The 57,671-nt window shown below is 53.8% G+C and carries 49 protein-coding genes and 3 tRNA genes (2 of these 52 only partly in view); 16 read left to right on the top strand and 36 right to left on the bottom strand.

The genetic code is table 11. From position 1 onward, the window contains the following. Positions 1-396: the start of a murein transglycosylase A gene (mltA, locus tag HV229_RS05035; RefSeq protein WP_019077597.1), read on the bottom strand. It extends 702 nt beyond the left edge of the window; only the first 396 of its 1,098 coding nucleotides appear in the window; its start codon is at positions 394-396; its stop codon lies beyond the left edge, outside the window. Positions 397-601: 205 nt separating this feature from the next. Here mltA and HV229_RS05030 point away from each other — a divergent pair. The 3 genes from HV229_RS05030 (at position 602) to HV229_RS05020 (ending at position 900) form a co-directional block, all read left to right on the top strand. Next, positions 602-678, top strand: a tRNA-Met gene (locus HV229_RS05030). Between the two features lie 34 nt (positions 679-712). Beyond that, positions 713-789 (top strand) — tRNA-Met (locus HV229_RS05025). Positions 790-823: 34 nt separating this feature from the next. After that, a tRNA-Met gene (locus HV229_RS05020) sits at positions 824-900 on the top strand. Between the two features lie 74 nt (positions 901-974). On the opposite strand, the gene amiC is transcribed toward HV229_RS05020, so the two are convergent. Continuing rightward, positions 975-2,228, bottom strand: coding sequence for an N-acetylmuramoyl-L-alanine amidase AmiC (gene amiC / locus HV229_RS05015; RefSeq protein ID WP_016154266.1), 1,254 nt, complete (start codon positions 2,226-2,228; stop codon positions 975-977). A 235-nt stretch (positions 2,229-2,463) separates the two neighbouring features. Here amiC and argA point away from each other — a divergent pair, with 235 nt between their 5' ends. Then, the gene (argA, locus tag HV229_RS05010) at positions 2,464-3,795 is read left to right on the top strand and encodes an amino-acid N-acetyltransferase (protein WP_008785703.1); all 1,332 of its coding nucleotides are present in this window, start codon (positions 2,464-2,466) and stop codon (positions 3,793-3,795) included. A gap of 46 nt (positions 3,796-3,841) precedes the next feature. Here the strand turns inward: argA and recD are convergent, their stop codons facing one another. The 12 genes from recD to rppH form a co-directional block, all read right to left on the bottom strand. Continuing rightward, a complete protein-coding gene (gene recD / locus HV229_RS05005) occupies positions 3,842-5,662 on the bottom strand; it encodes an exodeoxyribonuclease V subunit alpha (RefSeq protein WP_181547001.1) in 1,821 nt (606 codons plus the stop codon). Beyond that, positions 5,659-9,204 carry an exodeoxyribonuclease V subunit beta gene (gene recB / locus HV229_RS05000; protein ID WP_181546999.1) on the bottom strand — a complete coding sequence of 1,182 codons (3,546 nt, stop codon included), beginning with the start codon at positions 9,202-9,204 and terminating at the stop codon, positions 5,659-5,661. Before recB ends, recD begins: the two co-directional genes overlap by 4 nt. Further along, positions 9,197-12,085: a pitrilysin gene (gene ptrA, locus HV229_RS04995; RefSeq protein WP_181546997.1), complete on the bottom strand. Its 2,889-nt coding sequence runs from the start codon at positions 12,083-12,085 to the stop codon at positions 9,197-9,199. The genes recB and ptrA overlap by 8 nt, the downstream gene beginning before the upstream one ends. A 179-nt stretch (positions 12,086-12,264) precedes the next feature. Beyond that, positions 12,265-15,633 carry an exodeoxyribonuclease V subunit gamma gene (recC, locus tag HV229_RS04990; RefSeq protein WP_094760842.1) on the bottom strand — a complete coding sequence of 1,123 codons (3,369 nt, stop codon included), beginning with the start codon at positions 15,631-15,633 and terminating at the stop codon, positions 12,265-12,267. 12 nt (positions 15,634-15,645) lie between these two features. Further along, the gene (locus HV229_RS04985) at positions 15,646-15,969 is read right to left on the bottom strand and encodes a prepilin-type N-terminal cleavage/methylation domain-containing protein (protein WP_047359086.1); all 324 of its coding nucleotides are present in this window, start codon (positions 15,967-15,969) and stop codon (positions 15,646-15,648) included. After that, positions 15,954-16,361, bottom strand: a complete 408-nt coding sequence (locus tag HV229_RS04980) for a DUF2509 family protein (RefSeq protein ID WP_016154272.1) — start codon at positions 16,359-16,361, stop codon at positions 15,954-15,956. Before HV229_RS04980 ends, HV229_RS04985 begins: the two co-directional genes overlap by 16 nt. Then, positions 16,358-16,921, bottom strand: coding sequence for a prepilin peptidase-dependent protein (locus HV229_RS04975; RefSeq protein WP_016154273.1), 564 nt, complete (start codon positions 16,919-16,921; stop codon positions 16,358-16,360). The genes HV229_RS04980 and HV229_RS04975 overlap by 4 nt, the downstream gene beginning before the upstream one ends. Next, positions 16,912-17,382: a prepilin peptidase-dependent protein gene (locus tag HV229_RS04970; RefSeq protein WP_016157377.1), complete on the bottom strand. Its 471-nt coding sequence runs from the start codon at positions 17,380-17,382 to the stop codon at positions 16,912-16,914. Before HV229_RS04970 ends, HV229_RS04975 begins: the two co-directional genes overlap by 10 nt. Positions 17,383-17,564: 182 nt before the next feature. Then, entirely contained in the window at positions 17,565-18,359 is a 795-nt protein-coding gene (gene thyA / locus HV229_RS04965; protein WP_003033990.1) for a thymidylate synthase, read from the bottom strand. A 6-nt stretch (positions 18,360-18,365) separates the two neighbouring features. Continuing rightward, complete coding sequence (gene lgt / locus HV229_RS04960) at positions 18,366-19,241, bottom strand: prolipoprotein diacylglyceryl transferase (protein ID WP_003825606.1); 876 nt, start codon at positions 19,239-19,241, stop codon at positions 18,366-18,368. Between the two features lie 164 nt (positions 19,242-19,405). Next, a complete protein-coding gene (gene ptsP / locus HV229_RS04955) occupies positions 19,406-21,652 on the bottom strand; it encodes a phosphoenolpyruvate--protein phosphotransferase (protein WP_016157379.1) in 2,247 nt (748 codons plus the stop codon). Positions 21,653-21,664: 12 nt separating this feature from the next. Then, complete coding sequence (gene rppH, locus HV229_RS04950) at positions 21,665-22,195, bottom strand: RNA pyrophosphohydrolase (protein WP_003825602.1); 531 nt, start codon at positions 22,193-22,195, stop codon at positions 21,665-21,667. A gap of 684 nt (positions 22,196-22,879) precedes the next feature. Between rppH and mutH the strand changes: the two genes are divergently transcribed. The 4 genes from mutH to HV229_RS04930 all read left to right on the top strand — a co-directional run bounded on the left by mutH (position 22,880) and on the right by HV229_RS04930 (position 25,874). Beyond that, positions 22,880-23,575, top strand: a complete 696-nt coding sequence (mutH, locus tag HV229_RS04945) for a DNA mismatch repair endonuclease MutH (protein WP_181546995.1) — start codon at positions 22,880-22,882, stop codon at positions 23,573-23,575. 75 nt (positions 23,576-23,650) lie between these two features. Continuing rightward, positions 23,651-24,364, top strand: a complete 714-nt coding sequence (locus HV229_RS04940) for a TerC family protein (protein ID WP_016154277.1) — start codon at positions 23,651-23,653, stop codon at positions 24,362-24,364. A gap of 144 nt (positions 24,365-24,508) precedes the next feature. Continuing rightward, positions 24,509-24,727, top strand: coding sequence for a lipoprotein YgdR (gene ygdR / locus HV229_RS04935; RefSeq protein WP_000758660.1), 219 nt, complete (start codon positions 24,509-24,511; stop codon positions 24,725-24,727). Positions 24,728-24,833: 106 nt separating this feature from the next. Further along, positions 24,834-25,874, top strand: a complete 1,041-nt coding sequence (locus HV229_RS04930; RefSeq protein ID WP_049041914.1) for an NADP(H)-dependent aldo-keto reductase — start codon at positions 24,834-24,836, stop codon at positions 25,872-25,874. A gap of 100 nt (positions 25,875-25,974) precedes the next feature. Here the strand turns inward: HV229_RS04930 and lplT are convergent, their stop codons facing one another. Then, positions 25,975-27,180, bottom strand: a complete 1,206-nt coding sequence (gene lplT, locus HV229_RS04925; RefSeq protein ID WP_181546993.1) for a lysophospholipid transporter LplT — start codon at positions 27,178-27,180, stop codon at positions 25,975-25,977. Then, entirely contained in the window at positions 27,173-29,332 is a 2,160-nt protein-coding gene (gene aas / locus HV229_RS04920) for a bifunctional acyl-ACP--phospholipid O-acyltransferase/long-chain-fatty-acid--ACP ligase (protein WP_181546991.1), read from the bottom strand. The genes lplT and aas overlap by 8 nt, the downstream gene beginning before the upstream one ends. Before the next feature lie 598 nt (positions 29,333-29,930). Between aas and galR the strand changes: the two genes are divergently transcribed. Both galR and HV229_RS04910 read left to right on the top strand, forming a co-directional pair. Then, positions 29,931-30,959: an HTH-type transcriptional regulator GalR gene (galR, locus tag HV229_RS04915; protein ID WP_016157382.1), complete on the top strand. Its 1,029-nt coding sequence runs from the start codon at positions 29,931-29,933 to the stop codon at positions 30,957-30,959. A 13-nt stretch (positions 30,960-30,972) separates the two neighbouring features. Further along, positions 30,973-31,983, top strand: a complete 1,011-nt coding sequence (locus HV229_RS04910) for a LacI family DNA-binding transcriptional regulator (RefSeq protein WP_008785715.1) — start codon at positions 30,973-30,975, stop codon at positions 31,981-31,983. 51 nt (positions 31,984-32,034) lie between these two features. Here the strand turns inward: HV229_RS04910 and lysA are convergent, their stop codons facing one another. Continuing rightward, positions 32,035-33,291, bottom strand: a complete 1,257-nt coding sequence (lysA, locus tag HV229_RS04905; RefSeq protein ID WP_016157384.1) for a diaminopimelate decarboxylase — start codon at positions 33,289-33,291, stop codon at positions 32,035-32,037. A 118-nt stretch (positions 33,292-33,409) separates the two neighbouring features. On the opposite strand from lysA, the gene HV229_RS04900 reads away from it, so the two are divergent. After that, entirely contained in the window at positions 33,410-34,345 is a 936-nt protein-coding gene (locus HV229_RS04900; protein WP_016154283.1) for a LysR family transcriptional regulator, read from the top strand. Here HV229_RS04900 and HV229_RS04895 read toward each other — a convergent pair. Beyond that, positions 34,317-35,024, bottom strand: coding sequence for an aspartate/glutamate racemase (locus HV229_RS04895; protein ID WP_047414387.1), 708 nt, complete (start codon positions 35,022-35,024; stop codon positions 34,317-34,319). The two genes, HV229_RS04900 and HV229_RS04895, sit on opposite strands and share 29 nt — an antisense overlap. A gap of 138 nt (positions 35,025-35,162) precedes the next feature. Here HV229_RS04895 and HV229_RS04890 point away from each other — a divergent pair, with 138 nt between their 5' ends. Continuing rightward, on the top strand, positions 35,163-35,489 hold the full coding sequence (locus HV229_RS04890; protein WP_016154285.1) for a cupin domain-containing protein: 327 nt from the start codon (positions 35,163-35,165) through the stop codon (positions 35,487-35,489). 144 nt (positions 35,490-35,633) lie between these two features. Here the strand turns inward: HV229_RS04890 and kduD are convergent, their stop codons facing one another. The 4 genes from kduD to HV229_RS04870 form a co-directional block, all read right to left on the bottom strand. Next, positions 35,634-36,395 carry a 2-dehydro-3-deoxy-D-gluconate 5-dehydrogenase KduD gene (gene kduD, locus HV229_RS04885; protein ID WP_016154286.1) on the bottom strand — a complete coding sequence of 254 codons (762 nt, stop codon included), beginning with the start codon at positions 36,393-36,395 and terminating at the stop codon, positions 35,634-35,636. Positions 36,396-36,452: 57 nt separating this feature from the next. Then, on the bottom strand, positions 36,453-37,289 hold the full coding sequence (gene kduI / locus HV229_RS04880) for a 5-dehydro-4-deoxy-D-glucuronate isomerase (protein ID WP_016154287.1): 837 nt from the start codon (positions 37,287-37,289) through the stop codon (positions 36,453-36,455). A gap of 484 nt (positions 37,290-37,773) precedes the next feature. Then, positions 37,774-38,952, bottom strand: a complete 1,179-nt coding sequence (locus HV229_RS04875; RefSeq protein ID WP_016157388.1) for an acetyl-CoA C-acetyltransferase — start codon at positions 38,950-38,952, stop codon at positions 37,774-37,776. A gap of 102 nt (positions 38,953-39,054) precedes the next feature. Then, the gene (locus HV229_RS04870) at positions 39,055-39,939 is read right to left on the bottom strand and encodes a LysR family transcriptional regulator (protein ID WP_016154289.1); all 885 of its coding nucleotides are present in this window, start codon (positions 39,937-39,939) and stop codon (positions 39,055-39,057) included. Between the two features lie 101 nt (positions 39,940-40,040). Here HV229_RS04870 and HV229_RS04865 point away from each other — a divergent pair, with 101 nt between their 5' ends. After that, complete coding sequence (locus HV229_RS04865) at positions 40,041-40,496, top strand: multidrug/biocide efflux PACE transporter (RefSeq protein WP_016154290.1); 456 nt, start codon at positions 40,041-40,043, stop codon at positions 40,494-40,496. Positions 40,497-40,638: 142 nt separating this feature from the next. Next, a complete protein-coding gene (locus HV229_RS04860; RefSeq protein WP_029139645.1) occupies positions 40,639-41,868 on the top strand; it encodes an amino acid permease in 1,230 nt (409 codons plus the stop codon). Between the two features lie 53 nt (positions 41,869-41,921). Here HV229_RS04860 and rcnR read toward each other — a convergent pair whose 3' ends face one another. Continuing rightward, on the bottom strand, positions 41,922-42,194 hold the full coding sequence (rcnR, locus tag HV229_RS04855) for a Ni(II)/Co(II)-binding transcriptional repressor RcnR (protein ID WP_003825567.1): 273 nt from the start codon (positions 42,192-42,194) through the stop codon (positions 41,922-41,924). A 120-nt stretch (positions 42,195-42,314) separates the two neighbouring features. Here rcnR and HV229_RS04850 point away from each other — a divergent pair, with 120 nt between their 5' ends. After that, positions 42,315-43,202 (top strand): nickel/cobalt efflux protein RcnA, encoded by an 888-nt coding sequence (locus tag HV229_RS04850; RefSeq protein ID WP_080859173.1) that lies wholly within the window; start codon positions 42,315-42,317, stop codon positions 43,200-43,202. Between the two features lie 45 nt (positions 43,203-43,247). On the opposite strand, the gene HV229_RS04845 is transcribed toward HV229_RS04850, so the two are convergent. The 7 genes from HV229_RS04845 to HV229_RS04815 form a co-directional block, all read right to left on the bottom strand. Next, positions 43,248-44,630: an amidohydrolase family protein gene (locus HV229_RS04845; RefSeq protein ID WP_080859174.1), complete on the bottom strand. Its 1,383-nt coding sequence runs from the start codon at positions 44,628-44,630 to the stop codon at positions 43,248-43,250. Between the two features lie 12 nt (positions 44,631-44,642). Further along, a complete protein-coding gene (locus HV229_RS04840; protein ID WP_080859175.1) occupies positions 44,643-45,593 on the bottom strand; it encodes a carbamate kinase family protein in 951 nt (316 codons plus the stop codon). A gap of 26 nt (positions 45,594-45,619) precedes the next feature. Further along, positions 45,620-47,170: a hypothetical protein gene (locus HV229_RS04835; protein ID WP_016154296.1), complete on the bottom strand. Its 1,551-nt coding sequence runs from the start codon at positions 47,168-47,170 to the stop codon at positions 45,620-45,622. A 117-nt stretch (positions 47,171-47,287) separates the two neighbouring features. Continuing rightward, complete coding sequence (locus HV229_RS04830) at positions 47,288-48,706, bottom strand: DUF1116 domain-containing protein (RefSeq protein WP_181546989.1); 1,419 nt, start codon at positions 48,704-48,706, stop codon at positions 47,288-47,290. Next, positions 48,706-50,253 (bottom strand): acyl-CoA synthetase FdrA, encoded by a 1,548-nt coding sequence (fdrA, locus tag HV229_RS04825; RefSeq protein ID WP_080859177.1) that lies wholly within the window; start codon positions 50,251-50,253, stop codon positions 48,706-48,708. Before fdrA ends, HV229_RS04830 begins: the two co-directional genes overlap by 1 nt. Continuing rightward, on the bottom strand, positions 50,231-51,019 hold the full coding sequence (locus HV229_RS04820; protein WP_143329695.1) for a DUF2877 domain-containing protein: 789 nt from the start codon (positions 51,017-51,019) through the stop codon (positions 50,231-50,233). The genes fdrA and HV229_RS04820 overlap by 23 nt, the downstream gene beginning before the upstream one ends. A gap of 126 nt (positions 51,020-51,145) precedes the next feature. After that, entirely contained in the window at positions 51,146-51,751 is a 606-nt protein-coding gene (locus tag HV229_RS04815; RefSeq protein ID WP_016157395.1) for an ankyrin repeat domain-containing protein, read from the bottom strand. A 391-nt stretch (positions 51,752-52,142) separates the two neighbouring features. Here HV229_RS04815 and HV229_RS04810 point away from each other — a divergent pair, with 391 nt between their 5' ends. Next, positions 52,143-53,072: a LysR substrate-binding domain-containing protein gene (locus HV229_RS04810; protein WP_016154301.1), complete on the top strand. Its 930-nt coding sequence runs from the start codon at positions 52,143-52,145 to the stop codon at positions 53,070-53,072. 42 nt (positions 53,073-53,114) lie between these two features. Here the strand turns inward: HV229_RS04810 and HV229_RS04805 are convergent, their stop codons facing one another. From HV229_RS04805 to pgaA, 6 genes are all read right to left on the bottom strand, one after another. Then, complete coding sequence (locus HV229_RS04805) at positions 53,115-53,387, bottom strand: GNAT family N-acetyltransferase (protein ID WP_016157396.1); 273 nt, start codon at positions 53,385-53,387, stop codon at positions 53,115-53,117. Between the two features lie 11 nt (positions 53,388-53,398). Next, positions 53,399-53,629, bottom strand: a complete 231-nt coding sequence (yjdI, locus tag HV229_RS04800; RefSeq protein WP_016154303.1) for a 4Fe-4S mono-cluster protein YjdI — start codon at positions 53,627-53,629, stop codon at positions 53,399-53,401. An 82-nt stretch (positions 53,630-53,711) separates the two neighbouring features. Continuing rightward, positions 53,712-54,218 (bottom strand): poly-beta-1,6-N-acetyl-D-glucosamine biosynthesis protein PgaD, encoded by a 507-nt coding sequence (gene pgaD / locus HV229_RS04795; protein WP_016154304.1) that lies wholly within the window; start codon positions 54,216-54,218, stop codon positions 53,712-53,714. Beyond that, positions 54,215-55,549 (bottom strand): poly-beta-1,6-N-acetyl-D-glucosamine synthase, encoded by a 1,335-nt coding sequence (gene pgaC, locus HV229_RS04790; RefSeq protein WP_181546987.1) that lies wholly within the window; start codon positions 55,547-55,549, stop codon positions 54,215-54,217. Before pgaC ends, pgaD begins: the two co-directional genes overlap by 4 nt. Further along, a complete protein-coding gene (pgaB, locus tag HV229_RS04785; protein WP_016157399.1) occupies positions 55,546-57,567 on the bottom strand; it encodes a poly-beta-1,6-N-acetyl-D-glucosamine N-deacetylase PgaB in 2,022 nt (673 codons plus the stop codon). Before pgaB ends, pgaC begins: the two co-directional genes overlap by 4 nt. Before the next feature lie 9 nt (positions 57,568-57,576). After that, positions 57,577-57,671, bottom strand: the final stretch of a protein-coding gene (gene pgaA / locus HV229_RS04780) for a poly-beta-1,6 N-acetyl-D-glucosamine export porin PgaA (protein ID WP_047357811.1). The gene runs 2,368 nt beyond the window's last position; 95 of the gene's 2,463 nt are visible here — the last part of the coding sequence; its start codon lies beyond the right edge, outside the window; it ends in the stop codon at positions 57,577-57,579.

Genomic DNA, 57,671 nt, shown 5'->3' with positions numbered 1-57,671 from the left:
GCGCGTATGGCGCGCCTGAATAACCGGCGTGTAGTAACCGGTAAACTGGACGTTACCGTAGTTGTCCGCCCCTTCCATTTGCCAGGCATCAATACCAAACTGGCGCATACTGCGCGTATCACCGCCCGCACGTAACCACTGCTGGATAGCGTTGTAAACGTTGCTCTGGTTGCCGTACAAACGTGGCGAAGCGCTGCGAATTTGATTAACCTGCTCGGCGAAATCACCGGCATTGATTGGTGCGCCAACCGCATCAGGCTGGTTCACCAGTGAGAAAGGCTGGGTAAATTTCCCGTCTTTATACTGCTGCCCACGATCGGTGGGTTTTGAGGAACACGCGGCGAGCATCGCGACGACAGCTCCCGCCAGAAGATATTTTGCCCAACGTCCTTTCATTGTTCTCGTCTTATGTTGCCTGAATGCGAGACGAAGATAACAAACCCCTGAACCTAATGAAATGCGTATACATACCCGAACGCAAATTTTGAGCAAAAAACAATCCAGAATGCGTTGTTTTTGTTCATTTTCACCTTAAAAACGTGATCAAGGTGAAAAAAGGGTTGCATGAAAATGCGAGCAGAGTATAGTGCGCATCCACGGACGCGGGGTGGAGCAGCTTGGTAGCTCGTCGGGCTCATAACCCGAAGGTCGTCAGTTCAAATCTGGCCCCCGCAACCAATTAAAATTTGATGAAATAAAAGCAGTACGGTGACGCGGGGTGGAGCAGCCTGGTAGCTCGTCGGGCTCATAACCCGAAGGTCGTCGGTTCAAATCCGGCCCCCGCAACCAATCAAATTTGATAAAATATAAAGCAGTACGGTGACGCGGGGTGGAGCAGCCTGGTAGCTCGTCGGGCTCATAACCCGAAGGTCGTCGGTTCAAATCCGGCCCCCGCAACCAACATTATAAACACCCTAAAGGGTGTTTTTTTGTATCTGCGGTCCATAAAAAAAGCGCTTTTCAGCGCTTTTTTGTTATCCCCTTCTCGCCAGCGTCGCGCCATCGGCAAAGTAGGCTTTGATCCCCGCCAGAATCGACTCTGCAACTTCCTGCTGGAAGGTCGCAGTTTTGAGCTTGCGCTCTTCCTCAACGTTACTGATAAATGCGGTTTCCACCAGAATAGACGGAATATCCGGCGCTTTTAGTACCGCAAACCCGGCTTGTTCAACCTGGTTCTTATGCAGATTGTTAACTTTACCGAGCTTATTCAATACCGCTTTACCAAACTTCAGGCTGTCGGCGATGGTCAGCGATTGCACCATGTCGAACATGGTATGGTCGACGTAGCGATCGCCGCTCTTGCTGACGCCGCCAATCAAATCCGAGGCGTTCTGAGTTTGCGCCAGATATTTCGCGGCGGTGCTGGTCGCCCCTTTAGTCGAGAGCGCAAATACCGACGAACCTCTGGGCTGTCGACTGGTAAATGCATCGGCGTGAATAGAGACAAACAGGTCTGCACGCTGCTTCTGCGCTTTCGCCACGCGGACTTTAAGCGGAATGAAGATATCTTCATTTCGCGTCATAAAGACCTTCATGTTGCCCTCTTTCTCTATGAGGGCTCGCAGGCGTCGGGCAATCTGCAGCACCACATCTTTCTCACGCGTCTTGTATTTCCCCACCGCACCGGAGTCCTCTCCGCCATGTCCTGGGTCGAGCATAATGACAATGGGACGATCGCGCCCCGCTTTACCCGGCTGCGGGCCACTTTGCGCAGGCGGCACCTGTTTGTCCAGATCGCCCTTGTTGTATTCTTCCAGCAACGCCAGCAGCGGATCCTGAACATCCTGGGCATTAGCAGGATAGAGATCCATCACCAGACGTTCTTTAAAGCCTGCCACCGGAGCCAGCGCAAAAAGTTGCGGCTTCACATTCTGTTTCAGCTCGAACACCATCCGCACGGTCTGTGGGTCAAACTGCCCGACGCGCGCCGATTTAATATACGGATCGTCAGGACGGATCTGCGCACCCATGCCCTTGAGCACCGAGTTCAAATTAACGCCTTCAATATCCACAACCACACGCTCAGGATTACTCAGGGCAAACTGTTTGTATTTCAGCAGACGGTTAGATTCTACCGTGACGCGGGTGTAGCTGGACGCTGGCCAGACACGTACGGCAACGACCTGACTCATGGCAGCCAGACCAACCTGGCTGACGCTCAAAAGCCACATAGCACCCGCACCTTTCAGTAAACGGCGGCGACTGATTGCTGAATTGGATCCCGACATGCTTCTCCCGAGCAAAAAGAAATCTTTATTGAGGTAATACGTAAAACGTCTGAATTGACCGGAAACTTTAGCGAATGACGCATAATCTGTCATCTATAAAAGGGTAAACATTCTTTTTATATTCACGGCATTACTGAGAAAAATCTTCGGCATGGGTAAAAATTACGCTTGCGCACAGCGCCAAAACAGAATAAAAATACACAAATTACGAATAATCATGCAGTGAGGGTGTGCCGTGGTGAAGGAGCGTAGAACCGAACTGGTACAGGGATTCCGCCATTCTGTTCCCTATATCAATACCCATCGGGGAAAGACGTTTGTCATTATGCTGGGCGGCGAAGCCATCGAGCATGAAAACTTTTCCAGTATCGTCAATGACATTGGCCTTCTTCATAGTCTCGGCATCCGCCTTGTCGTGGTCTATGGCGCACGACCGCAGATTGATGCCAATCTTGCGGCACATCATCATGAACCGGTGTACCACAAGAATACGCGCGTTACCGACGCTAAAACCCTGGAGCTGGTCAAACAGGCGGCAGGGTTACTTCAGCTTGATATTACCGCCCGCCTGTCAATGAGCCTGAATAATACGCCATTGCAGGGGGCGCACATCAATGTGGTCAGCGGTAATTTTATTATCTCCCAGCCGCTTGGCGTTGATGACGGCGTGGATTACTGCCATAGCGGACGTATTCGTCGTATTGATGAAGATGCCATTCACCGCCAGTTAGACAGTGGCGCGATTGTGCTGATGGGTCCGGTCGCCGTTTCCGTCACCGGTGAGAGCTTTAACCTGACTTCAGAAGAGGTAGCCACGCAGTTGGCTATCAAACTGAAGGCAGAGAAAATGATCGGCTTTTGCTCCTCTCAGGGCGTCACCAACGATGATGGCGATATTATTTCCGAGCTGTTTCCTAACGAAGCCCAGGCGCGCGTTGAGCTGCAGGAAGAGAAAGGCGATTACAGCTCCGGCACAGTGCGCTTCCTGCGCGGGGCAGTGAAAGCCTGTCGCAGTGGGGTACGGCGCTGCCATCTGATCAGCTATCAGGAAGATGGCGCATTGCTGCAGGAACTGTTCTCCCGTGACGGGATCGGTACGCAGATCGTAATGGAAAGCGCCGAGCAGATCCGCCGCGCTACCATTAACGATATCGGCGGGATTCTGGAGCTGATCCGTCCGCTGGAGCAACAAGGCATTCTGGTACGTCGCTCCCGCGAACAACTGGAAATGGAGATCGACAAATTCACGATTATTCAGCGCGATAACCTGACCATCGCCTGCGCCGCTCTGTACCCTTTCCCGGAGGAGAGAATTGGCGAAATGGCGTGCGTGGCGGTGCATCCGGACTACCGTAGCTCATCGCGCGGGGAAGTATTGCTGGAGCGGATCGCCGCGCAGGCCCGGCAAATGGGACTGAGCAAACTGTTCGTGCTGACCACGCGCAGCATTCACTGGTTCCAGGAACGTGGTTTCACGCCGGTGGATATCGACCTGCTGCCGGAAAGCAAGAAAGAGATGTACAACTATCAGCGGCGGTCAAAGGTGCTGATGGCGGATTTGGGGTAGTGGTCGTTGCCGGATGCGGTATAAATGCCTTATCCGGCAACGAATTTTATTGATTAAACAACGCCGACAATCCGCTGCGACGTTCGGTGCGGGTGGCAATGGCGTTACTTAATATCCGCTCATCGGCATACAGTGACAGACGCCGGCGCGCGCGGGTGACGGCGGTATAGACCAGCTCGCGGGTAACCACGGGTGAATGCTGGCTGGGTAAAATCAACGCCGCATGGTCAAACTCAGATCCCTGCGATTTGTGCACGGTCATCGCCCAGGTGGTTTCATGTTCAGGTAAGCGACTGGGCTGGACTGATTTGATAGAACCGTCCGGCAGCGCAAACCACACCCTCAGGCCCTGTCCACGATCGAGGGCAATGCCGATATCACCGTTAAATAATCCCAGCGAACTGTCATTGCGCGCGATCATCACCGGCCTTCCCTCATACCAGCGGCTATGCGTCGAACGATGAATTTTACGTTTTTGCGCCATCACCTGCTCAAGGCGTTCATTCAAACCACCCACGCCAAACGGGCCTTCACGCAGGGCACACAACAGCTGATACTCATTGAAGGCCTGAATGACGGCATCCGGCTCAGCGCCCTCGCGCAGTAAATACAGATAGTGCCCATAACCCGCCAGCGCCTCATCCAACATCGCGGCGTAATCTTCGCTGCTATGTAGCGTGCGTTTTTCGATGTCGCTAAACCCCTGCTGGAAGACCGTTTTGAGCGCGGCTTTGTCACCACGATTAATCGCAGCAGCCAACTGACCGATTCCGGAATCGCTACCGAAACGGTAACTCTTTTGCAGCAGACACAAACTGTCGCGCAAAGCGGCGGCCTGAGTTCCCAGACCTGCCGGAATAGCGCTTCCGGTCAGACGACTGAGCTGGCGGGCGCGTTCCGGGGTAAACCCGTCACCGACGAAAGCACAGATATCCCCCAGCACCGCCCCCGCTTCGACGGAAGCGAGCTGGTCACGATCGCCAAGAAAAATCACCCGCCCGTGCGGCGGCAACGCATCGATAAGGCGCGACATCATCGGCAAATCAATCATCGAGGCTTCATCCACCACCAGCACATCCAGATGCAGCGGGTTTCCCGCATGATGGCGCAGGCGCTGACTGCCTGGCTGAGCGCCTAATAATCGATGCAACGTACTGGCGTCATCGGGAATGCGTTTCTTTTGCTCTTCGGTTAACGGCAGTTCTCGTAGCGCTGCGCCCAGCGAGGCAGTCAGGCGCGCTGCCGCCTTTCCAGTAGGAGCCGCCAGGCGAATACGGCAGCGTTCCCCCTCCGCCATCTGAATCAACGCCGCCAAAAGCCTCGCAACTGTTGTCGTTTTTCCGGTCCCCGGCCCGCCGGAGATCACCGATATACGACGGGTCAACGCCACCGCAGCGGCCACTTTTTGCCAGTTAACACCTTCCGCTGGTGGAAACAACGCCGCCAGCGTGTGGGTCAGCCGTTGTTCATCCACCTCAATGGCGTGGTTAACTTCACTGAAAAAGCGAGCCACCGCCCGTTCGTTATGCCACATCCGGTTCAGATACAAGCGATCGCCGTGCAGCACCAGCGGCGTGGGTTGCTCACCACGGCTTACCGCCCCGGAGGCCAGCAGACATTCCGTCCAGTCTTCTGGCTCCCCCACTTCAGCGAGCCAGGCGCTTAAAAGGGGATGGGCGTCCTCGCTCAGGGATAACCGCGAAAGTGGTAAGCAGACGTGCCCTTCTCCTGCTTCACGACTGAGCAACGCCGCCGCCAGCGCAACGGCAGGGTTATCATTTCCGGCAACCGCCAGCGCAAACTGGGCATCCAGAGGCCGGAGCTGTTTTTGCTCCACAGCTTCCAGTAATCGTTTCTGGATTGTCATGACATCTCCTCCAGTGGCGCACCGACAAACATCTCGTCCATCAAGGCGATTAACTCCCCGTCTGGTCGGGTCGCGTAAATTCCCTGTTGCGGATTTTCACTGTCAATGCCACGCAAGAAGAGATAGATAACACCGCCAAAATGGCGTTCATAATCGTAATCAGCAATGCGATGGCGCAAGTAGCGATGCAGCGCCAGGGTATAAAGTTGATACTGCAGGTCGTAGCGATGCGCCTGCATGGCAGAGGCCATCGCCTGCTGCGTATACGCTGAGCTGTCTTCCCCAAGCCAGTTCGATTTGTAATCGAGAAGGTAATAACGCCCCTGGTGGCGGAAAACCAGGTCAATAAATCCTTTCAGCATGCCGCGTACCTGCATAAATTCCAACGCAGGGCACCCCGCGGAGAGAGGATCGTATTGGCGAATTAACGCATCAAGTTGGCTGGCCATCAGCGGCTGCGAAATCGGCAGGTAAAACTCCATCTCCACCTGTTTTTCACGCGCGGAAAGATGGCTCAAACTCACGCCCGTCTCGTTGAGAGGCGCCTGCAAAATGGCATCCAGCCATTCGGTCAAAACCGGCGTCCAGTGCGCGTCATAACCGCCCAATGCCAGTTTTTCCTCGACCCAACTCGGATCTACCGGTTGAGTAAAGTCGAGATCTTCAAACAGGCTATGCAAGAATGTACCTGGCGAAGCGCCGCGCGGGAACTGATGCGGAGTAAGCCCTGACTCTTCAATAACCTCACCAACGCCTGCGGCATCAATATCCAGTCGCGGGATCAGATCCTGCGCGATTCCATGCCCACGCTGCTGCAGACCGGAATAACTGGTCACGCGCCAGCTATCGCCGGGCGTACGCTGCAGTATTTTCGCACTCAGTTCGCAGCTAACAGCCTGCGCAACTTGCCAGCGTTCACCGTCAGGCTGCGCAGGCGTCTGGCAGGCAATATCATCACTGCACAACGCTTCAATCGCACTACGCAGACCCGCGGCATCCATCGGCTCACCTTTTTGCAACAGGCGACCAAGGGCGCTGTGATGCACATCGGTATCCCCTTTTTTATCGCCCCGACGTCGCACCAACGGCGCAACGCCAAGGCTGCAGTGCCATACCGAACGGGTTAGCGCGACATAGAGCAAACGCAGGTCTTCCGCCAAACGCTCCGCTTCAGCCAGCTCAACGCTCTCCTCGGCATCGCTGAGATCCAGCACGGCTTCAAAAGAGCTGCGATCATGGTAGAAAGCCTGATCCTGGACGCGGAAATTCGTGATAAACGGCAGCCAGACCAGCGGATACTCCAGCCCTTTAGATTTATGGATAGTGACGATTTTGACCAGATGCTTGTCGCTTTCCAGCCTGAGCTGCTGACTGGACGCGTTGCTGTCGGGTTCAAGAATATGCTGGGACAGCCAGCGCACCAGCGCATGCTCGCTTTCCAGCTGCGAGCCCGCTTCCTGCAACAGTTCGCTAATATGTAAAATATCGGTCAGGCGGCGTTCGCCCCCCGCCGTCGCCAGCAGGTTTTCCGCAATCTGGCGGGTTGTCATCAGCGCGCGCAGCATCGGCATCACGCCGCGTTTATGCCAGATCTGACGATAGCCATCAAACTCTTCGACCACCGCATCCCAGGCATTTTCATCGTTATTTAACGCTTCAAGATCCTGCGCATTCAGCCCCATCATTGAGGTCGCCAGCGCGCTACGCAGCGTGTTCTCACGCTCCGGCGTCATCACCGCCTGCAGCACCCACAGCAACTCCCGCGCTTCCAGCGTTTCAAATACGCTGTCACGGTTGGAAAGGTAGACGGAGGGAATTGCCAGCTGCGTCAGCGCATCACGGACCAGTGCCGCCTCCTGGCGGCTACGAACCAGTACGCTGATGTCCGACGCGCGTACCGGACTGGATGTTTTACCACTGACCAGTTGCGCAGCGCCAGACTGCCCGGCCTTAAGCCAGTCGCGAATTTGCGTGGCGCACACCTGGGCCATGTAGTTCTGGTAATCGCCTACGCCGCAGCTTTCCCCTTCCATCAGCCACATGCTCATGGCTGGCTGTGTCTCACCGTGTAAAACAAACCGAAACGACTGGTTTTTTTCTGCAAATTTTACCGGGCTAAAGGGGATTTCGCGGAACATAAAGGCGTCATCCATCTGGCTGAAAAGCGTATTTACGCTATTGACCATGCCGGGGGCCGAACGCCAGTTGGTATCGAGCGTATAGTGTGCGCTGACCTCGCTGCGCGCCTTCATATAGGTGAAGATATCCGCGCCGCGAAACGCGTAAATCGCCTGTTTTGGGTCGCCAATCAGCAGCAGTGCGGTATCCGGCTGATGCTGCCAGATCCGGCGAAAAATACGGTACTGCTGCGGATCGGTATCCTGAAATTCATCGATCATCGCGACCGGAAAACGGGTACGGATAGCCGTCGCCAGCGCATCGCCGCTTTCACTGCGCAACGCTGCATCCAGACGGCTGAGCATATCGTCAAAGCCTAGCTCACCGCGGCGTCGTTTCTCCTCGGCAACCGCTGAACGGATCTCCGCCAGCGCCCGGGTGATCACCAGATCGCGGAGAGTTAACGGTTCGCTAAGCAGTTCATCAATAGCGACAAACAGCGGGTGCTGAGGGGTTATTCCGCCCGCTTTGGTGCGTTCTTCCAGAAAACGCTGAGAGAATTTCTCCAGCGCGTCAGGAAGCTGATAACTTTGGGTTTCTTCTTGCGCCCATGCACCGATCTTTTCGATCCACTTGCCCTGGTTACCACGATTAAATTTACGCCGGTCGATCCCGGAGGCTTCCAGCAGGCCATCCAGCTCATCAACGGAATCACGCCATTGCTGCTTGATCTGGTTAATGCGCGTGAGAATTTGTTCGTGCCGGGAAGCCAGCGTTTCGTCATCAGACGGCGGAGCCTTGATGACCGGCGCTTCCCCCTGCAGATAGCGATCGATGTCTCTCAGCAGAGCCTGCGGTCCTTTCCACGTTTCAAAAATCACCTGCGCAATGTCGCGGGGTAGCGGATAGCAATGCCGACGCCAAAAGTCCGCACAGGCCTGATAGCGCAGCAGCGATTCATCTTCTATCAGCTGCTGTTCGAACAGCATGCCTGATTCAAAGGCGTTGAGACTGAGCATACGCTGACAAAAGCCGTGGATGGTAAACACCGCCGCTTCATCCATCTGTCTTTCAGCCAATAGCAGCCACTGAGCGGCCTGTTTTTTATCGGCGATTTCATCTAACAAACGGGCATATAGCGGGTTGTCGGTCTTTTCACGCAGGCAGGCAATTCGCAGTTCATGAATGTTGCTACGAATTCGTCCGCGCAACTCTTCGGTGGCTGCCTCGGTGAAGGTGACCACGAGCAGTTCTTCAACGGTCAGAGGACGAGGAAAGGCGGCAGAGCCGCCCAGTCCAAGCAGTAAACGTAAATACAGGGCGGCGATGGTAAAGGTTTTACCGGTGCCCGCAGAGGCTTCAATCAGGCGCTCGCCCGTCAGGGGCAAGCGCAGTGGATCAAGGGACTCAGCGGCATCATTCATTCTTATCACTCATCAGGGGTAAGGTTTGCTGCAACGCGCTGACGGTCTGCCACACTTTCCAGCCTTCCGGGTGCACATATTCTGCTTTCCCGTTCTGACTGCCGGAAACCTGTGACAGTATCGCCATGCCTTGCGGCTCAACCACCGCCTGATGGAAGAAGTCGGCAAGTTTTTGCGGCGTCAGCAGTTTAATCTGAGCCACTATTTTATCACGTGAATCGAAGCGCATATTGCCGCGATCAAAATCTTTGCTTAACTGTGAGGCTTCTTCCCCCAGCGTTTGCGGCGCCTGCAGCATTTGCGCAATAATCGCCTGCTGAATTTGCGCAAACTCTTCAGGTTTCATCGCCCGCAGTTTCGCTTCCGCCGTCGGGAAAAACGCTTTATAACGCTCCCAAAGATAAGACGGCTGCTTATCATTGCTTTGCAGCAGGAACCCCATTCCCCACTGACGGCCGATACTCATCGGGAAAGCAAATACAGCGTAGCCTAACTGCTCTTCAGTACGCAGTTGATTGTAGAACCACGGCTGAACAATCTGCCCTAACATGGCGCTGTAGGCTGAACTGGCGTATTCATCGTATCCGGTTGGCACAAATACCGCCGCCAGCGCGGAGTCCGTGCTACTGCCTGCTTTTTCAAAGATGACGGACTGCTTCTTGTCCACAACCACATCTTTATTGCGACACCACTGTGACCCGTTAGCGCCAAGCTGTTGTTGGATATCCCGCGCCATGGTCGTCGCCTGAGCGGCGCTCATATTACCAATTACCAGGAATTCAGGCCGCGCACCGGTTTTTAAGACGTCGCGGTACGTCATCACCTCTTTCAGGGTGATGGAAGGCAGTAGCTTACGGCGCTCATCGCGTGAGAAGTACGGCACCTGAGAAAGCATTTGCACTGGCATAATTGCCTGATCGTAGGCTTTACCCTTCTCTGCAGAATCCATCATCTGGGCATACCAGGATTTCGCCTGTTCCAGCTGTTCATCCGTTGAGGTGTAGCTGAAATAGCCGCTCAGCAGCGCCTGAAAAAGCTGCGGCAGACGTTGGGTGTAGCCGTTGGCGTTAAGCATCAACCCATTGTTAGCGTTGGTAGAGAAACCAATTCCACCTACCGACGCCTGGTTGCTTAACTGATCGAGCGCAATCCCCGCCAGGTAATCGTTAAGTGCGAATAATACCTGGTTGCGAGCGCTGTCCATGGCCTTCGGGTTACGCAGGATCACGCTGACGTCAGCCTTCGGCTCACTGGCAAAATACTGGCTCGGCGCATACACCACGCGTAGATCCGGCTCATCAACGATCAGTTCCGGGTGCGCGTATTTTTTATCCGTTTTAATCAGCGTGAAATCATCCGGAATGTAGGGGTTCAACTCCGGTAACGACAGCGCAATGCCCTGCGCTTTTTGCTGCCAGTCGGCAAAGGTTTTGTCGCTGATTTTATCCACCTGGTAAGGCGCATCGACAAAATAAGCGGTTTTATTATGCGGTTCTTTCGCACTGATATACCAGATACGCGCATTCTGTGGCGTCATCATTGCCAGGCGTTGCTCAACGGCTTTCACATCGTACTGGTCGGCAATATTCACCGCATCCAGCGTATGTTCGACAGGAACGCGGATCATGGTATCAGCCAGCCATTCCACGTAGTCCATATCACGGGTGATGGAGGGATAACGGAAATCGAGATCCAGTACGTGCGCCAGTTCGTCAAAATAGCGTTTATCGACGCCTTTATCGCGTAACAGATTGAGATAACTGAAAATTGCCGCAACAACTTCATCGCGGTTCGCCAGCCCTTTGTCGGTTAACGTCGCGGAAATGGCTAACACGCCGCTGTTCCCATTGACCACCGGATCGGAATCCGCACGAATACCTTCAACCAGTCCCTGCTTTTGCAGCCAGTCAGACAACGTGCCAGGGCTACGATTACCAATCAGATAGGTCACCAGCTCATCGGTTTTACTGCGGAACTGCGCGCTGTTGTTATCGATACGAAACTCGACGCGCAGTACTTTACGCGGCATTGCCGGAACATAGTGGATGATGACGCCCTTTTGCGCGTCGGTGACTACCGGTACGGTAATTTCAGGCTTTGCGATATTTCTGTTCGGTACGCGTCCAAAGGTGTCAGCAGCTATCCGCGCCAGCTCTGGCAGGGGCTTATTGCTATAAATCACCGCCTTCATCAGGTTCGCGGAGTAGTACTTTTCATGAAATTTTTGTAATGCCTGCACCACCGGGTTTCCCGGTTTATCGCTTAATGTCTCGAGATTTCCGCCGGAGAAACGCGAGCCAGGGTGCGCCGGGTTGATGGTCTCAGCACTCACCTGCGCCATACGCATCCCGTCTCGGGTGCGCGCCAGCGTCAACTCGGAGTTAACCGCGTTACGCTCACGATCGGCATATTTTTTATCCAGCAACGGATCGGCAATAGCGTCCGCCAGGCGATCCACCGCCCCCACCAACGCGTCGTTTTCGACTTCAAGATAGAAGGCCGTACGGTAAGGCGCGGTGCTGGCATTGTGGCTGCCGCCGTGCATTTTCAGGAATTCAGCCAGACTGTCCGGCTGTGGGTATTTTTTCGAGCCCATCAGACACATGTGTTCGAGATAATGCGCCAGCCCCTGATGCTCGTCCGGATCTTCCAGCGAGCCCACGGGAACCACCAGTGCAGAAAGGGATTTCACGGCCTGAGGATCGGATACCAGCAACACGACCATGCCGTTATCAAGGCGCACGGCCTGATACTGGCGGGTGTCTTTATCGCTTTTACGGATGGTTTCAGCTAAAGGCTGCCAACCGGTATCTGCCTGACTTACGGGAACCCAAAGGGCGACGAACAACAGTAATGCGCTGAACCAGGTGCTGCGGGGCATTCACAAACCTCATCATTAACGTATTCACCTGTTCACAGCAAAGCACGCATAAATACGTGGTCTGAACAGGGCAAGACTATGTGCTGAACGAGCCAGCATCCTCTCTTTGTAAGAATCAGTCCGTGACAGAATGCGCATCATAGTGGAAGCCATCGAGCTGCGCAATTTTTATACAATCATCATGACTGATTAAAGCGAAAAATCGGTAACAGGTAGCGCTGAGACTGTAAAACAATAGTCTCCAGCGTAGCCGCATCCAGCTGACGCCAAAGACGCTGATACCAGATATCATCACCTTCACCCCGTACCATCATGTTGCCTTCATAGGCCTGCAGAAACTTACTGCGCGCTTTTTGCAACGTTGCATCGTCATCTAACATGGCATCATTTACGGCGTCATAACAGGTTTTTATCCAGGCGCCGCCGCTTTCGGACAATACCAGCAATGGTGACGACATGCCTTCCCGATACCCGTCAATGAGCTGCGACAGGTACAGCAGCGCCTGCTCTGCATCCAGTGGCGGAAAACGCCATTCCCCGTCTTTACGCAGGAACAACCGGCTCTCTCCCGTACCGCCACTGGCACAATAGACAAGATGTTCCAGCCAAAGTTGCACACCCTGCGCAATGCTTATCAAAGATGGGCGCCAGCGCAACAAACCGTCCTCTTGCACCTGTGGCAGCCAACCGGTGATTTGCACGCCGTTACAGTTAAGATCGATTTCCATACTCTGGCAGGGCTGACGACAGGCGATAATGCGTTCAGCCAGCGACTGCATCTCCTGACGCTGCGTATCCCACAGAATTTCGCCAAATGGCCCATAGGGAAGCGTGCCCGCCGCACGAAAACGGCGAAACAGTTGTTCAGCATCCTTCTCTTCAACCAGCGTGTTAAGCAATTGCTGATTAAGCTGATAGCGGGTTAATCCTTCAAGAGTGAACGGTTCCGTTTCCGGGATCTCACTTTCTTCAGAGCGGAAGTTGACCCTCAGCCGCATCTGGAAAAAAGCCCTTACCGGATGAGCCCAAAATCGCTGCAGCGTTTCCAGCGTCAGCGTTTCAGGCATCTCAAAGGGAAGCGTCTGGACAAAATCCGTGTGCGCTTTTCCTGACAGGCTCGCCGCAGGCAGCCATTCCCGGGCATAGCTTTGCTGTTCGCCCGGCAGATAGTTTTGTGCATCAAAGGGCATACGGGTATGCAAACGGGTAATGTGTGCTTTTACCCGGGCTTCGCTTTGATCGCAGGTCAATGATTCATCGCCCGGCAGATAGTGGCTTTGCCCGATGTAGTCCATCAGTTCCTGCACCAGTACCGACGGGAAGCGCTCGCTGTTGTCCTGAATGGAGCGGCCAATGTAGCTGATGTAGAGCGTTTGCTGTGCTGAAATCAATGCTTCAAGAAACAGGTAGCGGTCATCATCGCGACGGCTGCGATCGCCCCTCATCGGTTTTTGACTCATCAAATCAAAGCCCAACGGCGCAAGCTGACGCGGATAAACACCATCGTTCATACCCAGCAGGCACACCACCTTGAAAGGAATAGAGCGCATCGGCATCAGCGTACAAATGTTAACTGGCCCCGCCAGGAAGCGCTGGCTAATGCGCTCCTGGTCAAGACGCTGGGCCAGCTCATCACGCAATAGAGAAAGCGGTATGGCATCACCATACTCAGCCCCCAGACCTTCAGTGATAATGGCCTGCCACTGCTGTTCAATCAGCGTCATCGCCGCTTCGGTATCTGCATCCGGCAGGAAGAAATCATTAAGCATGTCCCGACAAACGGGCAGCCACTCTTCCAGCGGGCGCTCCTGCGCTAACCCTCTACGCCAGAGATTGAGCTGCATCAGCAACGAGGCCAGATGCCCTACCAACTCGGCAATCAAACCGTTGGACTCATCGTATGGCAATACCGATTGCCACTCGCCCTGCGCGCTTTCCATCGCGTAGCCGAGCAGCATGCGCGTTAAACCAAATTGCCAGGTATGCTGACCTGTAGGCGGAAGTTCCAGTTCACGCACGTTATCGTCGTCAATTCCCCAGCGAATCCCGGATTCATTGACCCATAAACGAAGATAGCGCAGCCCTTCTTCATTGATATTGAAACGCGCCGCCAGCACGGGCACATCCAGTAATGCCAACACATCCTCTGAGACAAAACGGCTATCCGGCAGCGACAGCAGGCTAATAAAGGCCTGTAAGACGGGATGAGACTGGCGCGCCCGACGGTCGGAAATCGCATATGGTAAGTAACGCTCAGCTGGCGCGCTGCCAAAGACCGACTGAATAAATGGGCTGTAGCTGTCGATATCCGCCACCATCACAATAATATCGCGCGGCGTCAGCGTGGGATCCGCTTCCAGCATTGCCAGCAGGCGGTCATGAAGAATTTCTACCTCGCGCTGTGGGCTATGACAAACATGGAAAGTCACGCTGGTGTCGTTCAGCTCAAGCCGTCGTTTATTATCGCTACGCGAATACTCTTCCAGCGTAACACCCGCCACGGCATGACTTTCAAGTTCCAGAATATCCGATTGAATATTATGCAAAAGATTGTCAGGCGTAATATCGACAAACGCATCCAGTTCCTGACTATTTTCCAGTTCTGAAAGCAAATAAATGTAATCGCGCCCCAGTTTGCCCCACGAGGCCAGCATCGGGTTGCCCACATCCTGTTCACCATCGCTGTTAAACAATCCTTCGGCTTTCTGACTATCGCGAAACAGCGGCAGATGGCGTTCTTCAAAGCTGTGCCGACGCTGACGCGCCATCAGCTTCGCCAGCCAGGCGGGATCTTTTATATCTCCCCAGTAGTAGCGACAAGGGTTGGTAAACAGCAGATGAATATCAATGTGCTTGCCCAGCGCCTGCAATGCCTGCAAATAAACCGGCGGCAGCGCTGAAATGCCGCAAATAAAGACGCGAGAAGGCAGTCCCTGCGGGCACTCGGACGCGCTTTCCAGAGTCTGAATAAATCGTTGGTATAAATTGGCGCGATGCCAGCGCGGCTGGCCCAATTCCTCGGTGTGTTCCACCAGCGCTTTCCACAACGGCGCCTGCCAGGCCTGAGATTCGCCGAGTCCCTCAACCAGTCGCCCGGCTTCCCACTGGGTCAACCACTCAGGGCGATAGACTAAATACTGGTCAAAGAGGTCAGCCGCGCGCGAGGAAAGCTGAAACAGTTTACGTTTATCGGTGTCGTCCGTCAGATAGTGGCGCAGCAATGCGAAGTCATCGCCATCCAGCAATTGCGGCAACAGCGTCATCAACTTCCAGCTCATGCTCTGTTTGCTGAACGCGCTCTCTTTCGGGATATCCGGCAGCACGCGCACAAACATATCCCAGATAAAACTCGCGGGCAGCGGAAAATCGATGTTGGCGGCAATACTAAACTTCTGTGCAAGGGTCATTTGTAGCCACTGCGCCATACCGGTACTTTGAACCAGGATCATCTCAGGTTCAAAGGGGTCGTCCAGCCGCTCGCGCTCAACGATAAATTCCATTAACGCTTCCAGCACATCCAGACGATTGGAGTGGTAGACCCTTAACATAGCGACTCCTGACTACTGACGATTCGGGCAATGCAGACGCGTCATCTGACCCTGCCTGCCCAAGGGTGAAGAAATTTTAACGTTGATGCTGACACATCCCGCGCTCGTTGTCTGCATTCGGTTAACCTGCCAGTTCAAAGGCGATGAAAACTGATACAGCTGGGTTTGCTGCCAGGCGTGACGCCAGAGTTGCTGATACTGGTTTCTGATGATAAAGCTGTTCATCAGCGCCCGCTGGTATCCTGACAGCGCGGTCACAATCATGATCATCAGCACCATTGCCAGCATCACTTCCGGCAGGCTAAAGCCACGCTGTCTGTTCAGGGGATCTGACATAGCGCCTGCTCCTTTAGCGGACAAAAATCGCTCCAGCCATGCACCGAATATTCGATATTGTCATCAATAATCGCCCCCTGCCGCCATAACGATACCCCTTCATAATGGACTATTAGCAGCACGAAATTATTAGTAAGCAGTCGCAGGCAAACCGCGGCATCCTGCGTGGTATAACGCCGACACTGTACGGCGAGTTGTAAGCGCCAGGGCTGCATACGCCCCCATTCCATCGCGGATTGCACCACCGCCTGGCGCTGCAGAGCCTGACTTTGCGTGACCACTCGCGAAGCAAAACGGGACTCCTGCCTGCTAACGCCTTGCAGCAGAAGGCTACCGAGCACCAATAGCAACAAGACCATCGCTAAAGATGAAACGCCCCGCTCACGGTTCACAGGTTGAATCCTGTCACGCTGTAGACTGCTTCAATAACCTTTTGTGGTTCGGCATTGTTCACTCCGCGCAAACGCAGCGTAAGGAGCGGGGAATATCCGCTGATATTCAGACGTTCGACCTGAAATGCCTCAATCTGTATCGTGGCTGGATCGGTCATTTTCTCCCACCCTTTTCCATTGCAGTCCGTTACTCCCCGCAGGGTCTCCAGTACCTTGTCCTGTAAACGAAATCCAATCGTATCAGCCTCTTTCGCGGGACTGCTCTCCCAAATGCCGTTGCTATTGGCATCCCAGCGCGCAATGACACAGTCGCCCTTAGCCGATATCTCCAGCCCTTCTCCGACACAGTTTCCGCGGCAGTACCCTGCCCGCTGAAGATGCTTCGCCACGGTGTATACCCGCTGCCATATTTCATCTTCAAGCGCTAACTGTCGCGTGTTGCGCAGGATCTCTCGCTGCAGCGCGGGTAAAAATCGCGCTGAGCTAAGCAATAAAACGCTGCTAATCGCCATAGCAATCAGCACCTCAAGGAGTGAAAAGCCCCGTTCATTTACTGACATAACCTGGCCTCATCTTTCTCGCAAAGCCTGATTCGCCCCCAGCCTGACACCACCACGCGCCATTCCCCTGTCGTATTTTTCAGGCGAATATGTCCAGCCCATGCCGTATTGCGCAGACCAAAAAAGGCCAGTGAAGGCGTTATCTCTGCCATTTCGACATCGTCCCAGGGCGGTGTAAAAACCAAGGGCGAAACGGGTAGACACGTGGTTTGCACAGCAGCAGAGCTGACAAAACACCAGGATGTGCCATCCCGAATCACGCTGATGACGTGATCGCGGTTACGCCAGTTAGCATCTTCACGCAGTTGCAGCAGGTAATCTCGCACCTGAATGGCGGTTTGCCATAGCCGCTGTTGCTGCTGCCAGCGCTGCCAACCATACAGCCCCGAGGCGCCAAGTGCCGCGACGATCAGCATCGCAATCAGGGTTTCGAGAAGCGTGTAGCCGTGTTGTTTTTTCATGTTGCCAGTATGGCGTGAGGAAAATGAATAACGAGCGGGAAATTCGGTTTCTACGGCGAGCTACGAGGAATATTTGTCGCGTTGCAGGTCGTTGCAATATTTCAGGAACCCACGCCGAAGAACGCGATTTGAGACAAAAAAACCGACGCACACGGGCGTCGGTTGTGACAGCATGAAGCCGATTAGATAGCCACTGGCGCTTTAATACCAGGATGCGGATCGTAGCCTTCAATTTCGAAATCTTCGAAGCGATAGTCAAAGATAGATTCAGGCTTACGTTTGATGACCAGCTTCGGCAGCGCGCGCGGTTCGCGGCTAAGCTGCAGATGCGTTTGATCCATATGGTTGCTGTACAGGTGCGTGTCGCCGCCGGTCCAGACAAAATCACCCACTTCCAGATCGCACTGCTGCGCCATCATGTGTACCAGCAAGGCGTAGCTGGCAATGTTAAACGGCAAACCGAGGAACACATCGCACGAACGCTGATACAACTGGCAGGAGAGCTTGCCATCCGCCACGTAAAACTGGAAGAACGCGTGGCACGGCGCCAGCGCCATTTTATCCAGCTCACCGACGTTCCATGCAGAAACGATAATTCGGCGAGAGTCCGGGTCATTTTTGAGCTGGTTTAACACCGTGGTGATCTGATCAATATGGCGACCGTCTGGCGTAGGCCACGCACGCCACTGTTTGCCATAAACCGGGCCCAGATTACCGTTTTCATCCGCCCATTCGTCCCAGATTGAGACGTTGTTTTCATGCAGGTAGGCAACGTTGGTGTCGCCCTGCAAAAACCACAGCAGTTCATGAATGATCGAGCGTAAATGGCAGCGTTTAGTCGTAACCAGCGGGAACCCTTCCTGCAGATTAAAACGCATCTGATGACCAAAAATGGAAAGCGTTCCGGTTCCGGTACGGTCGTTTTTCTGTGTGCCTTCATCCAGCACTTTTTGCATCAGTTCTAAATACTGTTTCATGGTTCCTCAGGAAACGTGTTGCTGTGGGCTGCGGCGGTACGCCCAAACCATCATAATAATGCCTGCGACAATCATCGGGATTGAGAGGATCTGTCCCATGCTAATGTACTGTACCCAGGTGCCGGTAAACTGCGCATCCGGCTGGCGGAAGAATTCAACGATAATACGAAACGCGCCATAACCAATCAGGAACAGACCGGATACCGAACCCATCGGGCGCGGTTTACGAATGTACAGATTAAGAATGATAAACAACACAACGCCTTCCAGCGCCATCTCATAAAGCTGTGAGGCATGGCGCGGCAGCGAGCCGTAGGTATCAAAAATAGACTGCCATTGCGGGTTAGTTTGCAGCAGTAAAATGTCTTCGGTACGGGAGCCCGGGAACAGCATGGCGTACTTGAAATTCGGATCAACGCGTCCCCACAGCTCACCGTTGATAAAGTTGCCCAAACGCCCTGCGCCCAGACCAAACGGAATCAGCGGGGCAATGAAATCAGAAACCTGGAAGAACGAACGCTTGGTGCGTTTGGCGAAGATAATCATCACCAGGATCACACCAATAAGCCCACCGTGGAAGGACATCCCGCCGTCCCAAACGCGGAACAGATACAGCGGGTTATCGAGGAATAACGGGAAGTTATAGAACAGTACGTAACCAATACGCCCTCCAAGGAAAACCCCGAGGAAGCCCGCATACAGTAGATTTTCTACTTCATTTTTGGTCCAGCCACTGCCCGGACGATTAGCACGGCGAGTCGCCAGCCACATCGCAAAAATAAACCCCACCAAATACATTAAGCCGTACCAGTGAAGCGCGACGGGTCCGATTGAGAAAATGACCGGATCGAAATCCGGAAAATGCAGATAGCTACTGGTCATCTGTCACCACAAGTTCTTGTTATTTCGCTGAAGTCAGACAGCAATTGATAAGCGCGCCTGCATAATGCAGGCGCTCCAAAGGTGCGAATGATAGCACATGGGGATCGCAGCGGATGCCGATTACAGTTAAAAGATATGTATACCTACTGTTACCAGCCCTCGATTCACAATCCCCCGCGAATCAGTCCCCCCATGCCACGGCGTTCCATAAAAGCCGCCACCTGATGGCGTACTTCTGTCGCCATCTGCGCTTCCAGGCTGCGTTGCGCCAGCGTTTGCGCCTCATCAAAATCGATATGGCGCAGCAGATATTTAACGCGAGCCACGGAACGACCGTTCATCGACAAATGGCGAAAACCCAAGCCGATCAGAATGGCCACGCACATCGGGTCGCCCGCCATTTCACCGCACAATCGCAAATCGATACCGCTTCTTTCGGCTTCCTGCGCAATCATCGCCAGCACACGTAACATGCCCGGATGCAGGCTGTCATAAATGCTGGCTACCCGTGTATTGTTACGATCGACAGCCAGAATGTACTGGGTGAGATCGTTGGTTCCGACCGAGATAAAGTCTATCCGGTTTATCAGATGCGGCAGCATAAACACCATCGACGGAACTTCCAGCATGATGCCAATGCGCGGTTTTGGGATCGCGTAGCCGATCATCTCTTCCACTTCGCGTCCGGCGCGTTCAATCAAACGTCGCGCTTCGTCCACTTCATCAATGCTGGTGACCATCGGCAGCAAAATGCTCAGGTTGCCGGTTGCCGCGTTGGCACGCAGCATGGCCCGAACCTGGATCAAAAAGATCTCCGGCTGATCGAGCGTTATGCGGATCCCACGCCAGCCAAGGCACGGGTTCTCTTCACTGATCGGCATGTAGGGCAGTTGTTTATCGGCGCCGACATCCAGCGTACGCAGAGTCACCGGCTTGTCGTTAAACATTTGCAGCATGCCCTGATACTGCGCAACCTGTTCTTCTTCCGAAGGAAAACCGCTTTGCAGCATGAACGGGATTTCGGTGCGATACAGGCCAATGCCGTCGATCCGGCTCCCCAGCTTCTCTTCATGCTCCGGGCTGAGGCCCGCATTGAGCATCACCTTCACACGCTCGCCGCTTTTCAACTGTGCTGGCTGGTTGACGTCATCTTCCGCCAGGCGGCTCAGCTCAATTTCTTCACTGATAAGACGCTGGTATTCCTGGATCAATACCGGTTCTGGATCGACCAGCAGTTCACCGCGATAACCGTCTACTACCAGCGTACGGCGATGTAACACCGACGGCTGGATATCGGCCCCCATGACGGTAGGGATACCCAGCGCACGAACCATAATAGCCGCATGAGAGTTGGCCGCGCCGTCCCGAACAACCACACCGACTAAGCGGTCCTGAGGAAGTTCCGCCAGCGTGGTGGCGGAAAGCTCATCCGCCACCAGCACAAAACGTTCCGGCCAGGTATTCGGCCCCTGGATCGAGTCGTCAAGATGGAACAGTAGACGCTGGCCCAGCGCGCGTAAATCTCCGGCCCGCTCTTTGAGGTAGTTATCACTCAGCGCGGCAAACTGTTCGGCAAACTTTTCAATGATCGTTTTAACGGCCCACTCGGCCACCGAACCGTTATCCACTTCCGCAAACAGCTCACGGCGCAGACGAGTATCGGAAAGCAAGTGTGAGTAGAGATCAAAAATCGCCGCCGTTTCTTTTTGCGCCCCGGCGGTAAAGCGTTTGCTGTAGCGGCGGAATTCATTCGCCGCCTCTTCCAGCGCACCGGTGAGTCGCTCGCGCTCAAGCACCGGATCCAGCGTTGAAGCCTGATAGACCTGCTCCATCAGCGGCAGCGTCGCATCCTGCCAGCCTTCGGCTATTGCCACGCCAGGGGCGGCGGGCAATGCGCGGATGCGCGTTTGCCGGTATTGGCCGAACAGCGCGTTAAGCTGCGACTGCGAAAGAATCGCCGCCATTTGCGTAGCGAGCGTGACGAGGAAAGACTCTTCACTTTCATCGTACTGGCGCAATTCGCGCTGCTGGACCACCAGCACACCTAACAGCTGACGGCGCTGAATAATCGGTACGCCTAAGAACGCACGAAAGCGCTCTTCTTTTACCGAAGGGATGTATTTAAAGCTGGGATGTTTTTGCGCATCGGCGAGGTTGATAGGTTCCGCCAGCCTGCCAACCAGGCCAACGATACCTTCATCAAACGCGAGTGCGACAGTACGACCACGCGGTTTCTTCAGTCCCCGGGTCGCCATGAGGTAATAACAACGTCGATCGTGATCGGCCAAATAAACCGAACAGACCTCTGTATCCATCGCAAGACAGATGTCGGTAACCAGAATATTCAGCGCTTCATTCAGACGCGGAGCACTGGCCACCTTTTCGACTATTTCGCGCAGGCGGGTGAGCATAATTTGCGTAGCTTAACCTCTTTTACGTCTGTACGCAGGTGCGCTTTGCGGCTTAGGAGTGCTCTCCTGAAGCGCCATGACAACACTTGCGAATTCTTTCATCACCCTGCGATAGACATCGCGTTTAAATGACACCACCTGTCGAACCGGATACCAGTAACTCACCCAGCGCCAGCCGTCGAACTCAGGTGTACTGCTGGTTTGCATATTGATTTCAGCATCGCTGCTGACCAATTGCAGAAGAAACCATTTTTGTTTCTGGCCGATACAAACCGGCTTCGTGTCCCAACGCACCAAACGTTTCGGTAACTTGTAACGCAACCAGTTACGAGTAGAAGCAAGGATCCGTACATCTTTACGACTGAGACCCACTTCTTCAAAGAGTTCCCGGTACATCGCCTGCTCTGCTGTCTCTCCTGCATTTATCCCACCTTGCGGGAATTGCCAGGAGTGCTGACCAAATCGCCGGGCCCACATGACCTGCCCCTGGCGGTTACAAATTACTATCCCTACATTCGGGCGGTAGCCATCGTCATCAATCACCGGACTACCTCAATATAAACCTTATATACAAACGATTGTTTCACACTCCAGAGAGGCGGTAAACCACTCTGTTAAGGGCGCGATACTCTAATAACAATTGAATAACTCACAGCTAAGGGCGGAGTTATAAACAGAAGAAGGGCAAGCAAGGCGATTTTATTCACCTTTTCTGTGGATATAGTTGTGAAGAAGTACGGAATTACTATGGGAAAACCCAGAACAGTCCGAATAAGACATTCGTCACATATCAAAAATAGTCTTCTATATTCATAAAGTTAAAACCGTTCAGCGCAAATAAACCCATAGAAATGTGACGTATATCACGCACACGATCTTCAGGCTGATGAAAGATCGACCAGCGTTGGTTTTATCCACAGATTATGCCAATAAGTTAGGCACAATTTGTGTGAAAATTCGATTTTCGTCGCACGTCAAGGCTGTAAATTGAAACAGTAGTGGGGGTTTTTCACAGTTATCCCATCTTTCTGTGGATAACATGGTGTAAGATCCTGTTCATTGTCAGTGACCAGAATTGGAAAACCCGCTTCGCTGTTGCGCAACTCTGCGTATGTGAATCTAAAAACCAATATAAATCATAGAATTGAATAAAGCATGTGGAAAAAGATAAACTCTGTCCACACGGTATAAAATCTTTGCTCATTTTTTCACCTAAGGGTTAACCCGATGTCAGAACTCCATCCGCTGCTTTCTCCCCCTGAATCTGAAGCCCAGTTGTTGAGCCAGGCACAGCTGCTTTCGGGCTACGCGCTGGGAGAGTTGGCGGCAATGGTGGGACTCGTCGCCCCCAAGGATCTCAAGCGCGATAAAGGCTGGATTGGCGTGCTACTGGAAATCTGGCTCGGCGCCAGTGCGGGCAGCAAACCGGAGCAGGATTTTGCGGCGCTGGGCGTGGAGCTGAAAACAATCCCAGTGGATAGCCTTGGCAGACCGCTGGAAACCACCTTTGTGTGCGTGGCACCGTTAACCGGCAATACCGGCGTTACCTGGGAAACCAGCCATGTGCGGCACAAACTTAAACGCGTTCTGTGGATCCCGGTAGAAGGCGAACGCAGCATCCCGCTGGCAGAGCGCCGCGTCGGCTCTCCCCTGCTGTGGAGCCCGAATGAAGAAGAAGACCGGCAATTGCGTCTGGACTGGGAAGAGTTGATGGACATGATAGTGTTAGGCCACGTCGAACGCATCACTGCCCGCCATGGGGAAGTGCTACAGCTGCGTCCTAAAGCCGCCAACGCCCGAGCGCTTACCGAGGCCATTGGCGCCCATGGCGAACCCATCCTGACCCTACCACGCGGTTTTTACTTGAAAAAGAACTTCACGCGCGCATTGCTTGAGCGACATTTCTTGTTCCAGGCGCAATAGGCACCGTCCGGTCTTTCACCCGCCGCGTTACGGGCCTATAATTACCGCTTCTTTTTTTTGGCAGGACTTTGTTCGATGTTATTTGCATGGATAACCGATCCTAACGCCTGGCTTGCGCTCGGTACGCTGACGCTGCTGGAGATCGTTCTTGGGATCGACAATATTATTTTCCTCTCTCTGGTTGTAGCCAAACTCCCGACAGCGCAACGCAATCATGCCCGACGTATTGGGCTTGCGGCGGCGATGATCATGCGTCTGGCACTGCTGGCCTCTATCGCCTGGGTAACGCGTCTGACAAACCCGCTATTCGAAGTGTTTGGCGAGGCAATATCAGCGCGCGACCTGATCCTTCTACTGGGGGGATTGTTCCTGATCTGGAAAGCCAGTAAGGAGATCCACGAATCCATTGAAGGTGAGGAAGAGGGGCTGAAAACCCGCGTTTCCTCTTTTCTGGGGGCGATTGTGCAGATCATGTTGTTAGACATTATCTTCAGCCTGGATTCCGTGATTACTGCGGTAGGCTTGTCCGATCATCTGTTTATCATGATGGCGGCAGTAGTGATTGCCGTGGGTGTGATGATGTTTGCTGCACGCCCGATTGGCGATTTTGTCGATCGCCATCCTTCGGTAAAAATGCTGGCGCTTTCGTTCCTGATTCTGGTCGGTTTCACGCTAATTCTGGAAAGTTTCGACGTCCACGTTCCGAAAGGATATATCTATTTCGCCATGTTCTTCTCTATTGCGGTAGAGACCCTGAACCTGTGGCGTAATAAAAAAAATCCGCTCTGATGAAATCCATCGCTCCCCGCACGGGGAGCGAATGCACGCCACACCTACCTCTTCTCACAGTTTAAGATTTTACTGCTTTCGCCATGCACAACTTCGCGTTATTACTAAACTATTGTCAGATGCAGGCCATGTGAGGATAAGCAGATGAAAAAATGGGCAGTTTTGATTTCCGCCGTAGGACTGGCTTTTGCCGTTTCCGGATGCAGCAGTGATTATGTAATGGCGACAAAAGATGGTCGAATGATCCTGACCGATGGAAAACCAGAAATTGACGATGATACCGGTCTGGTGAGCTATCACGACCAGCAAGGCAATGCGATGCAGATTAATCGCGATGATGTGTCTCAAATCATTGAACGCTGATGGTTGAGGTCAGCAGCGCGCTGGCCTTAACAATTTTACTTCCCTTTTTCTCTTCCCTCAGCCATTTTTATAATCCTTATGTCGTGATTATAAAAAGGAAACGGCTATGCAATATCACCGTATACCCCACAGCTCGCTTGAAGTCAGTACACTGGGGCTGGGCACAATGACGTTTGGTGAACAAAACAGCGAAGCCGACGCACATGCACAGCTCGATTATGCCGTAGAACAAGGCATAAATTTGATCGACGTTGCCGAGATGTATCCGGTACCGCCGCGTCCTGAAACCCAGGGTCTCACCGAAACCTACGTAGGTAACTGGCTCGCCAAACACGGCAGCCGTGAAAAGCTAATCGTTGCTTCTAAGGTCAGTGGACCTTCACGTAACAACGACAGCGGTATTCGACCGAATCAGGCGCTGGACCGTAAAAATATTCGTGAAGCGCTGCACGACAGTCTGAAAAGACTGCAAACCGATTACCTGGATCTGTATCAGGTTCACTGGCCGCAGCGCCCGACCAACTGCTTTGGTAAGTTAGGCTACAGCTGGGCGGACTCTGCGCCGGTCGTTTCGCTGCTGGATACGCTGGACGCGCTGGCAGAGTTTCAGCGCGCGGGGAAAATTCGCTACATCGGCGTGTCCAATGAAACCGCGTTTGGCGTGATGCGCTACCTGCACCTGGCGGACAAACACGATCTGCCGCGCATCGCCACCATCCAGAACCCCTACAGCCTGCTGAATCGCAGCTATGAGGTTGGACTGGCGGAAGTGAGCCAGTATGAAGGCGTTGAACTGCTGGCCTACTCTTGCCTTGGCTTCGGTACATTAACCGGTAAATACCTGAACGGCGCGAAGCCAGCCGGTGCACGCAATACGCTGTTTAGCCGTTTCACGCGTTACAGCGGTGAGCAAACGCAAAAAGCCGTTGCGGCCTATGTGGATATCGCGAAACGCCATAATCTGGATCCTGCGCAAATGGCGCTGGCATTCGTGCGTCGTCAGCCGTTTGTCGCCAGCACCCTGCTGGGAGCCACGACGATGGAGCAGCTAAAAACCAACGTTGAAAGCCTGCATCTGGAGTTGAGCGAAGAAGTACTGGCAGAGATTGAAGCGGTGCATCAGGTGTATACCTATCCTGCACCGTGACGGTTAGTGCCTTATGGCGCTACGCTTATCAGACCTACAAATTGCTGCTCTCTGTAGGCCTGATAAGGCGACGCTGCCATCCGGTACATTCATTGTTCACTCATCTCGTACCAGGCTGGCGGCGCTGCCAAATCCACAGCGCCGCAATCGCCAGCGCAAACAGCGCGCCGAATCCAATACCAATCGCTACCGCCGGGATCCCCACCAGCACTGCCAGTGAGTAAATCCCAAGCATCAGCAGCATCGCGCTGTTTTCGCCCAGGTTTTGCACCGCGATCGCATTACCCGCACCGACGCTTTTCTTGCCCCGCTCCTGCAGCAACGCATTCAGCGGTACCACAAAGAAGCCACCTGACACGCCGATAAGCATCAGCAACGCGTAAGCCGGAAGCAGCGCATGCTGAAGTGAGAAAATCAGCACCACGACGCCAATCAGGATCCCCGCTGGCATACAGCGCGACACGGTTTCCAGCGTCACCAGCTTCGCTGCCACTCCCGCGCCTACGACAATCCCAATCGCTACCATGGCATTGAGGTAGGTCGGCGTAGCGTTATCGGTGATGCCGAGCGCCACCGGAACCCACAGCACCAGCAGAAAACGCAGCGTGACGCCCGCGCCCCAAAAAAGGCTGGTTCCGACCAACGAAAAACGGGTTTCACCGTTGCGCCACAGCGAAGAGGCGGCGCAGAAGAAACTGCGCGTCATTTTCCCCAGATGCCAGGATTGGCCAGGACGAGCCGCGGCCAGTTTCGGGATGTACAGGTTAGCCACCACGGCGCCAGCATAGGCCAGCGCACAGGCAGAAAGTGCGGCAATCACATGCCAGTCGGCCAGAACGCCGCCGGCGACAGAACCGAGCAAAATCGCGGCGATGGTGGAGGCTTCCATCAGACCGTTGGCTTTCACCAGTTTGTCACCGGTGGTCAGTTCACCGAGAATGCCATACTTGGCCGGTGAATACGCGGCCGCGCCAATCCCCACCAGCGTATACCCGAGAAACGGATTAATGCCGAAGCAAATACTCGCCGCGCCCAGCAGTTTCAGGGCGTTCGCGAACATCATCACTCTGCCTTTGGCAAAGCTATCCGCCACCTGTCCAACAAATGGCGCAAACAGGATGTAAGCGCCCACAAACACCATTTGCAGGATTGGCTGGCTCCAGTCCGGATAAAATTGTTCCTTCAGCAGCGCCAGCGTGGCGAACAGCAGCGCGTTATCGCCAAACGCCGACAGAAACTGCGCGGCGATGACGGACATCATCCCTTTGGACCAGATTGAAGTGTTAGTGTGCGCTGACTCAATCATGTTGTTTTTCCGGCTCATCGACCCAGCTTTTCAGCGTAACAAAATCCGGCTTACCGCTGCCGAGTAATGGGAGTTGCTTCAGGTGGCGAATATCACGCGGTACGGCAAGTTCAGGCACGCCATGCGCTCGCGCATACTGCTGTAGTTTTTCACGTGTGAGTTCGCTGTCGGTAGTGAACAGCACCAGCGCCTCACCTTTGCTGGCATCGCTCTTGATCGCCGTGGCGTGCATTTTGTCTGCAGATACCGCCAATGCCAGTTGCTCAACCATTTCCAGCGAGACCATCTCTCCGGCAATTTTAGCAAAACGCTTGGCGCGCCCCTGGATCTGTACAAAGCCGTTTTCATCAAAGCGGACGATGTCTCCGGTGTCATACCAGCCGCGCTCAACCTCACCCTGCGCATTTTCTGCCGTCGGCACTTCCAGCACGCCAGGTTTTTCGACGCGCAAATAGCCGCTCATAATATTCGGGCCTTTCAGTTGTAAACGCCCACCGTCCTCAATACCCGGAACAGCCAGCAGTCGGGCATCCATGCCAGGCAAGATGCGCCCTACCGTTCCTGATTTTGCCGCCATCGGCACATTGATCGACACAACCGGCGCACATTCCGTCACGCCATAGCCTTCAAGGACGCGCAGGCCAAATTTCTCCTGCCATAGCTGCTTTGTGCTGTCTTGCAGTTTTTCTGCGCCTGCCACCACATAGCGCAGGCGGTGGAAATCGTACGGATGCGCGAAACGCGCATAGTTGCCGAGGAACGTTGAAGTACCAAACAACACGGTGCAGTTCCGGTCGTATACCAGCTCCGGCACAATGCGGTAATGAAGCGGGCTGGGATAAAGAAACACTTCCGCACCGGTCAGTAGCGGTGTGAATAATCCCACCGTCAGGCCAAAGGAGTGGAACAGCGGCAGCGCCGACATAAAGCGGTCATCGGCGGTGAAATCGGCAATCGTTTTAATCTGCTCAACGTTCGCCAGAATACTCTTGTGGCTGTGGACCACGCCTTTCGGATGGCCTTCCGAACCAGACGTAAAGAGGATCACCGCAGCCTCTTCCGGCTGCTGTTTCACCTGCGCCAGATGCGGTGCCAGCAGATGTGAGAAAATCCACAGCTTATCGCTCAACGTCACATCGGCTTTTAAATCTTCCAGATAAACCCAGCGTACCTGGGTGAGCTGTTCCGGTAGATGCCAGAGTTTGCCTTTATCGAGAAACTGTCGGGAAGTGAAGATCGTTTTGATTTCAGACGCAGTAATGGCGCTGGTTAACCCTTTCACGCCCGCCGTGTAGTTCATCATGGCCGGAATGCGTCGACGCGCAATGGCACCCAAAATGACCGCCGCGCTGATCCCCGCATTTGGCAGCATCAGGCCGATTTTTTCACCTTCGGCGCTGTATTTTTCCAGAATACGGGCCACAAAGAGCGTCTTAGTCAGCAGTTTGCGGTAGCTGTCCGGCGTAAAGTTAACATCTTCAATGCAGTTTTTGCCCGCGCCAAAACGGTATTTTGCCGCCAGCAGCGACTCGTATAGCGTTTCACGCGGGCGTACCGCCATGCGTGCTTCCATCATAATTTGATGCAGCATTTCACCGGCGATTTTGCGGCGATCGCGGGCTCGCGGGGCTTCCGGCATTGGCATTTGGGTCGGCGGTAGAATGTGCAGTTGGATACGCGGGAAGAATCGCTGTTTAACCAGACCTTTCAGGCGGCTGAAGTGGGAAAGCTCTGCTCCCTCAATGCGGACAGGAACGACCGTCGCTCCCGACTTCGCGGCGACAAACCCGGCACCGTCATATATTTTCATCAACGAACCGGTGGTCGAAATGCGTCCTTCGGGAAAAATCACCACCGGACGGCCCTGCTCGACCAGACGGACCAGATGCTTAATCGACATCGGTTTGGTTGGGTCTAACGGCACAAAGTCAATCAGCGGGGTTAGCCAGCGCATATACCATTGCTGGCTGATCGAGGTGTAAACGGCGAAGACGGGACGAATCGGTAAAAATAGCGCCAGTAGGATGCCGTCTATAAATGAGACATGGTTGGGAGTGATTAGAACGCGTTCTCCCTGTAGCGCGCTGACATTGCCCGTGACGCGAACGCGGAAAAGCACGCGAAACAGATTACGAAAAAAGCCAAATAGCATCTCAACTCCCTGTGCCATTAATTATAGAAACATTAATGGTGGGAGAGTATACGAGTTGGGGAATGGGCGCGACAGGTAAACAGGTAAATACAGTCCGAAAAAAAACCTGCGCATCCGCGCAGGTCGGTGCAAGAGACAGGTACGAAGTGCGTACCGAATAATCTCACCAATCAATACCTCTGGGATCTTGATTGTGGTCGTCAGCAGCCAGATACGCCAGTACGAAAACGCAAAGGAATGAACCCAAATGCAACGAGTTGTGTAAATTATCGGTTACTGTTACAGATAGGCTGAAGGCAAAAAAAAACCTGCGCATCTGCGCAGGCTGGTGTAATTCTAGTGATCAACCCGAAAGTTGATTTCACCTATCAATACCTCTGGGATCCCAACTTTAGCAATCCGCTCAGTTCTCCCACCAGCGAACAATCGCAACAGCACATCGCAAAGTGTAAGCAAAAATTAGCATTTTCTATTTTCTGTCTTACTTCGCTCGCGCGCGCTCACATTTGCGAGGTCCTGACGGGCAATCTGCTTGAACAGCCAGCCATTTTCCGTAACACTGACGGAATGTAAGCGTTTACCCACAACAGGTACTATCATGGCGACCATAAAGGATGTAGCCCGACTAGCTGGTGTATCAGTCGCCACCGTTTCTCGAGTGATCAATGATTCCCCCAAAGCCAGCGAAGCATCGCGTCTGGCCGTAACGAGTGCAATGGAATCACTCAGCTACCACCCCAATGCGAATGCGCGTGCACTGGCGCAACAATCCACTGAAACCATCGGTCTGGTCGTTGGTGATGTGTCCGATCCATTCTTTGGGGCAATGGTTAAAGCTGTCGAGCAGGTGGCCTATAACACCGGGAATTTTTTGCTGATTGGCAACGGCTACCATAATGAACAGAAGGAACGTCAGGCGATTGAACAGCTCATTCGCCACCGCTGCGCGGCCCTTGTTGTCCATGCCAAAATCATCCCGGATGCGGATTTGGCTTCATTAATGAAGCAAATCCCCGGCATGGTATTGATTAACCGAATTCTGCCGGGATTCGAACAACGCTGCGTTGCCCTCGATGACCGTTTCGGCGCATGGCTCGCTACCCGACACCTTATTCAGCAGGGCCATACGCGCATTGGCTACCTGTGTTCCAATCACAGTATTTCTGATGCGGAAGATCGTCTGCAAGGCTATTACGACGCGCTGGCGGAGAGCAATATACCGGTAAGCGATCGACTGGTGACGTTCGGCGAACCGGATGAAAGCGGCGGTGAACAGGCCATGACCGAGTTACTTGGTCGTGGCAAAAACTTCACTGCGGTAGCCTGCTACAACGACTCAATGGCGGCTGGCGCCATGGGCGTATTGAATGATAACGGCATTGATGTGCCGGGAGAAATCTCGCTGATTGGCTTTGATGATGTGCTGATTTCCCGCTATGTGCGCCCACGTCTGACCACGGTACGCTATCCCATTGTGACGATGGCAACCCAGGCCGCTGAACTGGCGCTCGCGTTGGCGGAGAAGCGACCCGCACCTGAAATTACCCACGTCTTTAACCCAACTCTGGTGCGTCGCCATTCCGTTTCGGCGCTGACAGAGCCGGGGAACTCATCGTCAAACGATTAACCAGGATTGCGTCATGACTACGATGTTGGACGTTTCACGACACGCAGGCGTCTCAAAAGCGACCGTTTCGCGCGTACTAAATGGAACGGGTCAGGTAAAAGAGAGCACGCGCCAGAAAGTGTTCAAGGCCATGCAGGCACTCGATTATCGGCCCAACTTTTTAGCGCGCTCTTTAGCGAATCGCACCAGCAACAGCATTGGCCTGGTGGTTTCCACATTTGATGGATTCTACTTTGGCCGCCTGCTACAGCAGGCCTCGCGCCAGACGGAGTCTCACGGCAAGCAGTTGATCGTCACCGATGGTCACGACACGCCGGAGCGTGAGCAGGAAGCCGTGCAAATGCTGGCCGACAGGCAGTGCGACGCCATTATTCTCTATACCCGCTATATGAGTGAAAAGGCGATTATGTCGCTGATGAACAGCATTGCGATGCCCTTGCTGGTCATCAACCGTGATGTCAGTCAGGCCCGCGATCGCGCGATTTTCTTTGAGCAGGAAGACGCGGCGTATCAGGCGGTCAATTATCTGATCTCGCAGGGGCACAGCGATATTGCTTGTATCACCGTGCCAGGCCATACGCCTACCGGTAAATCCCGCCTGATGGGGTATCGTAAGGCTCTGGAAAAAAACGGTATTCCCTGGGATCCTGATAAGGTTAAATACGGCGACTCCACGATGACGCGAGGCTATGAAGCCTGTCGAGAACTGCTGGAGGAAGGGGTGAAATTCAGCGCCCTGTTCGCCTGTAACGATGACATGGCATTAGGTGCATCAAAAGCGTTACATCAGGCCGGACTGAGGATCCCGACGGACGTCTCGCTGTTTGGTTTTGATGATGCGCCCAGCGCCAAATGGCTGGAACCGGGGTTATCTACCGTTTATCTGCCGATTGATACCATGATAACCACGGCAATTGACCAGGCTATACGTCTGGCCAACGGTGAGAGCGTGGAGCCGATCCCTCCGTTTACCGGCAAACTGGTATTACGTGACTCAGTAACGCTCGGACCGTACTTTAAGTAATATGAAAAAGAGCCGGATGGCGACGCAAGCACCTTATCCGACCAGCTTTACTCAGATTAATTCCAGCGCTAACAGCTCATCAATGGTCTGGCGACGACGAATCAGTCGCGCCACGCCGTTATCAAACAAGACCTCCGGCAGCAGCGGGCGGCTATTGTAGTTTGACGACATTGACGCTCCGTACGCCCCGGTATCATGCAAAACCAGATAATCACCCGGCGCCACCGCAGGCAACAGACGGGTTTCCACATTTCCGCCTTCCTGCTGGGTAAACACGTCGCCTGATTCGCACAGCGGTCCGGCCACCACGGTCTCTCGTTGAGGAGTTTGTTGCAGAGAACGACCATCTCCCGCCAGCGCGGAGATATGGTGATAGCTACCGTACATGGCCGGGCGCATCAGATCGTTGAAGCCCGCATCGATCAGCACAAAGTGACGGCTGCCCATCTCTTTTACGCTGCGCACCTGCGCCACTAACACACCAGCTTCCGCGACCAGGAAACGCCCTGGTTCGATCTCCAGTTTGACGGCATGACCCAGATGACGCGCAATACTATCGCGCGCGGCGTTCCACAATCCAAAATAGTGATCGGTGTCGATCGCCTCTTCACCTTCGCGATACGGGATTGATAAACCGCCGCCTGCGGAGATCGCCTCCAGATCCTGACCAAATTCCACCACCTGACGCACCATCGCGCCGCACACCTGCTCCAGATGCGCGTAGTCCACGCCAGAGCCGATATGCATATGAATACCTACCAGCTTCAGCTTATAGCGCTGAATTACCTCCAGCGCCGCCGGAAGATCGCTGTACCAGATACCGTGCTTGCTGTTCTCTCCCCCGGTATTGGTTTTCTGACTGTGTCCATGCCCAAAGCCAGGGTTTACGCGGAGCCACACGCGATGGCCCGGCGAGAGCTGGCCCAGTTGTTCCAGCATATCGACCGACCCGGCATTTACCGGAATGCTCAATTCATGCACCCGGGCGAGCGTCGCTTCATCAATCATATCGGCGGTAAAGACAATCTCATCTTTGCCCGGTACAAAACCTGCCGCCAGCGCGCGTTCAATTTCGCCAAGCGAGACGGAATCGACCTTCACGCCCTGCTCGCGCATCAGGCGCAAAATATGAATATTCGAACATGCCTTCTGGGCAAAACGCACCACGTCAAACTGACTCAGTTTGGCAATCTGCGCGCGAATAATCTGCGCATCATAGACCCACACCGGGCAGCCGAATTCGGCAGGCAGGCGCAACAGGTTGTCGGCGGTCAGGTCAGTGTCTGTGTTGTTGAGTGGGCGTGGCATGGTGTGCTCCGGTATTGGCTTTTTTATGATTACGCCACAGCCCAAAAAGAATAAAAAATATCGTTTTATCGTGAGTCTATGCAAAAATGATATGGATTAGCTCATTCGAGGATTGCTTATGCCCGCGGTTAACCTGCGTCACATTGAAATTTTTCACGCCATCATGACCGCAGGCAATCTGACGGAAGCCGCGCGCATGCTACATACCTCGCAGCCCACCGTCAGCCGGGAACTGGCCCGATTCGAAAAAGTCCTGGGATTAACGCTGTTTGAACGCACGCGTGGGCGACTGCATCCAACCGTGCAAGGCTTACGTCTGTTTGAAGAGGTACAACGTTCGTGGTACGGCCTGGACAGAATTGTGAGCGCCGCCGAAAGCCTGCGCGAATTTCGTCAAGGTGAATTGTCGATTGTTTGCCTGCCGGTATTTTCGCAGTCCTTTTTACCGCCGCTGCTGCAGCCATTTCTCGCGCGCTATCCGCAGGTCAACATTCAGATCGTGCCGCAGGAGTCACCACTGTTGGAAGAGTGGCTGTCGGCGCAGCGCCACGATCTGGGGTTAACGGAAACGCTGCATACGCCTGCCGGAACGAAACGCACCGAATTGCTGGCGCTGGATGAAGTGTGTGTACTGCCGCAGGGGCATCCGCTGACCGAGAAAGCGGTATTAACGCCGCAGGATTTTCAGGGAGAGAACTACATCAGCCTGTCGCGGACCGACAGTTACCGTCAGCTATTGGACACCCTGTTTAACGAACATCAGGTGAAGCGCCGCATGGTGATTGAAACCCACAGCGCCGCTTCAATTTGTGCAATGGTGCGGGCGGGCGTGGGGATCTCGGTGGTAAACCCACTGACCGCGCTGGATTATGCCAGCAGCGGAGTGGTTATCCGCCGCTTCAGTATTTCGGTACCCTTTACGGTCAGCCTGATCCACCCACTTCATCGCCCTGCCTCGGCGCTGGTCGATGCTTTTACGGCGCATCTGCAAGCTCAACTCCCGAGGCTTATCGATCCGCTGGAGGCTATTTTGTATCCACAGACGAAAGCATAAACGCCACCGCATCTTGCGCATGGATTGCCGCGGTGTCGAAAACCGGTAATGGACTTAGCTCGGCTGGAACCAGCAGACCAATCTCGGTACAGCCAAAGATAACCCCTTGAGCGCCCTGTTTAGCCAACTGATCAATTACGCTCAGGTAGTAGTCGCGGGAAGCGTTGCTGAACTCACCGAGGCACAGCTCGTCGAAAATAATCTGGTTTATTTTCTGACGATCATCAGCCTCAGGAATAAGCGTGCTAATACCAAATTCAGTCTGTAGACGTCCGCGGTAAAAATCCTGCTCCATGGTGTAGCGCGTACCCAGTAGCGCCACGTTGTTCAGCTGCTGTTTTTGTATGGCCCGACCCGTCGCATCGGCAATATGCAGGAACGGCACGTCACAGGCGGTTTCAATCGCCTCAGCAACTTTGTGCATGGTGTTGGTACACAACACAATCCCTTCCGCTCCGGCTTGCTGAAGCCCTGCGGCGGCCTGCGCGAGGATCTCCCCAGCTCGCTGCCAGTCACCGCCAGACTGACAGGCTTCGATCTCGTGAAAATCTACGCTGTGCAACAGAATCTGCGCCGAGTGCAGGCCACCCAGACGCTGTTTTACCCCTTCATTAATGAGTCGATAATAAGGAATGGTGGATTCCCAGCTCATACCGCCTAACAGACCGATCGTTTTCATCATTTCCCCCTGATTTGTTGTTATCTCTCCAGTGAACCAAAGATGTGATCAACTTTCCACATCTGTTGGCGTGCATTTCTTTTTTTAATTTTCTGATATAGGTTTAATGAAACATTGTTTTAATTACAGGAATACCGGATGTTTATTTTTCATAAAGAGACCACCCTTGAAGATCTGGGCAATGGCGTTACCCGACGCATTCTTGCTCACGACGGTAAAATGATGGCGGTTGAGGTGAACTTCGAGCAAGGCGCGATTGGCCCGATGCACAATCATCCGCATGAGCAGCTGACTTACGTTTTGTCTGGGGAGTTTGAATTTACCATCGGCGAAGAAAAGCATGTCGTTAGGGCAGGCGATACCCTATATAAACAGCCCAACATTATGCATGGCTGCGTCTGTTTAAAACCGGGAACGCTACTGGATACCTTTACGCCCATGCGCGAAGATTTTCTGCCTGCGTAATTTTATCTGTTCGTAATCTGCCTGGCGGCATAATGTTGTTCCAGAGGGAATGAATATGTCGCCTCCGGTGTATTGCTACATTCACCTTATGTTTAACCGACAAAACCTGCCAAAGGGCAGGGTTTGTCGGTTCTGGAAAGCGGATTAACGCGCCAACCAACCGCCGTCTACCGCAACGGTATAGCCGTTGATATAGTCAGATGCGCTGGATGCCAGGAACACAATCGGCCCCATCAAGTCACTCGGCAGACCCCAACGACCCGCCGGGATACGATCGAGAATTTCTGCGCTACGCTGCTCATCAGCGCGCAGCTGTTGAGTGTTGTTTGTCGCCATGTAACCCGGCGCAATTGCGTTGACGTTGATGTTATGTTTGGCCCACTCGTTCGCCATCAGGCGGGTGACGCCCATTACGCCGCTTTTAGACGCGGTGTAAGACGGCACGCGGATCCCGCCCTGGAAAGAAAGCATAGAGGCGATGTTGATAATTTTGCCGCCGTTACCCTGAGCGATAAAGTGCTTCGCCGCGGCCTGAGACATAAAGAACACGCTCTTAATGTTCAGGTTCATCACGTCGTCCCAGTCTTTTTCACTGAAGTCGATCGCATCGTCACGACGGATAAGACCTGCGTTGTTGACCAGAATATCGATATGACCGAATTCTGCCACTGCGCGCTCCAGCAGCGCCGGAATGCCGTCAATTTGACGCAGGTCGGCGGTCAGACTTAAAAAACGGCGCCCCAGTGCGGTCACGCGTTCGATAGTTTCCGTCGGTTCAACGATGTTGATCCCCACGATATCGCAGCCCGCTTCAGCCAAACCCAACGCCATACCCTGACCCAGGCCAGTGTCACAACCGGTCACAACGGCGACCTTACCTTCAAGAGAGAATGCATTCAAAATCATTGTAAATCCTTAATTTTTTATAATGCCCGCCGCAGCAGGCACGGCTATCGCCCGCAACTAGCGCAGATCTTTGACCGCTACATGGTCCATATCATCAAAGACCTGGTTTTCGCCGACCATGCCCCAAATGAACGTATAAGCTTTTGTGCCAACGCCGGAGTGAATTGACCAGCTCGGCGAAATCACCGCCTGCTCGTTGTGCATCACAATATGACGCGTTTCCTGAGGCTGCCCCATCATGTGGAAGACGCAGGTATCTTCTTCCATATTGAAATAGAAATAGACTTCCATACGACGTTCATGGGTATGACACGGCATGGTGTTCCACAGGTTACCCGGCGCCAGTTCGGTCAGACCCATGCTCAACTGGCAGGTTTCCAGCACATCCGGCACAAAATATTTGTTGATGGTACGACGGTTACTGGTGAGGTCATCGCCCAGCGTCACTGGCGCAACGTCTGCTGGCGTGACTTTTTTGGTTGGATAAGTCGTGTGGGCCGGCGCGCAGTTGTAGTAAAACTTCGCCGGTTTCGCCGTATCGATACTGGCGAATACCACTTCTTTGGCCCCTTTCCCGACGTACAGCGCGTCACGATGACCAATTTCATAGCACTGGCCGTCAACGGTAATCGTGCCCGGGCCACCGATGTTAATCACACCCAGCTCACGACGCTCGAGGAAGTAGGTTACGCCCAGCTGTTTGCCGACTTCGCCACCCACAGAGACGGTTTTGGCTACTGGCATAATGCCGCCAACAATGATGCGGTCAATGTGGCTGTAGACCATGGTGTATTCATCTGCGACAAACACTTCTTCGACCAAAAACTCATTACGCAGCTCCTGAGTGTCCAGGGTTTTCGCATGCGCACTATGGATGCTTTGTCTTACGTCCACATTTACCTCCAGTGATAAATTGACCGTGAATGCTTAAACGAATAGCAAAACGCTGTTCCGTTTTATCTTATGCGCTCATGATATCCCTCCCGGAATGGGTTTTCAATTACAAATAAAACAACGTTTCACTTTTTCTGCATCTTATTATCAAAAGTGTAATTGCGATCACGCTAGCGCATATAAATCGCGGGAACGGTTTCAATAAAATTATTTAAAACAATTAGATAGATAAAAATAAACAAGAGTAGTTCATGAGGGGTAGGGATAAGACATTGAAAATACAGCCAGCCTCACACGCCGTTCACACACCTTTTCTAACAAAGTGCGCTGTTAATCACATGAAATGAAACACCGTTTTGATACGTTAACAGAGTTTAGAGTGTATGTTTCTGTAACTGGCCTTGCCCTCCTGTTGGAGGGCTTTTTTATAGATGCAGGGGATATACAGCGGGAAAGGCGTTTAAGCAGAGAAAACTACGGGTGGTTAATCTCGTTCGATAGCGAGCGCCACGCCCTGACCACCGCCGATACATAACGTTGCCAGGCCCTTGTGCGCCCGACGCTTCACCATTTCATGCACCAGTGAAACCAGAATACGGCAGCCAGATGCGCCAATCGGATGACCGAGCGCAATGGCTCCGCCGTTCACATTCACCCGCCGTTCATCCCACTCCAGCATTTTTCCAACGGACAATGCCTGTGCGGCAAAGGCTTCGTTGGCCTCGATAAGATCAACATCAGCCAGTTGCCAGCCCACACGCTCAAGGCAACGGCGCGTCGCGTACACCGGCGCAATTCCCATGAGCGCGGGATCAACCCCGACGCTGGCAAAGGCACGAATGCGAGCCAGCACCGGCAAATTCAGCTCCAGGGCCTTGGCCTCGCTCATCATCATCACCGCAGCGGCGCCATCATTGATGGATGACGCGTTGCCCGCGGTTACTGAGCCGAGCCTGTCGAAGGTCGGATCCAGACGCGCCAGCCCTTCTGCGCTGGCATCGGTGCGCGGCTGTTCGTCGGTATCCACCACGAACGATTGCCCATTACGCTGCGTTACCACCGGCACGATTTCATCTTTAAAGCGCCCGGCGTCAATTGCCATCCGCGCCTTGTGCTGCGAATGCAGTGCGTAGGCATCCTGCAGTTCACGGCTGATGCCATATTCCCGCGCCAGATTTTCCGCGGTAACGCCCATATGGTAATCGTTGAAAGCGTCCCACAGGCCGTCATGCACCAGGCTGTCGACCAGTTGACTGTTGCCCAACTGTGCGCCGGTACGGCTATCAGTAAGGACATGCGGCGCACGGCTCATATTCTCTTGTCCGCCCGCAATCACAATGTCGGCTTCGCCGCACTGGATAGCCTGGGTCGCCAGATGCAGCGCTTTCAGACCCGAGCCGCAGACATCGTTAATGGTGATGGCGGAGACGGTATTGGGTAGCCCACCATTGATGGCGGACTGACGCGCCGGGTTTTGCCCGGCACCTGCGGTAAGCACCTGTCCGAGGATCACTTCATCCACAGCGTGAACGTCCACGCCCGTGCGCTCCAGTAACGCCCTGACTACCATGCTACCTAATTCAACGGCAGAGTGGCGCGCCAGCGTCCCCTGGAAGCAGCCGATCGGTGTCCGTAACGCCCCGACTATCACAACCTCTTTCATCACCACCTCAGCGCAAAATAACACCGCAATAGTAGATGATTGTTAAAAAGAGTTATCAAGGTTGTTTAAAAACGGTGATTTTTATCACAAAGGAAATTCGTATCATTTATTGGTCATCTGAACGCCACTCTGCTGTAAATGGTCGCGCAGCCAACTTCCCGCCACGCCAGGCGGTGATTTCTTATTCCACAGCAGATCGATAGAAATAGCCTTTGGCCAGCCGGGCAGCATCAATTGGACCAGCGGTTTTTCTGCCGCAAACTCCTCCACCAGCGCACAAGGGAGCGCGCACCAGCCGAACCCCTGCACCGCCATACTCAGCAGCAACAAATAGTTAGGCGCCGACCAGACGGGGCCGCGCGCCACGTTAGTGCCGCTCTCCAGATAGGTATTCAGCCGCAGCTCTCGCCAGGTATGTAGCTGTTCCCACTGCAGTTTTTCTTGAGTCGCCAGTGGATGCGATGCCGCAACGTATAATCCCATCCAGGTTTGCATCGGCAGACGCGTGACGCCCATGTCGGTCGGGTAATCCTCCCGCGCTTCGATCAACCCAACCTGAGCACGTCCTTTTTGCAGCAGATCGATAACGTCTTCATCTTCGCCAATCAGACATTCAAACTCGGTATGGGGAAACTTGTGGTCAAACTGCACCATCAATTCTTCCAGCACATCCGGATGCAGCGTGTCAGACAAAACGAAGGTCAGACGCGCTTCCGTTTCACCCGACAGCGAAATCGCTGCCTCATCAAGACGTTCGCTGGCCGTCAAAATTGCCTGCACATAGCCCAGCACCCGCTTACCTTCTTCGGTTAGCGTCGGCTGACGTGATGAGCGGTCAAACAGCGCAAAACCGAGATCGGCTTCCAGATGCGCAATGGCCGTGCTGATGGTGGACTGACTTTTACGCAGCCGCCGGGCCGCAGCAGAAAATGAGCCGCAGGAAACGGTCTCCACAAATGCCGTTAACGCTTCAGGGGAGTAACGCATGAACTATCTACTTTATCGATGGATACTATCTTTTAGATATCACATAAAACGATAAAATTGCCACCATTCCGTTATCCGGGCATCAAAGAAGGTTTTAGATTATGCAACACGATACAGTCCAACGCCGCTCGTTACTGGAGCGAATTTTTCATGCCGTCTGCTTTGAAGGCATTGCCACCGCGATCCTCGCACCAACCACCGCATGGTTGATGCAGCGCTCGGTGCTGGAAATGGGCGGACTGACCATCCTTCTCGCCACCACGGCGATGATCTGGAATATCATTTATAACGCCCTGTTTGACCGACTGTGGCCGTCGCACCTGGTAAAACGTACGGCTAAAGTGCGGGCATTCCACGCCTTAGGCTTCGAGAGCGGTTTTATTGTCATCGGGGTGAGCATCGTGGCGTATGTGCTGAACGTCAGCCTGCTCCAGGCATTCACACTGGAAATAGGTTTCTTCCTGTTCTTCCTGCCATACACCATGTTCTATAACTGGGCTTATGACACTTTACGCGAGCGCGTTATGAAGCGTCGCCAGCAGCGCGTTACTGCCTGATAATTCAAACAATAGCCGGAATCTTCTCGGTTCCGGCTTTTGATCCATTCACTCGCCCGCTTGTTGACACCTCCCCCAGCCCCTGCCATTTGTGGTAAATTGCGCTTCTTTTTGTTTATTTTATAGTTGATACGTTCAAATAATGTCGAAATTTTGGTCAAAAGAAGAGACTCTCTGGAGCTTCGCACTATATGGGACTGCCGTCGGCGCAGGAACCCTCTTCCTCCCCATACAGCTGGGTTCTGCAGGCGCGGTGGTACTGTTTATCACCGCACTCGTCGCCTGGCCTTTAACCTACTGGCCGCACAAGGCGCTGTGCCAGTTTATCCTGTCCTCAAAAACCTCGGCAGGTGAAGGGATCACTGGTGCAGTTACGCACTACTACGGCAAAAAGATAGGCAGCCTGATCACGACCCTCTATTTTATTGCCTTCTTTGTGGTGGTGCTGATCTACGCCGTGGCGATAACCAATTCACTCACTGAACAACTGGCAAAACATATCGCCATCGATCTGCGTGTTCGCATGCTGGTCAGTCTTGGCGTGGTGCTGGTGCTGAACTTGATTTTTCTGATGGGCCGACAAGCAACCATTCGGGTAATGGGTTTTCTGGTGTTCCCGCTCATCGCGTACTTTTTGTTCCTTTCGCTCTACCTGACCGGAAGCTGGCAGCCAACGCTACTCACCGGCCAGATGTCTTTCGATCAGCACACGCTTCATCAGGTTTGGATATCTATTCCCGTGATGGTTTTCGCTTTTAGCCATACGCCAATTATCTCGACGTTCGCCATCGACCGACGTGAGAAATATGGCGAGCAGGCCATGGGTAAATGCAAAAAAATCATGAAGGTAGCCTACGTCATCATCTGCCTGAGCGTGCTGTTTTTCGTCTTCAGCTGTTTGCTTTCGATTCCGACAAACTATATCGAGGACGCGAAAAATGAAGGCGTGACCATTCTGTCAGCGCTATCGATGATGCCAAACGCACCAGCATGGCTGTCGATTTCTGGGATCATTGTCGCCGTCGTGGCGATGTCAAAATCGTTCCTCGGCACCTACTTTGGCGTGATTGAAGGGGCAACCGAGGTGGTAAAAACATCGTTGCATCAGGTGGGAGTGAAGAAAAGCCGGGCCTTTAACCGCGCCCTGTCCATTATGCTGGTTTCGACCATTACGTTTATCATTTGCTGCATTAACCCTAATGCAATTTCAATGATTTACGCGATTAGCGGGCCGCTGATTGCCATGATTCTGTTTATCATGCCGACATTATCTACCTATCTGATCCCGGCGCTAAAGCCGTACCGTTCAGTGGGAAATCTGATCACCCTGATTGTCGGTCTGCTGTGCGTATCTGTGATGTTTTTTGGCTAGAACGTGTTTTTAACGGCTCATTCATCAGTATGTGGATGAGCCGTTAAACTGACTTATTTGATGTACGAATCGAGTACCTTCAAAACCACATCCAAATCTTCTTCGCGCTTAATTTCATCGCCCTGATGCACAATGTGCTCGGTCAGATGACCTTTAATCACCTCGCGCATTAACCCGTTTACCGCACCGCGGATCGCCGCTATTTGCTGCAATACCGCCGCGCATTCATGCGGTTCATCCAGCATGGTTTTCAACGCCGCTACCTGCCCCTGAATCTTACTGGTTCGGGCTTTCAGCTTTTGTTTGTCGCGGATCGTATGTGACATAGCAATACCTTTTCAACGTCTGGCTGGAGCGACAATACCATCGTCATTCTACTGGGGGGTAGTATTTAATACTGGGGGGGAGTAGAATCTGGCAAAATTAAACAACTAAGAATCATTCTCATGGGTGAGTTTTCTACGCTTCTTCAGCAAGGCAACGCCTGGTTTTTCATTCCCAGCGCGATTCTATTAGGAGTGTTACACGGTCTGGAACCGGGGCATTCCAAGACGATGATGGCGGCCTTTATTATTGCCATTAAGGGGACCATCAAACAGGCGGTGATGCTGGGGCTGGCGGCAACGCTGTCGCATACCGCAGTGGTATGGCTGATTGCGCTCGGCGGGATGTATATCAGCAAAGCGTTTACTGCCCAGGCCGTTGAGCCGTGGCTGCAGTTTGTCTCGGCGATTATTATTCTCGGGACCGCATTCTGGATGTTCTGGCGAACCTGGCAGGGAGAACAGAACTGGCTGACCCAGACGCATCATGACCACGATCATGAGCATCACCATGATCATGATGACCATCACCACCATCATAACCACGGTGAAGCTCACCACCATCATCACGAACATGACCACGATCATAACCATGCTGCGTTAGCAGGGCTGAGCGAGGGTTCGAAAGAGTATCAGGACGCGCACGAGCGGGCACATGCTACCGATATTCAGCGCCGCTTTGCAGGCAAAGAGGTCACCAACGGCCAAATATTATTGTTTGGTCTGACCGGCGGGTTGATCCCCTGCCCTGCCGCCATTACGGTACTGCTGATTTGCATCCAGCTCAAAGCCTTCACGCTGGGTGCCACCATGGTGCTGTGCTTCAGCCTCGGGCTGGCGCTAACGCTGGTAACGGTGGGCGTGGGAGCGGCAATCAGCGTGCAGCAGGCGGCCAAACGCTGGAGCGGATTTAACACACTGGCACGCAAAGCGCCCTATTTTTCCAGCGCGCTTATCGCGATGGTCGGCTTATATATGGGGATTCACGGCTATATGGGGATCGTCGGTTAACGAACAGAGAGCGCAGCAGCGATTGCCGCTGCGCATCAAACCAGGCTAGCTTGCGACGTTCCCCCACACCAGTTGGCCTTTATGGAAGGTCGCGGTGCGTGGGGAGATTCGCGCGACCGCTTCCGCTGAGCAGGAGGCATCCACCAGTACAAAGCTGGCTTCATCCTGCGCCTTCGGCCAGACGCGCTCACCTTTATCGTTAAGCGGCAGCACATCGCCGGTGGCGAGGAACAGCGCTCGCGACAGGTTGAGTTCATTGGGACGAATATAGAGCTGCGCGTACAGATTCGCCTTCTCCAGCATGTCTCCAAGCCCGTACGGCGACCAATGGTCAATCACACTGTCGGTCCCGGTAATCACTTCCACACCTTTGTCACGCAGCTGCTTGAGCGGCATATGCAAGGTTCCGATCGGCACCGTCGAGGCAATGGTAATCTGCTGCGCCGCCATGCGGCTCGCCAGCGCATCCACCTGCTGTTCGTTCAGCGTCGCCAGCGCAAATGCGTGGCTGATGGTCAGTTTGCCCTTCAACTGCGGCGTTTTCTCCACCGTTTCCACCATGTAATTCACCGCCGCAACGCCTGCCGGGCTGGTTTCATGCAGATGGATATCCACGCCTTTATCGTAATCCAGCGCAATCTGGAACATGGTGTCGAGGGATTTTTCCATCGCCCCGTCCACACTGGTTGGGTCCAGACCGCCGACGTAATGCGCCCCCGCCTGCATTGCTTCACGCATCAACGGTTCAGACTTCGATAACAGCAGGCCATGCTGCGGAAACGCCACGATTTCACAGGCAAAACCCGGCTGGCGACGCGCCAGCACCGCCTGCAGATTTTCCAGGTTTTTCAGCCCGGAAACCGGTTCGATATTGCAGTGGCTGCGGGCGATCGAGGTGCCTTTTGATTGCAGCAGATCGATGAGCTTTTCCGCGCGCTCCTGCGTGTAAGGCTGGAGTTCAGGCAGCAGCTTTTGCTCAAGGCGGATCATATCCTGAATGGTGGTGCCAGCCGGGCGATTCAGCGAACGCCAGGGACCGCCGTAAAAGGTTTTATCCAGATGGATGTGCATGTCGCGCATGGCGGGCAGCATCAGCTTTCCACCCGCATCGTAGTGCGGCAGCGTCGCATCCGGATGCTGCTTATTCTCACGCAGTGCAACAATTTTCCCGTCCTGAATTTCAACGGTTTGCAGCGCGGTATGGGTATGCACCACCACCGAGTTTTCGTAATCAAACCCCGCTTCCAGCAGGACGTTATCCAGGTAATAGTGCTTATCGTTAATCGTCATTGTGCTCTTCGCCCCGCAGGTGTTCCCGACAGGATTAGCAGCATACGCGACCGGAGCCACTGCGCCAAACAGCGCGGCAGCGGTGACCATTTTTCCGCTCTGACTTAAAAATTCACGGCGGCTGTTACTTTCCTTCATTCACATTTCCTCTCAGGAATGGACAATATGAGTGCCCGTTTCGCCGCGCAGTGCGGCCGGCAGGCATTCCGGCGTGGTGATGATCACTCGCTTACCGCCACGCGCCAGGAACGCCAGACTGGCAACGATTTTGGGTAACATGCTCCCCGGCGGGAAATGTCCCTCCTGCATGTAACGGGTCATCGTTGCGACATCCACCTTATCCAGCGCCTGCTGGTTGGGTTTGCCAAAATGAATACAGACCTGTTCGACGCCGGTGGTGATCACCAGAATGTCAGCGCGGATCTCCTGCGCCAGCAGAGCCGTGGAGAGATCTTTATCAATCACCGCATCCACGCTCTGATAATCCCCCTGATCGCTACGCACCACCGGGATCCCACCGCCACCCGCGCCAATCACCACAAAGCCTTGCTGGGTCAGCGTTTTGATCGCCTCCGCCTCGACAATACGCTTCGGTTCCGGAGAGGCGACGACCCGGCGGTAGCCGCGTCCCGAATCTTCAACAAAGCGCCAGCCCGGATTGACCCGCTGCAGTTCATCGCGCTGCGCTTCGCTAAAGAACGCGCCGATAGGCTTGGTCGGGTTAGCGAAGCCCGGATCGTTTTTGTCGACCTCCACCTGCGTGACCACCGTAACCGCCTTCTGATCACCGCGCCGCGCCATGCGGTTGTTCAGCGCCTGTTGGATCAGATAGCCGATCCCGCCCTGCGTATCGGCGACGCAGTTTGCCAGCGGGGTGAGCGGCAACCCTTCACGCTCATGCGCGATTTCCGCACGCCGTAGATCCAGCCCCACCTGCGGCCCGTTTCCGTGCGTCAGCACAATGTTGTAGTCCGATGCCAACATCTCCAGCACCGTGTCCGCCACCGCTTTCACCGCTTCAGCCTGGTGCTCAATCGACTGGCTGGCGTTATCTTTGATAATGCTGTTGCCGCCAATGGCAACGACCACAAGTTCTTTCATAGTGTTATCTTCCGCTTACAGGCGATTCAGGTCGTTTTCGTCGGTTCCTGCTCAGGCGCAGTCACCGCTTCACGGCTATCAAGAACATGCTTGAGGACAAACATGCCGCTCATCATCAGGTAGGCCACAACAAACATCATCGAACTGCCTTCTGCAAAGCCAACCGCCGGAGAGTGAATCACACCAAACAGCGATAACAGCGCGCCAAAAGCTGCGGCAATCGCCCCACGCAGCGGCTTATTCATAATGGCGAAGATAGCGACGCAGCCCCACAGCATACTGGCCAGCGGCGCGCCGCTTCCCAGATGCACCAGCCCATCGTAATAGACACCTTTGCTGTGCAGCAGGTCGCTACCCAGTTTCCCCGCGGATGTTCCGGCGGCGCCCATCACGCTGTTGACGATGGTCAACGCCCAGTTAGCGATCCACGGGAACAAGCAGATAAAGATAACGGGAACCTCGACTTTGGGCGTCTCTCGCACCACCTGGTTGGCGGTCACCACGCCGATAAACACCAGAATCGGCACTATCGCAGTCATCGGAATAATCGCGAGCATAAACGCCCCCAGCCCAAACAGCGGTACCAGGAACATGGTGATGCCTGAAGCGAGGGTATAACCGATGCTGGCCCCCATCGCTTTCCAGCCCGCATGCCCAACATATACGGTCACCGGGAATGGGTTGCCCAGCATGCAGCCGAGCATGGAGGCAAAACCGTTCGCCATCATGACCTTACGGGTGTTGTACTCATCCCCCGCCGCATGCGCACTTTCAATATTCTCAAGGTCAAAAATGTAGTTCGCCAGACCCAGAGGAACCGCAGAAGCCAGGTACGGCAGCGCGTGCGGCAAACCTTGCAGGAAGCTGTCGACATGGATTTCCGGCGGGTTGAAGCCAAAGGAAGACATCGAAGATTTAATGGCTTCCGGGCTTTGCAAACCGGAGATCCACGCCAACGCTGTACCGGCAATCAGCAGCAGCAAACCGGTAGGGATGCGGGCAAAAATCGGCTTCTTACCGAACCAGTTAATGAAGATTAACAACAAGACGATGAAAGAGACGGTCGGCGCTTCAAATGCCTGCAGCATCGGGTTCATCGCCAGCAGCAACAGTCCCAGACCGGACAGACAAGAAAGTAATACCGTACGCGGGATCATCTTGCGGATGGTCTCGCCCAGGAAGGAGCCGCCGACCAGGATTAACGCTTCTACAAAGCACCACACCAGGGCTATCTGGATAGCAAAGTTGGCATCTTTGGTTTGCTGATATACCGGCATTAGCACCAGGAAGGTCACGGTAAAAATTGACGGTGCGCTCGGCCCGGACGGCAGCGCCGTCACGTCTTTACGCCCAGTGTGCTTTGCCATCTGCAGGCCAAACCAGGCGTAGCAGACGCTGGCCACCAGCACCGCCAGACCAAAGGCAGGCGCAATGCGACCATAGACAATTTCGGTAGGGATCCCGACGACAAAAATGAGCAGCCCCATCATTGTCAGCAGGTTAGTCAGGTTGTTGGTCATCAGCCCAAAGTAAGCAGCCCAGTCACCACGTTTCCATTCTAGTTTTATGCTGTTCATGGAATATCCTTAACAGGTTAAGCATCGTTTGCGATCCCGGGGATCGCCCAGCCCTGCAGGTAAGCAACGTTTTTCGCTTCGCTACTGTGGGGCTAACAGCGTTAGCCCCGATTGTTGTTATTGGCAGTAGCGGTCGCGCCAGTTGAGGATCGCCTTTTCAAAACAGGCGAACGGTGGATGGACTATTCCGGCGCCGATCATGCCGATCCCCGCATCTTTGTGCGCAATTGCGGTGTTAATCACCGGCAGAATGCCGGTGCTACCCACGCGCGTAATGTCGATAGCGGTCGGTACGCCCATAAAACCAAGTAACGGAATGGTAACGTTGGGGTTTTCGCCGAGAGTGATTTCACGCATCTGGCGAGAGAAATCGACCGCCTCTTCAACCGTACCGCCCACCAGCGCCACGATGGCCGGTGCCGTGGCCATGGCAAAACCGCCGATGCCGTAGGTTTCGGTAATTGCGCTATCACCGATATCACGTCCGGAATCTTCGGGCTTATAGCCCGCAAACATCGGGCCAATCACCTGCTGCGCCGGACCGGTAAACCACTGACCCGGTAAGCCGCTGATGCGCAGACCGAATTCAACGCCGTTACGCGCCATCGTCGTGACTACGGTGCTGTATTCGATCCCGTGTGCGGCGTCCATTGCGGCTTTACACATCGCCATCCAGGTCGGTCCGGAGAAGTAATCGCTGCTGAGGATGAACTCGAATACCTCACGCTGCTGCTCAACCGGATAGCCGGTCTGAATAATCCACGGCGTCAGTGCCTGTATCAGTAGCGCCGTCCCGGCATTGTTGCGGTTATGACACTCATCGCCCATGTGCAGCGCCTGCGCCAGCATCAGGCGAAGATCAATTTCGCCCGCCAGCTTCATGGCGTCGCGCAGCATCGGTCCCATCACATCGCGCATCCAGTTCAGGCGATCGATAACGCTCTGATCGTTCGCGCCCATGCGCAGGATCTTCGCCATCTGCTCGCTCATATTGGTATATGCGCGGTTGCCGTAGGTTTTGTTCTCGACGATGTGCATAAACATCGACGCCGACGTCACACCCGCCATCGAACCGACACAGTCATGCTCGTGGCACGGTGAGAAGATGATTTCACCCGAGGCGGCCAGGTCGGCGGCTTCATCCAGATCTTTCGCCAGCCCTTCAAACACCAAAGCCCCGGTGACCGCGCCCTTCATTGCGCCGCACATTTTTTCCCAGCAGATGGGCGGTCCGGCGTGCAGGATGGTGTGGCGGGTCATGCCCGGCACGACGTTGATCGCCTGGTCATAGCCAATCAGCACCGGATGCGACTGGATAATGCGTTCCAGCGCCTGCTGGTTAGCGGCAGCGATTTTGTCAGCCAGCGGCGAATCGGCAATTTCGTCCAGTGCGGCCACGACCTGCATGTTGCCCTGGCCCGGCGGCGTCCAGTCGAGCTGGGTCACGGGAACATTCTGCTTTTTCAGGTCATCGCTGAACATCGCGATGCCGACGTTAATCACGTTCAGCGGCTGGTTAAACAGTGTCTGGCTCATCAGGCTTCCTCCCCTTTACAGATAAATTCACGCGCCAGCAATCCGGTATTGGTGCTACTGCTCGCCCAGATCACGCCTGCATCGGTCAGCATCTGGCACTGTTTTTCCAGCGACGGCGTATCGAGATCGGTTCCCAGCACGTAGCCGAGGATCTCAAGCGGACGCCCCTCTGCGGCGGCGATCGCTTTGGCTTCGACGATCGCCTCGATCATCACGCCAACCGGATCTTCATGTGATCCATATCCAAGAACGAAGTCCATAACAATCACGCCGACTTCAGGATCGCGTGCTTCCTGCAACAGACGACTAATGCGGTTGGTTGGATCGATCATCGGATGCGGTTTACCGTTGGTAAAATCGTCATCTCCGAAATCAAGGAAGGTATGTCCCACGCTGCGGTTGAGATCTGTCAGGCGAAAAGCCGGATCCGGATGAATGTTGCTGTAAACTTCTGCATGTTTTTCCATGGCAGCAAACATCGCCTCATCGCACAGCGTGCCGCCACAGAACAAGCCGCGAATGTACTTTTGCTGCGGGGTCAGGCGGGCGCGGACCTCTTCAATCAGCGGCCAGTTGAGCGGATGCAGATCGAGGCTCTCTTTTTTCACGCCAGTCAGCAGTACCGCTTTCAACGCCGCCTCTTTAGTGCCGCGTGCAAACAGCAGACCGTTTTCATCCGCAGGCGCGGCTTCACGTCCGAGGAAACACACTACGACGGGCTTATGGCAGGCGCGCGCACGTTCCAGCACTTTGCGCGCCACTGTTGGCGCAGGAGGTTTGGAGATAAGCGCGATGATCTCGGTTTGCGGATCGGCCTCCAACATGCCAATCGCGTCAAGCATCATCAGGCCGCCAATCTTTTCGCTCAGATCGCGTCCACCGGTGCCAATCAGTTGGGAAATCCCGCCGCCAAACTCGTGAATGCGTACGCTCAGCTCCTGGCTACCGGTACCGGAGGCACCAACAATTCCGATGTTGCCGCGACGCACCGCATTGCCAAAACACAGCGCCGCGCCGTTAATAATGGCGGTTCCGCAATCGGGCCCCATCATCAGCAGCCCTTTTTCATGCGCCAGCTGCTTGAGCGCCAGTTCGTCTTCAAGAGAGACGTTGTCAGAAAACAGCATCACGTTGAGGTTATTTTGCAGCGCCTGACGCGCTTCACGCGCGGCAAACAGACCATTGACCGAGATCACCGCCAGGTTGCTGTCAGGAACATGCTTCTTCGCACTGGCAAGCGTGGCATAGCGCGCTTCATGCTGCCCCCCCTGCTCTTTATGCGTAAACAAGTCTTCAATCGCCACCAGCGTCTGATTGTTCGCCGCCTCGCTGGCACCTTTAATGACAATCATCAGGTCGCCACTTTTCGCCTCTTCAAGTTCAGGCGTGAGCAGACCGAGATTCTTCAGTACGCCCTTATTCATTTCTGTCGCCATAGCCACGAACGCCTGCTCAACGCCATCGAGCTTATTTGCGCGTGTGGAGATAGACATCAGTGAGACAGAATCAAAATACGTGTTCTTTTTAACAACTATCCTGATCGACATAATTCCCTCCGGACCTGTGGCTCAGGGCGCAGGCATCCGCCATGCCATACAGCATGTCGCAGCCAGAACTTGAGCCGATATTTTTAATGTCAGTAATATATTGCGTAGAAACGGGTTGTTGCTCTGTAATAATATGGTTCAGCAGCCGTCCGACGCTTTCCCGATAACGTTGATGAAAGGCTTCCTCTAGCGTTATTTTGCTGAGTAGCGTGGTATTATTTCCGGCACGTTGTAAGGCTGCTAAAAAATCATCACGATATTTCCCCAGCGGATGTCCAGGAATAAATAAAATAGTGCTTAAACCCACTAAATAGTCATCAGATGAGGGCGTCAGACCAATCCCCAGACCAATTAAATGGCTGACCGCTGTAGAGATATTTTCTCCTGTATGCAACGCCGCCAGTAATGTTTGCCGGCGACTCAGTAATTGACGGGTGATTTCCAGATAAAACGGGTTATCACCCTGGTACAGAAATAATGTGTCAGCGCTTCTTAGCTGTTGGCGGATAACCTCTTCCCAGCGCAGCCAGCGGATTGCAGCAAGGCTTATTGCATCAAGCCTCCACTGTGGTATGCGCCACGGCAGACAACCGGAAGTTTCTATCCATTTATCGTTGCCAACGGCTATCCCCGATTCGGTAAAACTGACTCTCTCACCGGGGTGAAACAGCTCTTCACAATGCGTCAGCGCCAGCCGACAGCTGTTAGGCGCGTTATCACAACCTTCACTCAGTAACGTCAGCAACCGCTGCTGTTCAGGTACCAACAGGTTTACCGCGCGGGAAAAAACCTGTTCAACCCGTCCCGTTCCCCGGAAAGCCAGAAACGCGCCGTCTGCGGTTAGCGCCCGTACACATCGCCGTGATGGCGTAGCGATAGTAGCGCTCCTCTGTCAGGCTCCGGCCGCAATCAGCAGCTCGGCAATTTCGTGGTATCCTTTCTCCCGCGCCAGCTCCAGCGGGGTTTTACCGTATTTATCCGTCATGTGCGGGTTTGCGCCATGGTCGAGCAGCAGCTTGACGATTTCCTGCTGTTTCGCGCCGCCGTCATTAAGCACGATGGCTTCCAGTAACGGCGTCCAGCCGACAAAGTTGGTATGATTAACATTGATATCGGTACGCAGCAGCAGTTCGCGCACGATCTCTACATGACCTTTTTCGCTGGCTGGCGTAATACCGACGCCGCCAAAACGGCTCAGGCAATTAAGATCGGGGTTGGCCGGTAATACGGTACGCAGCAGCGTTAAATCGTTAGTCAGACAGCTAATCAGGAATGGATTAAAACAGGTTTGATCCTGTTTATTAATATCGGCACCGGCAGCAATCAATAAAGAAACACAGTCATAATGTTTATTCAGGCTGGCAATAATTATGGCAGTGCGCCCCTGGCGGTTAGTGGCATTAATATCCACATTTTTTGCCAGGCAGGATTTTAATCCATCGGCATCACCCTGCTCTGCCGCCAGCAGAAATTCAGTAATGAGTTCTTTCTCTGACATAATCGCTCTCCTGCAGTTTTTTAGACTTTTTAAATATCCGATAAGCTGAGAATAGCAACAGAGTGCAGAGAATAATATCCGCTTAAATTTCATTCATCGTAAGCGTGTCGATTATTGAATCAAATTTAACAATGAGAACAAAACGTGCTGTAGTGCAATCTTTTCCTTATGACAGAGCCGCTTTTAGCCATTAATCAGTTGTCAGGAAAATCAGGCGTGATGCTACACGGATAGCGGCCTGCAATTAATATACAGAAGTGTGATTGCCTTCAAATCAATTGTAAAACTAGTGTTAAATTCTGTTCAAAACTGATTGCTCTGCATAAGGATTACAAATACATTCAACAATCATCGCGTCGCGGATGTGCGTTTGTCGCCGGAGGGGAGGAAGATGAATTCAATTTTTACCGAGGAAAACCTGCTGGCATTTACGATGGCAGCCCGCTACAGCAGCTTCAGCAAGGCGGCTGAGGAACTTGGCTTAACCACATCAGCAATTAGTTACACCATTAAGCGCATGGAGCTGGGGCTCGACGTGGTGCTGTTTACCCGCAGTACCCGCAGCATTGAGCTGACTGAGTCCGGACGCTATCTGTTTCGCAAGGCGACCGACCTGCTCAACGATTTCCACGCCATCAAGCGCAGTATTGATACCATTGCTCAGGGCATTGAAGCCCGGGTACGCATCTGTATTAATCAACTGTTGTATACCCCTCAACATACGGCACGACTGCTGCAGGTACTCAAGAAACAGTTTCCAACCTGCCAGATAACCGTCACCACCGAGGTGTATAACGGCGTCTGGGATTCGATCATTAACAACCTCGCCAACATCGCTATCGGCGCGCCGGATACGTTACTGGACGGCGGGGGGATTGATTACACCGAGATCGGCGCGATCCGTTGGTCGTTTGCGATTGCCCCGGATCATCCGCTGGCTTTTATGCCTGAACCGATTTCTGAGAGCCAGCTGCGCCTGTACCCGAACATCATGGTGGAAGACACCGCCCACACCATCAACAAGAAGGTCGGCTGGCTGTTACACGGACAGGAGTCGATTCTGGTTCCTGATTTTAATACCAAATGCCAGTGCCAGATCCTGGGTGAGGGCATCGGTTTTCTGCCGGACTATATGGTGCGCGAGGCGATGGAAAAGTCGTTGCTGGTCACGCGGCAGATCCACAACCCGCGTCAGGATTCACGGATGCTGCTGGCGACCCAGCATTCGGCCACCGGTCGTGTAACCCAATGGATTAAAAAAGAGTTTGGCCCACAAGGGGTGTTGACGGGAATTTATCAGGATTTGCTGCATCGGGAGTGATGCGCCGGACGGCGGTCATGCCTTCCGGCGTACGTAAGATTATCAGGCGCGAATATCGTCATACTCGCGGGTTTTATCAAACTCATGTTTGGCAAACGGGCACAGCGGAATAACTTTGCGGTTTTCGGCGCGCATTTTCTCCACCACCTTCGCCACCAGCAGTTTACCGACCCCCTGGCCTTTCAGGCTGGGGTCGACATCGGTATGTTCAATTATGCTCAGATGCTCACCCGTCGGCACGAAGACAATCTCGGCAACCTGATTGCCTTCGGCATCGTTAACATAAAATTTGTTGTGGCCTGCAAGAATTTCCATGGTCCCCTCACTCATTTCTGGCGATATTTCAGCGCACCGCTCGGACAGGTATCAATCACTTTAATGACCGTCGCGACATCCACTTCATCCGGAATGATCCACGGTTTACGCTTCAGGTTAAAAAGCGCTGCGCTTCCCCGCACGCAGTTGCCCGAATGTTGACATATCGCCGTATTGAAGTAGACGTCAATCTTCTCACCGGTATAGGCCCGGTAACCGGCATCCAGTAGTTCCTTATCCACGACATTGCCTCGCATTTTTTTATTGTCTGGGTCTAATCATAGACCTCTGCGAGGCTGAAGGAAGCAACCGAAAGTAGAAATATCACTCAGGCCTTTTCTGCAACAACGGCTGCGGCTCTGGCGGCAAATACTCCAGCATCGCAGGCGTCGGCGGCGGTAGACGGTTATCGGCGATGTCCCTGTCCACATCGATATGACTGATTTCACCACTTTCATGATGGTGAACCGTCAGCACCCGCGCTTTGTTCAGCTCTGTCACCAGTTCCCGGGTAATACGTAAACTTTCCGCCAGCTCATGATCTTCCAGTCCGGGCCTGCGACTGCGACGTTCCACCCGAAAACGAAACTGGTTGTACTTCGCCCAACCAATCAGCACCAGTCCGTTGACCAGCGCGACAAGGATGTAAAACGTGACCGTATCCAGCGTGGTGAAAAAGGGTCGCACACCTATATAAGGTGAGTGTGCCAGAGCGGTGATCAGACCTTTATAAATCAAATATAAAAAACCAACCCAGGCAAAAAGCGTTAACAGCACGTCAATAATGCGCGGCAGCAAACGCTGCTCCGTAAAGATCAGCGGCTGGCTCATGATTCGATCCTCCCAATTCCACGATCGGGACTCACCCAACGCGCCCTGCCGCGTTTGCGTTTGAGCATTACTTTCGGGAAAGCGACCAGCGTGGTGAACAGGCTTAACATCCAGTACACCACCGGGAACCAGATAATCCAGAACAACGACGCGCCAATGCCTTTTTCATAGCGCCGCTCAATCATCAGACTCACCGCAAACTGCAGCAAGCACACCACGCCGAGGATTAGCCCAGTAAATGCCGGCGGGAACAGATGTTGTACATACAGCGAGTCCGGCATCGGGATCATCAGCCCTAACAGGAACAGCACGATACTGATCGCATAGGCAAACGCCCAGGTGGTAGAAAAACAGAACTCAAAAAACAGCGGCCACATACGGCGATATTCCCATGACCACAGGCGGCGCATGTTCACGATAAACACCTCCGCACCGCCTTGCGCCCAGCGCAGTCGTTGTTTCCATAACCCTCTTAACGTTTCAGGCATCAGGATCCAGCACAGTGCGCGCGGCTCAAAGAATATCGACCAGTGGCGCAATTGCAGCTTCCAACTGATATCGATGTCTTCGGTGATCATGTCCGGGCTCCAGTAACCGACCTCGGCCAGCGCGCGACGACGAAACGCAGCAACCACGCCGGAAACGGTAAAGATCTGCCCATAAACTCGCTGAGTGCACTTAATCAAGCCGATAATGGAAGAAAACTCCCCGACCTGCACCCGACCGATTAAGGTGGAGCGGGTTCGAATACGTGGGTTCCCGGTCACCGCACCGACGCGCGGGAACTGGATCAGCGGCGCCACAATATAGGCAACGGCATCACGGTCCAGTAACGCATCGCCATCAATACACACCAGGTAATCACTGCGCGCCGCTGCTGCCCCGGTCTTGAGCGCCAGCGCTTTGCCCTGGTTTTCAGCCAGATGAATCACCCGCAGACTGGGGTATTCCACCGCCAGTTGTTCCAGCACGTCGTGGGTGTCATCCGTTGAACCATCGTTGATGGCAATCACTTCAATATTTTTATATCGCTGCGCCAGCGCGGCCTCAATGGTTTCGCGCGCATTGATCCCTTCGTTAAAACAGGGGATCAGAATGGAAACCAGCGGATTCCCCTCCAGCGTCGGTGGCGGTGTGTCATCTCCCCATTTCCAATGACGCTCACGGTAGAACCAGAAATAGACCCCGCCGCTTATCCACAAAGCAGACATAAACAAGGGCCAGAAGAAGACGAAGTTCAACATCACTTCACCTGTAAAGATGACCGCCACGCCAAACGGCAGGCTGAACATCAGGCAAAGTATCAGGAAAGCAATTATGCGATCGGTCATTTTTGCGGGTACCAGTATGAGGAGAACGTCGAGCGAATCTCTGACATCTCAGGTTTGTCGCTGATGAAATCATCCGGGTAATAGCCGTAGTTACCTGCACCGCTTAATTTCAGCTGGCGCATCCATTCGGCTATTTGTTTTCCGCTGATTTCAGCCTCGTCCCCGGATTTACGCCAGTCTCGTGCCTGTAGTTCAAACACGGTTTTGTCCAGCGCGCCGGGCGTTTGTGCAACGGCATTCACTAATCTGTCGAGCCAGGCGTTGGCATCATTAGCCGGGATCTGCTCCATGAAAGGCATCGCCATCGGTGCCGTCCAGTCATAGGTATTGAGGAAATCATTCAGGTTCTGCGCAAACCAGGCTTCACTCTCCGGCTCCAGTACCGGCATGGCGTAAATATTGCGCGCCGTCTGCACCTGCGGACCGCGAATATTACGCACCGCCTGGGTCAGTTGTTTGGTGAAGTCGATCAGCACCTTACTTTTCAGTCGCGTCCAGCGCTCGAACGCCTGTGGATTGCTACGGATTTGCTCAATGCTTCCGGGAAGCCCTGCGGCGCGGTAGGCAGCCAACGCCTCCGGTGACGCGTCTTCAAAGTCCGTCAGGAAAGCATCGTCATGGAACAAAATCCCTTTGAAGCTGGCGTGTTTGGCCAGGTCTTCATAGATTTCAGTGATGCGCTGACGCGCTTCGCTGCTCCAGGGGGACAGACGGACATAATTCTCGCGGTTGATCGCTGTACGTCCCGTTTTCGGATCCCAGGCAGTTACGCGTGGGATGGAAGCGTCGAGATCGAAAGCCAGAACCGGCATCCAGGCATACACCGTCACCCCTGCCCGTGTTTGTAACTGCCAGGAGATATAGTTAAAGAGGTCGGCACGCATCGGCAGCCAGCGGTTAGGGAAATAGAGCTCGCGAATATTTCCGTCGCCCTGCGGATCGGCGTAGGCCTGCAGGAAGACATGAGAAATACGCATGTCATAAACGCGCTGGATAAGCTTGTCGATGTTTCGCTTCTGCTGAGCCGGGTCCTTGTCATACACGTAATCCAGATCGACATGCATCACGCGCATCGTCTGCGGTTCACGTACCTGAGCGACCTGGCTGGCAAAGCGCTTAAGAGAGGGGTTATCAGAGATTAGCACGCGCGGGATGTCATCAAGAAACGCGGCATTCGCCAACCCTTCGTTGAGCGTGAAGGCCATCTTATAGCCATGCTCTTTAGCCAGGTTTAACGTTGTGCCGTTGGCTGCCCCGTAAGGCCAGACCCACGCGCGCGGTGATTTCCCGGTCACCGATTTGATCTTGTTGGTGATGAGAGAGATATCCGCGTTTATACGGCGCGTGTACTGTTCATCCGTTTCGTAAGTGCCGGTTTTCTTATCATACAGGCGGTTCGCCACCGCCGGTTCTTTACTTCCCTGCGGGTTGGCTTGTGCACCGAAATGCGAATTCCAGGTGTGCGCACCGACTTCCACCAACGGTGATTTGCCCATCTCTTCGACCATTTTCCAGGTGGCGAATTTATCTCGCGCCGTCATTAAGCCGCCAAAATCGACTTTTTTGTTGGCGGGAGCATCAACCCAACTCCCCACCGGCGCCCAAAGCGCAGGCCAGTTGTAGGCTTTCAGCAGCGGCCAGACGCGGGTATAAAAACTGCTATATCCGTCATCAAAGGTGAGTAATACCGCTTTTTCCGGCAACACGATTTTACCGTCATGGGCGTCCAGGATTTGCTGCACGCTGATCGGGTTATAGCCATTATCACGCAGCCAGGCCATTTGGTCGCTCAACGCGCTGGTGCGCACAGAAAGATAGCGTTGGTCGGCGGCACCATCCTCGACATCGTGGTAGCCGAGCACCAGGAAGCTATTTTTCGGCCACGGATGATCCGCCGTCAGCGGCGTTCTCTCTGCGGGAGGAACGTAGCGAGGCGTTGTATTGTGCGCGCTACTGCACGCGGTAATCATCAACCAGCCAGCGATTAATGCGCTAAGCCACAGGCATCTTTTCAGCATGAACAATCCTTAAAACCTGACATTTAAATCGAAAGCGAGGGAGATATTCCGCTCACGTTTACCGTCGTAGGGGCGTTTATCCCAAATCAGCATCACCCCGCCAT

Source organism: Citrobacter sp. RHBSTW-00524, from assembly GCF_013747755.1.
In the GTDB taxonomy this organism is placed as follows: domain Bacteria; phylum Pseudomonadota; class Gammaproteobacteria; order Enterobacterales; family Enterobacteriaceae; genus Citrobacter; species Citrobacter braakii.
The sequence above is the reverse complement of the archived record's forward strand: the minus strand, read 5'-3'. Positions and strand labels throughout refer to the sequence as shown.

Coding starts and splice junctions, on each gene's coding strand:
- HV229_RS04910 (WP_008785715.1), top strand. CDS start 30,973: ATGACTACGATGTTGGACGTTTCACGACACGCAGGCGTCTCAAAAGCG.
- HV229_RS04830 (WP_181546989.1), bottom strand. CDS start 48,706: ATGAGCCAGACACTGTTTAACCAGCCGCTGAACGTGATTAACGTCGGC.
- ygdR (WP_000758660.1), top strand. CDS start 24,509: ATGAAAAAATGGGCAGTTTTGATTTCCGCCGTAGGACTGGCTTTTGCC.
- rcnR (WP_003825567.1), bottom strand. CDS start 42,194: ATGTCACATACGATCCGCGACAAACAAAAGCTGAAAGCCCGAACCAGT.
- HV229_RS04845 (WP_080859174.1), bottom strand. CDS start 44,630: ATGAAGGAAAGTAACAGCCGCCGTGAATTTTTAAGTCAGAGCGGAAAA.
- HV229_RS04865 (WP_016154290.1), top strand. CDS start 40,041: ATGCAACACGATACAGTCCAACGCCGCTCGTTACTGGAGCGAATTTTT.
- HV229_RS04840 (WP_080859175.1), bottom strand. CDS start 45,593: ATGAAAGAACTTGTGGTCGTTGCCATTGGCGGCAACAGCATTATCAAA.
- HV229_RS04975 (WP_016154273.1), bottom strand. CDS start 16,921: ATGTCAGTAAATGAACGGGGCTTTTCACTCCTTGAGGTGCTGATTGCT.
- ptrA (WP_181546997.1), bottom strand. CDS start 12,085: ATGCCCCGCAGCACCTGGTTCAGCGCATTACTGTTGTTCGTCGCCCTT.
- pgaB (WP_016157399.1), bottom strand. CDS start 57,567: ATGCTGAAAAGATGCCTGTGGCTTAGCGCATTAATCGCTGGCTGGTTG.
- recB (WP_181546999.1), bottom strand. CDS start 9,204: ATGAATGATGCCGCTGAGTCCCTTGATCCACTGCGCTTGCCCCTGACG.
- pgaD (WP_016154304.1), bottom strand. CDS start 54,218: ATGAGCCAGCCGCTGATCTTTACGGAGCAGCGTTTGCTGCCGCGCATT.
- HV229_RS04900 (WP_016154283.1), top strand. CDS start 33,410: ATGCCCGCGGTTAACCTGCGTCACATTGAAATTTTTCACGCCATCATG.
- HV229_RS04835 (WP_016154296.1), bottom strand. CDS start 47,170: ATGAACAGCATAAAACTAGAATGGAAACGTGGTGACTGGGCTGCTTAC.
- recD (WP_181547001.1), bottom strand. CDS start 5,662: ATGACAATCCAGAAACGATTACTGGAAGCTGTGGAGCAAAAACAGCTC.
- HV229_RS04805 (WP_016157396.1), bottom strand. CDS start 53,387: ATGGAAATTCTTGCAGGCCACAACAAATTTTATGTTAACGATGCCGAA.
- HV229_RS04890 (WP_016154285.1), top strand. CDS start 35,163: ATGTTTATTTTTCATAAAGAGACCACCCTTGAAGATCTGGGCAATGGC.
- HV229_RS04895 (WP_047414387.1), bottom strand. CDS start 35,024: ATGAAAACGATCGGTCTGTTAGGCGGTATGAGCTGGGAATCCACCATT.
- HV229_RS04985 (WP_047359086.1), bottom strand. CDS start 15,969: ATGTCAGATCCCCTGAACAGACAGCGTGGCTTTAGCCTGCCGGAAGTG.
- galR (WP_016157382.1), top strand. CDS start 29,931: ATGGCGACCATAAAGGATGTAGCCCGACTAGCTGGTGTATCAGTCGCC.
- amiC (WP_016154266.1), bottom strand. CDS start 2,228: ATGTCGGGATCCAATTCAGCAATCAGTCGCCGCCGTTTACTGAAAGGT.
- ptsP (WP_016157379.1), bottom strand. CDS start 21,652: ATGCTCACCCGCCTGCGCGAAATAGTCGAAAAGGTGGCCAGTGCTCCG.
- HV229_RS04930 (WP_049041914.1), top strand. CDS start 24,834: ATGCAATATCACCGTATACCCCACAGCTCGCTTGAAGTCAGTACACTG.
- HV229_RS04860 (WP_029139645.1), top strand. CDS start 40,639: ATGTCGAAATTTTGGTCAAAAGAAGAGACTCTCTGGAGCTTCGCACTA.
- HV229_RS04810 (WP_016154301.1), top strand. CDS start 52,143: ATGAATTCAATTTTTACCGAGGAAAACCTGCTGGCATTTACGATGGCA.
- mutH (WP_181546995.1), top strand. CDS start 22,880: ATGTCAGAACTCCATCCGCTGCTTTCTCCCCCTGAATCTGAAGCCCAG.
- HV229_RS04815 (WP_016157395.1), bottom strand. CDS start 51,751: ATGTCAGAGAAAGAACTCATTACTGAATTTCTGCTGGCGGCAGAGCAG.
- lysA (WP_016157384.1), bottom strand. CDS start 33,291: ATGCCACGCCCACTCAACAACACAGACACTGACCTGACCGCCGACAAC.
- HV229_RS04870 (WP_016154289.1), bottom strand. CDS start 39,939: ATGCGTTACTCCCCTGAAGCGTTAACGGCATTTGTGGAGACCGTTTCC.
- HV229_RS04850 (WP_080859173.1), top strand. CDS start 42,315: ATGGGTGAGTTTTCTACGCTTCTTCAGCAAGGCAACGCCTGGTTTTTC.
- HV229_RS04940 (WP_016154277.1), top strand. CDS start 23,651: ATGTTATTTGCATGGATAACCGATCCTAACGCCTGGCTTGCGCTCGGT.
- aas (WP_181546991.1), bottom strand. CDS start 29,332: ATGCTATTTGGCTTTTTTCGTAATCTGTTTCGCGTGCTTTTCCGCGTT.
- lgt (WP_003825606.1), bottom strand. CDS start 19,241: ATGACCAGTAGCTATCTGCATTTTCCGGATTTCGATCCGGTCATTTTC.
- lplT (WP_181546993.1), bottom strand. CDS start 27,180: ATGATTGAGTCAGCGCACACTAACACTTCAATCTGGTCCAAAGGGATG.
- fdrA (WP_080859177.1), bottom strand. CDS start 50,253: ATGTCGATCAGGATAGTTGTTAAAAAGAACACGTATTTTGATTCTGTC.
- HV229_RS04875 (WP_016157388.1), bottom strand. CDS start 38,952: ATGAAAGAGGTTGTGATAGTCGGGGCGTTACGGACACCGATCGGCTGC.
- thyA (WP_003033990.1), bottom strand. CDS start 18,359: ATGAAACAGTATTTAGAACTGATGCAAAAAGTGCTGGATGAAGGCACA.
- HV229_RS04970 (WP_016157377.1), bottom strand. CDS start 17,382: ATGAAAAAACAACACGGCTACACGCTTCTCGAAACCCTGATTGCGATG.
- kduD (WP_016154286.1), bottom strand. CDS start 36,395: ATGATTTTGAATGCATTCTCTCTTGAAGGTAAGGTCGCCGTTGTGACC.
- recC (WP_094760842.1), bottom strand. CDS start 15,633: ATGTTAAGGGTCTACCACTCCAATCGTCTGGATGTGCTGGAAGCGTTA.
- pgaC (WP_181546987.1), bottom strand. CDS start 55,549: ATGACCGATCGCATAATTGCTTTCCTGATACTTTGCCTGATGTTCAGC.